The sequence below is a fragment of the Microbacterium sp. NPDC058389 genome, assembly GCF_042722305.1.
In the GTDB taxonomy this organism is placed as follows: Bacteria; Actinomycetota; Actinomycetes; order Actinomycetales; family Microbacteriaceae; genus Microbacterium.
The window spans coordinates 317,520-367,986 of sequence record NZ_JBHXJQ010000003.1; the positions used below are offsets into that span (position 1 = coordinate 317,520).

Consider the following 50,467-nt stretch of genomic DNA (forward strand, 5'->3'; position numbering starts at 1 on the left):
GGCCGACATGGCGATCGGGCTCAACGCCGACAGCGAGAAGAAGGAGGCGGCCACCGAGTTCCTGGAGTGGCTCGGCACGTCCGAGTTCCAGCAGCTGTACGTGAACAAGCTGCCCGGGTTCTTCTCGATGGGCAAGGAGCCGGTGACCTACGACGACCCGCTCGCGCAGGAGTTCGCGGGCCTCAAGGAGGGGGCCGAGCTGACCTCGCGTCTCGCCCTCGACCGGCTGAGCGCCGGCCAGCCGCCGCTGGACGACGAGATCTGGCGCGTGGCCCAGCTCATGTACAACACCGGCATGACGCCGGAGGAGGCGACCGCCGAGCTGCAGGCAGGACTCGACTCCTGGTACGTGCCGGCTCAGTGACCGCTCGACCGGGGGCTGCGACATCCGCGGCCTCCGGTCACCCGACCCGAACGAGGAACGGATGATCCGCACCGCCGCCCGCTACCGGCTCCTGGCGCTGTTCGTGCTGCCCGCGCTCATCGTGTACACGGCCTTCGCCGTCTACCCGCTGCTGAGCAGCGTCGTGCTGAGCTTCTTCGACTCCGACACCGGCGCGAACGTGTTCGTCGGTGTCGAGAACTACGTCTTCCTCTTCACGGACCCCTGGCAGAGCGAGCGGTTCTGGAACGCGCTCGGCAACAGCGTGGAGTTCTTCCTCATCCACCTGCTCGTCGAGCTCCCCATCGGCCTGCTCATGGCAGCGCTGCTGACCTCGGCGCGGATCCGACGCTCGGTGGGCGTCTACCGGACGCTGCTGTTCATCCCCGCGACGCTGTCCGTGGTGATCGTCGGCTTCATCTGGCGGCTCATCATCAATCCGCTGTGGGGGCTCGTCGAGTTCCCCCTGCTCGGCAACGAGCTCACGGCACTCCCGACGATCTCGCTGATGTCGGTGTGGCAGTGGCTCGGCATCCCGATGGTGTTCCTCTACACGGCGCTCCTCGCGATCCCGAACGACGTCGTCGAGGCCGGGCGCATCGACGGGGCCAACGGGTGGCAGGTGTTCTGGCGGATCAAGTTCCCGCTCATCGCCCCGCAGTTCGGGCTGATCGTGGTGCTCACCTACATCTGGACCTTCAACGGCTTCGACATCGTCTACGCGCTGAACGGCTCGGCCCCGGGCCCGAACTACTCGACCGACATCCTGGGCACGTTCTTCTACCGCACGTTCTTCGGATCGAGCGGGCAGGTCGCCAACCTCGACCTCGGGGCGACCGTCGCCTCCGTGATCTTCTTCATCATCCTCGTCACCACGGCTGCGTACTTCTGGGTGCTGCAGCGACGGCTCAAGACGTACGAGCTCTAGGACCGCCGATGACTCAGACGCTCCCCTCCACCTCCACCATCCGTGTCGCGGACACGCCGACGGGCGACCTGCGCGTCCGCCGGCGCGGTCCCGTGGATGTGCTCACCAGCTCGACCGTGCACGGCATCCTGATCCTGTTCAGCCTGCTCTCGACCGTGCCGATCCTCATCGTCGTCATGAACTCGTTCAAGACGACAAAGGGCATCTTCGGCGAGCCGTTCGCGCTGCCGAACGCCGAGACGTTCAACCTGCAGGGCTATCTGAACGTCTTCGCCCGAGGCAACTTCCTGCTGAACTACCAGAACAGCATCATCGTCACGGTCTCGACGATCGTGCTGACGGTCGTGCTCGGCACGGCGGCGGCGTGGGCCCTCGTCGAGTACAGGGTGCGGATCGGCCCGGTGATCGCCGGGTTCTTCGTGATCGGCATCATGCTGCCCATCCGCCTGGGCACCGTGCCGCTGATCAAGACGATGACGGCGTGGGGGCTGATGGACACGCTCCCGGCGCTGATCCTCGTCTACACCGCGATGCAGCTGCCGCTGGCCGTCGCGCTGATGACGACGTACTTCCGCGCGGTGCCCACCGAGCTCAAGGAGGCGGCGCGCATCGACGGCGCGGGGGAGCTCCGCGTGCTCGGGATCACCCTCCCCATCGTGCGCGTCGGCATCGCGGCGGTGGCATCCATCACGATGCTCCCGGTCTGGAACGACCTGTGGTTCCCGCTCATCCTCGCGCCGGGCAAGCAGAACCAGACCGTGACGCTGGGCGTGCAGCAGTTCGTCGGACAGTTCCAGAGCGACTACCCGGCCCTCCTCGCGGCGCTCACCCTGGGCGCGGTCCCGCTGGTGCTGCTGTTCACCGTCTTCTCCCGGCAGTACATCGCCGGTCTCTCGAACGGCTACGGCAAGTAGCTCGCGTCCAGCCGGGCGGCCGGCATCCCGCACACATCTGGAAAGCGCTCTCCAATCGAGAGCCTGCACGATCGAAGGAGATTCCGTGTCTGCATCCTCTGTTCCGGGCATCGAGCCGCGGCTGCGCCGCACCCTCGGGTCCGGCTCGCTGCTGCTGTTCGGCCTGGCGTACATGCTGCCGCTGGCCGTGTTCACCACGTACGGTCTGGTCACCCAGGTCACCGGAGGGCACCTGGCCGGCGCCTACTTCGTCACGACGATCGCGATGCTGTTCACTGCGTACAGCTACGCGAACATGGTGCGCGCCTACCCGCAGTCGGGGTCCGCGTACACGTACACGCAGAAGACCTTCGGCAGGCACCTCGGGTTCCTGACCGGGTGGGCGCTCATGCTCGACTATCTCGTGCTGCCGCTCCTGAACTACCTGATCATCGGGCTGTACCTGAACCAGACCTTCCCCGAGGTCCCGTCCTGGGTGTTCATCGTCGTCTCGGTCGCACTCGTCACGGCGCTCAACGTGATCGGCATCCGCCTGGTGGCCGGCGTCAACCTCGCCCTCGTCGGCATCCAGCTCGTCTTCATCGCGGTCTTCGTCATCACCGGCATCGCCTACGCGTCGGGCCACAACCCGCCGAACCTGCTCGAGCCGTTCTTCGGGGCGAACTCGACGATCGGCAACGTGATGGGCGGCGCCGCGTTCCTCGCACTCGCGTTCCTCGGCTTCGACGCCATCTCGACACTGTCGGAGGAGGCGAAGGACGCACGCCGCACGATCCCTCGTGCCATCGTGCTCTGCACCCTCATCGGCGGGGCGATCTTCATCCTCGTCGCGTACATCGCGGGGCTCGTGTTCCCCGACTACGAGAACTTCCAGAACGCCGACACCGCGTCGCTCGAGCTGATGATGCGCCTGGGCGGCAGCGCGCTGAACGCCTTCTTCACGGCGGCGTACATCGCCGGCAGCTTCGCGTCCGTCATCACGTCGCAGGCGAGCGTCTCGCGCATCCTGTACGCGATGGGCCGCGACGGCCAGCTCCCGCGGCGCGTCTTCGCCGTCGTCCACCCGAGGTTCAACACCCCGTGGCTCGGCATCATCGTCGTCGGCGCCGTCGGGCTGTTCGGCGCGGTCTTCCTCAGCCTGGGCTTCGTCGCCTCGATCATCAACTTCGGCGCCCTCGTCGCGTTCAGCTTCGTGAACCTGGCCGTCTTCAAGCACTACTTCGTGGATCAGCGCAGGCGCGGGCTCGCCGCCGTGCTGAAGTACCTCGTCGTGCCCGCGGTCGGGTTCGCGCTGATGGTGTGGCTGTGGACCAGCCTGTCGATGACCGCGCTCATCACGGGCATCGTGTGGGTCGCGATCGGCCTCCTCGTGCTGCTGATCACGACCGGCGGCTTCCGTCGCCAGCCGCCCGTCATGGACTTCAGCGAGGACGACCCCGCCCAGTCGCCCGCCTCCTCCGTGCCCGCCGCCTGACCGATCGCCGCCCCCTCCGAGAACGCATACAAGGATCCCCATGTCGAACATCACCCTCTCCGCCGCCGCTGCAGCCTCGCTGGTCACGCTCAGCGAGGACGAGATCCGCGCGAACACCCGTCTCCTCCGGGACGCGGGGATCGCGGGGCCGGACACGCACTTCGCCTACGTCGGGCTGGTCGAGCCCGACAAGCGCGCGTTCTACCGCGGTGAGGTGCCGGCGCGCACGGTGCGGTCGTTCCTCATCGACATGCGCAGCGGCGCCTCCCACGACGCGGTGACCTGCCCCGCCGAGGATCGGGTCGTCTCGGTGCGACAGCTGGATCCTGACGTGGACGGGGCGGTGCCGGTCGTCATCCGCGAGTTCTCGCTGGTGGAGGAGGTCGTCCACCAGGACGAGCGCTGGCGGGCGGCCATGGCCAAGCGCGGGCTGACCGACCTCTCCCAGCTGCGCGTGAACCCCCTGTCGGCGGCCGTCCTGGCCGACGACGAGCGCGGCCGGCGGATCCAGCGCTGCTTCACCTTCGTGCAGAAGACGCCCGAGGACCTCGGCTGGGCGCACCCGGTCGACGGCGTGACCGTCATGGTGGACGTCGTCGCCGGCGAGGTCGTCGACGTGATCGACTACGCCGAGCTGCCCGTGCCTCAGGAGGACGGCAACTACCACCTCGCGTCGTGGCGCGGGCCCGACCGTGCGGGCATCAAGCCGATCGAGATCACCCAGCCCGAGGGCCCGAGCTTCACCATCTCGGACGACGGTGTCATCGACTGGCTGGGCTGGCGCCTGCAGGTCGGCTTCGACCAGCGCGAGGGCCTCGTGCTGCACAACGTCACGATCGACGACGGCGACCGCGCACGTCCGGTGCTGTACCGGGCCTCGATCGCCGAGATGGTCGTCCCGTACGGCGATCCGTCGCCGCAGCGGTGGTTCCAGAACTTCTTCGACGGCGGCGAGTACCTGTTCGGCGGCTTCGCGAACTCGCTGGAACTCGGGTGCGACTGCGTGGGCGACATCACGTACCTCGACGCCGTGGTCGCGTCGAACGACGGCACCCCGAACGTCATCAGGCAGGCGATCTGCATCCACGAGGAGGATGCCGGGGTGCTCTGGAAGCACTCGGACAACTGGAACGGCTCCACCGAGGTGCGTCGCAACCGGCGCCTGGTCGTGAGCTTCTTCATGACCGTCGGCAACTACGACTACGGCTTCTACTGGTACTTCGGCCTCGACGGCACGATCGAGTTCGAGCTCAAGGCGACGGGCATCGTCTTCACGAGCGCCATCCCCTACCGGGGCTACCCGTGGGCGTCCGAGGTCGCGCCGGGCCTGGGCGCCCCGAACCACCAGCACCTCTTCAGCGCCCGACTGGACGTCACGATCGACGGGCTCCCCAACGCGGTCGACGAGCTGGAGGCCGCGCGCACGCCCGTCGGGCCGGACAACCCCCACGGCAACGCGTACGTGCAGCAGGTCACGCGGCTCCAGCGTGAGTCCGACGCCCAGCGTGAGGCCGACAACCGCGTCGGCCGGGTGTGGTTCGTCCACAGCAGCGAGCAGACGAACCGGATGGGCGCCCCCACGGGCTGGGTGCTGTACCCCGAGGGCGGGCCGCTCCTCCTGGCCGACCCGTCCTCCGACATCCATCAGCGTGCGACGTTCGCGACCAAGCACCTGTGGGTGACGGCGTACGAGCCGGGCGAGCTCTATCCGGCGGGCGACTTCGTCAACATGCATCCCGGCGGCGCCGGCATCCCCGCATGGGTGCAGGCCGACCGGGCCGTGGACGGTGAGGACATCGTGCTCTGGCACACCTTCGGGCTCACCCACTTCCCCCGTGTCGAGGACTGGCCGATCATGCCGGTCGACACCGCGGGCTTCGTCTTGAAGCCGCACGGCTTCTTCGAGCGCAACCCCTCGGTCGAGATCCCGGCGCCGACGCACTGCCACGTGCCGAGCGGCGACGGGGCCTCGCACCATGACCACGACCACGACCACGGTCACCACGCCCACTGACGCGGCGCCGGCACCTCGGAATCAAGGAGACAGGACACATGATCGCCACCCTCAACCCCACGACCGGCGCCGTCGAGCGCGAGTTCGCCCCGCACACCCCCGAGCAGCTCGAAGAGATCCTGCGGACAGCGGATGCCGCCAACACGGTGCTGGCCGGCACGACGTTCGCCGAGCGGGCGGCGTGGATGCATCGCGCCGCCGACCTGCTCGACGCTGATCTGGAGCAGGCCGCCGCCCTCGCGGCGACGGAGATGGGCAAGACCCTCGGCACCGCCAAGTACGAGGTGACGAAGTCGGCGAACGGCATGCGCTGGTACGCCGACCACGCCGAGCAGTACCTGGCGGACCAGGAGCCGGTCCCGGCTGCGTCCGTGGGAGCCTCGGCGGCGCGCGTCGTCTTCCAGCCCATCGGCACCGTGCTCGCGGTCATGCCGTGGAACTACCCGTACTGGCAGGTGATCCGCTTCGCGGCTCCGGCGCTCATGGCGGGCAACACCGGCATCCTCAAGCACGCGTCGAGCGTTCCGCAGGTCGCGCTGTACCTGGGTGAGCTGTTCGCCCGCGCCGGGTTCCCCGCGGGCTCGTTCCAGACCGTGCTGGTCGAGGGGGCCCGCACCCTCGACCTCATCGCCGACCGGCGCATCAAGGCGGTGACGCTGACCGGCTCGACGGGCGCGGGCGCCGCGGTCGCCGAGGCCGCCGGCCGCCACATCAAGAAGTCGGTGCTCGAGCTGGGCGGGACCGACGCGTTCGTCGTCCTGCCGTCGGCCGACATCGCCCGCGCGGCCGAGTTCGGTGCGGCGTCCCGCACGCAGAACAGCGGCCAGTCCTGCATCTGCGCCAAGCGCTTCTACGTGCACGAGGACGTCTACGACGAGTGGTTCGCAGCGTTCACGGCGAAGATGGCGGTGACCCTCCCCGGTGACCCGTTCGACCCCGCCACCGGCTTCGGACCCATGGCGACAGCATCCGTCCGCGCCGAGGCGCACGAGCTGGTCGAGGACGCCAAGGCCAAGGGCGTGACGGTGCACACCGGCGGCGAACTGCCCGACGGCCCCGGGTTCTTCTACCCGGCGACCGTGCTCACGGGCGTCACCCCCGACATGCGGATTCACCGTGAGGAGTGCTTCGGCCCCGTCGCGTGCGTGTACAAGGTGGCCTCGATCGACGAGGCGATCGCCCAGGCGAACGACTCGGACTTCGGTCTGGCCGCGAGCGTGTGGACGCAGGACCAGGACGAGATCGCCCGCCTCCACGACGAGCTCGCCTTCGGCGCGGTGTTCGCGAACGGCAACTCGGCGTCGTTCTTCGGGCTGCCGTTCGGCGGCGTGAAGGACTCAGGTTACGGCCGCGAGCTCGGCGAGTTCGGCATCCGCGAGTTCGTGAACGCGAAGACGGTGTGGCAGGCCTGACCTCCTCGCCGCGGGCACGATGGTCCCTCTCGGGTGGGATCCTCGTGCCCGACCTCGTCGGCGTGGCGATCGCCCAGCTCGGGCTGTGGGTCGCGATGCTCTGGCACCTGACGGCGTCTCACGCCGATCCGGTCACGTCGCTCGGTGCGATCGGCCTGTGCCTGGGCATCGCGGCCGTCGCCGCCGTCGGCGTGCGACGCGGGCGCGCCGGCTGGAGTCATGTCCTGGTGGACGGGCTCTTCATGGCCGCCGCGGTCGCTGCGGGGGTCGTGCTCGGCGGCGCGGCCGGGCACGGCTCCCACGGACACCCGTCGGCGCTCGACATGAGCGGCCCGGCGCTGCTCGCCGTCGCGGGCGTGTGGGCGCTGGTCCACGCCTACGGGCATCCCGCACGACCGCTCGCACGCGCTCGCCGCGTCGCGACAGCCGTCCCGATGCTCGTGATGTTCGCGGTCATGATCGTCGCCCACTGAAGGTGGCCGGTCGGCGTTCGAGCCCTTGTGCCGCTCCCGGCGGAGGCGGAGACTGACCGGGTCCAAGACGCACGAGAGGACCCACCATGGCTCACGGCGACATCACCCACATCGACATCCCGGTCAGCGACTTCGCGAAGGCCGGCGCGTTCTACTCCGGCCTCTTCGGCTGGCAGATCGCAGAGATCCCCGGCTACGAGGGCTACCCCATGTGGCAGGCGCCCAACAAGATCTCGGGCGGCGGGCTCGCCCCGCGCGACGAGGGCTTCACGCAGCCCCGCTCCTACGTCGAGGTCGACTCCATCGACGAGACCCTCGCCAAGGCGAAGGACTCCGGCGGCACGGTGGTGAAGGAGAAGACCGAGATCTCGCCCACGAGCTGGTGGGCCGTGATCGAGGACCTCGACGGCAACACCATCGCCCTGTACGAGGGCACCACCGACGCCGGCTGACGGTCTGGGGGTGCGGCATCCCTCGTCCTTCGCGCACGCGGGTCAGCGCGGCGTCCGCGGCTGACTCGACGCTCCGATGTCGGGAGGGGATGCCGCGACCCCGGCCGTGACCGTGCGCCGAGGTGCGCGCTGCAGGCCCCCGTCGGCGCGGCCGGCCAGGAGGTCGCGCACGCGCAGGTCGCGGCGCCCGGGCACCGCGCGGAGCTGCGCGGCGACCTCGCGGACGAGGGCGACGGTCGACGTCGGCCGGAGCCCTGACGCCGGCCGCCATGCGCCGGCCACGTCACCGAGGACGGGTCGGAGCGCCTCGTCGTGGCAGCGGGCGTCGTCGCCGGCGATCCACGCCACGAGCTCTCCGATGGTCCAATCGAGACTGACTGGACTGGTCGTCGCCGGAACGCTGGTGTGGGTGCGGAACATTGGACCAGAATGCGGTGTCATGACGACCGTTGACAGGGCCAATGAGCGGCTGGTGGACCACCGGGTGGCCCTCGGCGGCACGGTGGAGGCATCCCGTCTCGCCGCCCGGCTCGGGCGGTGGGCGCACGGCGACGGCACGCTGACCGTGCGCCTGGCGGAGGCCATCGCCGCACTCGTCGAGGGCGGCGAGCTGCGCCCGGGCGACCGACTGCCTCCCGAGCGCGGCCTCGCCACCGCGATCTCGGTCTCGCGCGGCACCGTCGTCGCGGCGTACGCGCTGCTGGCAGAGGACGAACTCGTCGAGCGGCGGCAGGGGAGCGGAACGCGCATCGCCGGGCACCTCGGCGCCGCCGTGCCGGGCCGGGAGCGCACCGCGCGCGGCGAGAGCCTGTTCTCGGCGCTGCCGTCGGGGATCGACCTGCTGCGGGCGGTGCCCGCGATGCCGCAGCTGGCGCTCGACATCGTGCGCGCCCATGCGCCGACGCTCGACCCGGTGACGCTCGCCGAGACCGACCCGGCGGGACTCCCGATCCTGCGCGCACGCATCGCCGCGCTCTTCGAGGAGGAGGGCACGCCGGCCACCGCGGCGCAGATCCTGGTGACCCACGGCGCGCAGCAGGCGATCAGCCTCGTCGTGGACGAACTGGTGTCGCCGGGCGATGTCGTGCTCACCGAATCGGTGACGTGGCCGGGGCTCGCCGACTCCGTGCGTCGTCGGGGCGGCCGCGTGCACGGCATCACGATCGGCCCCGACGGGGTGGACGTCGACGAGCTCGAAGCGGCCGTGGTCGCCTTGCGGCCCGTGCTGATCGCCGTGAATCCGCACCACCACAACCCGACCGGCACGCGCCTGCCCGCTCCCGCGCGGCAGCGGCTCGCCGATCTGTCGGCCGAATACGGCGTGCCCGTGTTGGAGGACCGCGTGCTCGCGCACGTCTCGTTCGACGGCGTCGTGCCGCCCACTCTCGCGGCGCTGCGCCCCGACGCACCGATCATCGTGGTGGACTCGCTGTCGAAGTGGTGCTGGTCCGGTCTGCGTGTGGGCTGGCTGCGGGCGGACCCGGTGCTCGTGCGGCGCCTGCGCGGCGTGCGCCAGCTCGTCGACCAGTCGACCAGCGTCCCCGCTCAGCTGCTCGCCCTCGACCTCGTCGAGCAGTCCCGCGCGCTGCGCCTCGACGTGAGCACCACGCACGCGGCGGCGGCCGCGCAGCTCGCGGACGCGATCGCCGAGCACCTTCCGGGGTGGCAGGCCACCCCGCCGCGCGGCGGCCTCGCGATGTGGGCTCGGCTGCCCGTGGGGTCGGCGACGGCCTTCGCGCGCGTCGCGGCGATGCGCGGCGTCTCGGTCGCCGGCGGCACCGAGTTCACGGCATCCATCACCTACGACGACCACATCCGGCTGCCGTACACGGCCCCGCAGCCCGTGCTGCAGGAGGGCGTACAGCGTCTCGGCGCGGCATGGCAGGAGTACCGCGCGCAGCTCTGAGGCGATGCCGTCGGGGTGGGCGGCGCGGACGTCCTGCTTCAGCGTCCGTTCTTGGGGCGCTCGGACACGTCGATGCGGTCCTGCGCGCCCAGCGACGACCACGCGCTCGCGACGCCCTTCGCCGCGTGCTCGGACGCGCGCACCGCGCGCTCATCGGCCCAGGCGTTCAGCACGTGGCCGGAGTGGCCGCGGACGTGCTCGAGCACGACGTCGGGAAGGCCCGCGGCACGGCGGGCGTCGCGCGCGGCGATGAGCTCCTCGAGGATGTCGACGTTCTTGGTGGGCGCGCCGGTGGAGGTCTTCCACCCGCGGCGGCGGTGGCCGTCCATCCACTTCGTGTACGTGTCGATCGCGTACTTCGAGTCGGCCTGCACGACGAGGTGGGCGACGTCGGCGTGGTCCTCGATGGCCTTCAGCAGTCCGGTGAGCTCGCCGATGTTGTTCGTGCCCATCGGGATCGCGCCCGCGGCCCAGTGCCCGTCCTCGCCGACCCACGCCCAGCCCGTCGGGCCGGGGTTGCCCTTGCAGGCTCCGTCGGTGGCAACGATGTAGCGGGGCGCGTCGGTCACTCGGGCAAGGCTACCCGTCCCCGTCGCCACCGCCGGGCGCGTCGCCCGCGGGCGCCCGCTGCGCCCGCCACTCGTCGACCAGCTCGGGCATCCTCGTGGCGAGGTACCGCATGAAGTCCGCGATGTCGCGCGCGCGCTCGACGGATGCCGGCGCGTCCGGATTCTCGTCGGCGATGCGATCCATGTACCCGGCGAGGCTCGAATACAGCGGCGCGTTCGACGTGATCATGCCGAGCCACGCGTCGCCCGTGAGGTCGTAGCGGTCGCGCCGGTCGCCCGGACGCGACAGCCGGTGGATGAGCCGCATCGAGGTGAGGTAGCGGACCGCGCCCGACACGGCACCGGCCGACACCCCCAGGCGGTCGGCGAGGTCCGCGGCCGTGTACCCCTCGTCGGGAGAGCCCACGAGGGCCATCAGCACCCGCGCCGGCATCCGCGACATCCCCGCCGCCGTCAGCATCGCCGCGGCCTGCTCGGCCGCCTCGGTGCCCGCGTGCTCCCCGGTCACGTCGGTCACCCGGCCGATGCCAGTTCGCGCCGGCGCATGAGGGTGAGGGATGCCGCCGCCCCGGCCGCCACCGCCAGCAGCAGCCACCACATTCCGCGCAGGTCCACCTCGTTGCCGCTCGGCACCGGCGCCACCGAGAACGGCGACAGGTTCGTCACCCACTCCGGCAGGCCCAGCAGCGGCCCGAACAGGCCGAACACGATCGCCGCAGTGACGAGGGTCCAGCCGAGCGGGATCGTCCACCGCGGGGCGATCGTGAAGACGAGCGCGGTCAGTACCAGGAAGACGGATGCCGCGATCGCCTGGCCCCACGCCGCGACGAAGGCGTCGCCGGTCAGGTCTGCACCGTTGTCGAGCCCCGCCGCGCCGGCCCATGCGCCCAGGAACGCCGCTGCGCACGTCAGGACGATGGCGATGAACCCGATGACGACGAAGTCCGCGAGCCAGCGCACACGCTGCACGGGAGTGGCGAGGACGGGCTCGGCCGTGCCGTGCGCCTCCTCCTGACGGGCGCGCGCCACCGTCTGCACACCGGCGCACGCGGCGAGCAGGCCCACCATCGTGAAGAACACGACGACGACCGCCTGCTCGAGGTCGGCCTCGGCGGAGAGAGCCTTGAGCATGTCGGCGACCGCAGGGTTGTCCGAACCCATCTCGTTCACGACGGAGCCGAGCGAGGTCGACAGGGCCCCCGCGAAGAACGCGCCCGCCATCCAGCCGATCGTCGACCCTGACGCCAGCCGCGTGACCAGCGCCGTCGTCGACGACAGCGCCGGACGCGCCGCGGCCCGCCCGCGCCGCTCGGGCACGATGCTCGCACCGAGATCGCGCACGGTCTGCAGCGCCAGGGCCGCCCCCGCGAACACGACGAACGCGGCGAGGCACAGCAGTGCCGGCCACCACAGGTTCTCATCGAAGGCGCGGGTGTTCTCGGCCCAGCCGAAGGGCGAGAGCCACGTCAGCCACGAGCTCTCCATGTGGGTCAGGTCGTCGCTGGGCGTGCCGACGGCGTTGCCGATGCCGGCGACGAAGAAGCTCACCACGAGCACCCACACGGCCAGCGAGTTCGCACCACGCGACGTGCGCATCAGCTGCGCCGAGAGCAGCGCGACGCCCAGGAACGTCAGGCCGCCGCATGCGGCGGTGAACCCGGCCAGCCAGGAGCCTTCCGCGGGCGATCCGCCCGCGAGGAAGGCGGCGGCGACGAGGATGCCGAGCAGCACGTTCGCGAACAGGCCGTGGACGATCGTGGCCACGGTCGGCACCGACCTTCCCGCCGTCGTCGCCGCGACGAGCTCGAGACGACCGGCCTCCTCGTCGCCCCGCGTGTGGCGGACCGCCAGGAACGCGCTCATGAAGGCCGCCATCATGACGAGGAACGGCATGAGGAGGAAGACGATGAACGTCTGCTCTCCAGGCCCTGACGGCAGGCCGCGGAACAGCAGGATCACCGGGTTGGCCATGACGGTGGCGAGCAGCGCCGTGCGCTCCTGTTCGCTGCCGTACGTGTTGGCGGCGCCGGAGAGACCGGCGAACGCGAGCGCCATCGTGCCGCCGATCCACAGGGTCAGCTGCAGCCAGTCGCGGCGGAGCCGCTGCACGAGCAGCGTCGTGAGCCGGCTCATCGCCCGTTCCCCTCCAGGACGGCGAGGTCGTCGCCGTAGTGACGGAGGAAGAGCTCCTCGAGCGACGGCGGTGCCACCCGCAGTCCGGCCACGCCCAGGCGGGAGAGCTCGGGGAGCACGCCCGTGACCTGGTCGCTGTCGACGGTGAAGCGCACGCGGCCGTCCTCCACGAGCGCGTCGTGCGCCGCCGCGAGCGCGGCGACGGGAGCGGCATCGGTCCCCTCGTAAGAGACCTCGGTGCGGGTGAGGTGCCGCATGTCGGCGAGGGTGCCGCTCTCGACGATGCGTCCGGCGCGGATGATCGAGACACGATCGCACAGCTGCTCGACCTCCGACAGGATGTGACTCGACAGCAGCACCGTCGCGCCCGCGGCGTGGACGCGCACGACCTCGCGGCGGAACATCACGTCCATGAGCGGGTCGAGCCCGCTCGTCGGCTCGTCGAGGATGTACAGGTCGGCGGGGACGGCGAACGCCGCGATGAGCGCCACCTTCTGCCGGTTGCCCTTCGAGTACGCCCGGCCCTTCTTGCGGGGGTCGAACTGGAAGGCCTCCATGAGGCGCGCCTTCTCGTCGAGGTAGGCCTTGTCGTGGCGCGAGGCCCCGCGCAGGCGCGCGAGCAGGTCGATGGCCTCACCCCCGGACAGGTTCGGCCACACGCTCACGTCGCCGGGGATGTACGCGACGCGTCGGTGGATCTTCACCGCGTCGCGCCAGGGCTGCAGGCCGAAGACGGATGCCTCGCCCCCGGTCTTCCGCGCGAGTCCGAGCAGCACGCGGATCGTGGTGGACTTCCCGGCCCCGTTGGGGCCCAGGAACCCGTGGACCTGCCCCTCCTCGACCGTGAGGTCGAGCCCGTCGAGGGCGTGCACGCGGCCGTAGTGCTTGGTCAGGCCGCTGGTGACGATGACTGTCGACATGGCGGTGACGCTACGCCGATTTCACAATTTCCTGAATACTCCTCACGCTTTCCTCACGCCCCGTCAACGGTGTATACGATGCGTGCCACTTCTGGCTTGAACGGTCCAGTCTGGCGAGTTTATGTATACACTGAGCGGAGTTCCTGACGAGGAGGTGAAGCGGATGCGTGCCAGCGACCGCGCCTACGCGACCCTCCTCGACGAGATCCAGTCGGGCGTCCTGAGCCCCGGCACCGTCCTCGGCGAAGTCGACCAGGCCACTCGCCTCGGCGTCAGCCGCACTCCGCTGCGCGAAGCCCTCGGTCGCCTCGGCGCCGACGGCCTCGTCGCCCAGCAGTCACCCCGCGTCACCGTGGTCACCGCGATCGACGCCGGCGACATCCGCGAGATCTTCGAGGTGCGCCGGGCGCTCGAGGAGTCGGCCGCCCGCCTGGCCGCCGAACGGGGGGATGCCGCGGCCTTCGCCGCGCTGGCGCTCGACTTCGCGCGCGTCGACCTCGGCACCGCCCGCGGCGCAGACGGCTACTACGCGCTCATCGCGCGCTTCGACGCGACGCTCGACTCGTCGGTCGCGAACGACTACCTCACCGCCGCGCTGCGCACGGTGCGCACTCACCTCGTGCGGGTCCGCAGGCTCGCACGCGACAATCCCGCCCGGCTGGCGGCATCCGTCTCGGAGCACCGCCTCATCGCCTCCGCGATCGCGGCGGGCGACGCCGACCTCGCCGCGCACGCCACCCACGTCCACCTGCACAACGCGCTCGAGAGCATCCTCGGTGCCCTCGACGCCTCGACAAGCTCAGCGACCCAGAAAGGCGCGTCATGACCGTCACCCACCACCTCCGCGTCCACCGCAGCGACGAGAACCTCGCCCGCGAGGGCCAGCTCGCCTGGCACCTCGCCGAGATCGCCGCGGACCCCGTCGAGGTCGACGCCGACGTCGTCGACATGATCATCAACCGCGTCATCGACAACGCGGCCGTGGCGGCGGCATCCCTCACCCGCGCGCCCGTGAGCGCCGCGCGCCAGCAGGCGCTAGACCACGCCGTCTCGGTGGGCGGCTCCGGCGCGACCGTCTTCGGCTGCGCCCTCGACCGCAAGACCTCGCCCGAATGGGCGGCGTGGGCCAACGGCGTCGCCGTGCGCGAGCTCGACTACCACGACACGTTCCTCGCTGCCGAGTACTCGCACCCGGGCGACAACATCCCGCCGATCGTCGCGGTCGCCCAGCACGTCGGCGCCGACGGCCACGCGCTCGTGCGCGGCCTCGCGACCGGCTACGAGATCCAGATCGACCTCGTCCGCGCCATCAGCCTCCACAAGCACAAGATCGACCACGTGGCGCACCTCGGTCCGTCGGCAGCCGCGGGCATCGGCACGCTGCTCGGCCTCGACGTCGAGACGATCTACCAGGCGATCGGCCAGGCGCTGCACACGACGACCGCGACGCGGCAGTCCCGCAAGGGCGAGATCTCGACGTGGAAGGCGCACGCCCCCGCGTTCGCCGGCAAGATGGCGATCGAGGCCGTCGACCGCGCGATGCGCGGCGAGACGTCGCCGTCGCCGATCTACGAGGGCGAGGACGGCGTCATCGCGTGGCTGCTCGACGGCCCCGATGCCACGTACGAGGTGCCGCTTCCCGGCGCCGGCGAGCCCAAGCGCGGCATCCTGGACTCCTACACGAAGGAGCACTCGGCCGAGTACCAGGCGCAGGCCTGGATCGACCTGGCCCGCAAGCTGCACAACGAGGCGTCGTTCGACCCGGCGGATGTCGAGTCGATCGTGCTGCACACGTCGCACCACACGCACTACGTCATCGGCTCGGGCGCGAACGACCCGCAGAAGTACGACCCGACGGCATCCCGTGAGACGCTCGACCACTCGATCCCGTACATCTTCGCTGTCGCGCTGCAGGACGGCGGCTGGCACCACGTCGACTCGTACACCCCCGAGCGCGCACAGCGCCCCGACACCGTCGCGCTGTGGCACAAGATCACGACGGCCGAGGACGCCGAGTGGACGCGCCGCTACCACTCCGAGGACCCGAACGAGAAGGCCTTCGGCGGCCGCGTCGAGATCCGCCTCACCGACGGCACCGTGATCGAGGACGAGATCGCCGTCGCCGACGCGCACCCGCTCGGCGCCCGGCCGTTCGCGCGCGAGGACTACGTGCGCAAGTTCCGCCTGCTCGCCGAGCCCGTGCTGACGGCCGACGAGATCGAGCGCTTCCTCGACCTCGCCCAGCGCCTGCCGGAGCTCACCGCCGACGAGGTGCAGCAGCTCACGGTCGTGGCCGACTTCGGCGTGCTCGCCGGCGCCCCCGCACCCAAGGGGCTGTTCTGATGCGGCGCTTGGCGGGGCGGGGCGTCGAGAATTCAGGACGCATGGCGGTCTCCGTCGATCGCGGGGGCTCGCGGACGGCGTGTCTCCTGAATCCTCAACGCGAGAAGGCCGAGGACTGACCGATGCTGTACTCCACCGTCCCGGCGCACGAGAAGCGCCGCCTGTTCCGCGAGCGGCTGGCCTCGGGCGAGCTGCTGCGCTTCCCGGGGGCGTTCAACCCGCTCACCGCGAAGCTCATCGAGCGCAAGGGGTTCGAGGGCGTCTACATCTCGGGCGCCGTGCTGTCGGCCGACCTCGGCCTGCCCGACATCGGGCTCACGACGCTCAGCGAGGTCGCCGGCCGCGGTCAGCAGATCGCGCGCATGACCGACCTGCCGGCGATCATCGACGCCGACACCGGGTTCGGCGAGCCGATGAACGTCGCCCGCACGATCCAGACGCTCGAGGACGCGGGTCTTGCCGGTACCCACATCGAGGACCAGATCAACCCGAAGCGCTGCGGTCACCTCGACGGCAAGGCCGTCGTCGACGAGGACACCGCCATCAAGCGCATCCGCGCCGCAGCCGACGCGCGCCGGGACCCGAACTTCCTCATCATGGCGCGGACCGACATCCGCGCGGTGGAAGGACTGGATGCCGCCGTCCGGCGCGCGCAGGCGCTCGTGGATGCCGGAGCCGACGCGATCTTCCCCGAGGCGATGCGCACGCTCGACGAGTTCGAGGCGGTCCGCAAGGCCGTGGACGTGCCGATCCTCGCCAACATGACCGAGTTCGGCAAGTCCGACCTGTTCAGCGTCGACCAGCTGCGCGACGTCGGCGTCAACATCGTGATCTGGCCCGTCTCGCTGCTGCGGATCGCGATGGGTGCGGCATCCCGCGCACTCGATACGCTCGTCGAGGACGGCCACCTGACGTCGAAGCTCGGCGAGATGCAGCACCGTGCCGACCTCTACGACCTCATCGACTACGAGCAGTACAACCACTTCGACACCTCGGTGTTCAACTTCCAGATCGCCCAGCCCGAAAGAACAGGGGACTGACATGACCGAACCCGACATCCGGAAGGGCCTCGCCGGCGTCGTCGTGGACTACACGGCGGTCTCGAAGGTCAACCCCGAGACGAACTCGCTGCTGTACCGCGGGTACCCCGTGCAGGAGCTCGCGGCCACGCAGCCGTTCGAGGCGGTCGCCTATCTGCTGTGGAACGGCGAGCTTCCCGATGCCGAGCAGCTCGCCGAGCTGCGGCTGACCGAGCGCGCGCACCGCGGGATCCCCGACGACGTGCGCACCACGATCGACCTCGTGCCGCTGGACGCGCACCCGATGGACGAGGTGCGCACCGCGGTGAGCCTCATCGGCGCGCGGGACCTCGCCGGCACCGGGTCGGTCCTCGACGCCAGCGGCAGTGTCGAGCAGAACCTCGAGCGCAGCGTCCGGCTCTTCGCCGTGCTGCCCGCGATCGTCGCCTACGGCCAGCGCCGTCGCCGCGGCCTGCCGCCCGTCGCGCCGCGCGACGACCTCGACTACGCCGCCAACTTCCTGTGGATGACCTTCGGCGAGGAGGCCGACGAGGTCGTCGTCGACGCCTTCAACCGCTCGATGATCCTGTACGGCGAACACTCGTTCAACGCCTCGACGTTCACCGCCCGCGTGATCACCTCGACGCTCAGCGACCTCTACTCGGCCGTCGTCGGGGCCATCGGCGCACTCAAGGGACCGCTCCACGGCGGCGCGAACGAGGCTGTGCTGCACATCTTCGACGAGATCGGCTCGGCAGAGAACGTGGCGGCGTGGCTCGACCAGGCCCTCGCCGAGAAGCGCAAGATCATGGGCTTCGGTCACCGCGTCTACAAGCGCGGCGACTCGCGCGTGCCGACCATGAAGGCCGCGCTGGACACGCTCGTCGAGCACTATGACCGCCCCGACGTCGCGGCGCTGTACGACACCCTCGAGTCCGAGTTCGTGGCGCGCAAGGGCATCTACCCGAACCTCGACTACCCGTCGGGTCCGGCGTACAACCTCATCGGTTTCGACACCGAGACCTTCACGCCGCTGTTCGTGGCGGCCCGCGTGACGGGGTGGACGGCGCACATCATGGAGCAGCTCGCCTCGAACGCGCTGATCCGCCCGCTGTCGGAGTACAACGGGCCCGACGAGCGCCACATCGACGGCTATGTCGCCGACACCGCGGCGCTCGCCGTCGCGGACCGGGCAGAAGAAGCGGCCGGATGACGCTCTGGTTCGGCGATGTCGCCGCCGTCGACCTTCCGGCGATGGCGGGCGGCACGCTGATCGAGAACCTCGGCATCGAGATCGTCGAGATCCGTGACGACGCGCTGGTGGGACGGATGCCGGTCGACCGGCGCACCGTGCAGCCTGCCGGGGTGCTGCACGGCGGGGCGTCCGTCGCGCTCGCCGAGACCCTCGCGTCGTGGGCGGGCTACCTCGCCGTCGACCGCGAGCGGTTCCACGTCGTCGGCCAGGAGATCAACGCCAACCACATCCGCCCGATCTCGTCGGGCTGGGTGACCGCGACGGTGACACCCGCCAACATCGGTCGGCGCGCGCACGTGTGGGAGATCCGCATCGTCGACGACGCGTCGCGGCTGGTGTGCATCTCGCGGTGCACGCTCGCGGTCATCGAGCAGCGCAGCACGTACTCGACGCCCGACGCCCGCGCCTAGGGACTGGCCACACTCGGGGATCCCGCGAGACTCGGACCGATGCGCGCCATCTGTCCGAGCCTCGCGGGATCTCCGAGTCTTCAGTCGTGCGGGGCGCGCGCGACCGGGCGGTCCGGGTCCTCCTCCAGGACGAAGAAGTACGCGCGACCGCGATCGGCGGCATCCCTCCCCGTCATCACCCCGAGCACCGCATCGGGGGCGAGCCGGACGAACAGGTCGACGATCGCCTGGCCGTCGTAGAACATCGCCGCGGTCGGGATGCCGTCGTACGATGCCGTGCGCAGCGTCGCGCCGCCCCGGGCCAGTGCGAGGTCCTCGACGAGCGAGCCGTCGTCGCGCTCGCAGACGATGGGCGACACGTCGTCCTCGGACCGGAAGAGCTTGCCGTACCAGCGGTGGCGCTCCAGCAGTCGCCCGGCGCGGTGGCCGCGCGTCACGCCCCAGCCGCGCCACAGGCCGCGCAGCTGGTCCGGCGCGACCGGCGGCAGGGAGCGCCACAGCACGGGCAGGTCGTCGTCGGGCACGGTGCCCGCACGCAGCGCGTCGATGAGCGGAGCCGGGGATGCCGCCACCGCCGTCTCACCGGCATCCCGATCCATCATCAGCACCGGCTTGATCGCACGGCCGGCGCGCACGTCGTCGAGCGCCCCGCCGATGTCGGCGAAGTCGTAGGCGGTGACGAGGCGCTCGACGGGAAGGCGCCCGGCGCGCCACAGCGCGGCCAGCAGCGCGACGTCGCGTGCGACGACCGCGTCGCCTTCGATGACGCCGACGAGCGTGCGGCCCCACAGCAGCCGCGACTGCGACACCGTGACGGGGTTCGCGCCGGGCTTGAGTGCGACGGTCGCCACGACCCCGCGCGGGGCGAGGGCGGCGAGCGCAGCCTCCGTCGTGCCCTGGGTGCCGACCGTGTCGAGCGCATGGGTGAACCCCGTCATGGCGGCGAGGGACGACGGGTCGTGCGCTGCGGTGGCGCCGAGCTCGAGCGCGAGCGCCCGACGCGCGGCCAGTGGATCGCTCACCGCGATGCGCGAGACGCCGCGGTGACGGGCGGCCATGACGGCGGCGAGGCCCGTCGTGCCCGCCCCGAGCACGAGCAGCCCATCGCCGGGACCGGGTCGCAGGGCGTTCAGCACGGTTCCGGCGCCGGTGAGGACGCCGCACCCGAGGGGCGCGGCAACGGGCCACGGCACATCGTCGCCGACGACCGCGACGCTCGACGCGGGCGTCACCACGTGCTCGGCCCACGAGGACTGCGACATCCAGCCCGTGTTCACGCGCTCGTCGCCGGCCAGGGCGTCACGGGTCCCGTAGTTCAGCTCCCCGAACCGGGCGCAGTACGCGGGATGCCCGTCGGCGCACGCGCGGCACGATCCGCACGATGCGAAGCCCAGTACGACGTGGTCGCCGGGATGGATGCCGCCGACCCGGCCGCCGACGGCGAGCACGATTCCTGCGCCCTCATGCCCGAACACCGCGGGGAATCGGTCGCCGGCCCCGCCGTCCAGGCCGAACAGGTCGGTGGGACACACGCCCGACGCCATGATCCGCACCACGACGTCGTCGGGGCCGGGTGCCGGCAGAGTGACCTCGGTGAGGACGGCCGTGCCGCCGCGCTCCCGGACCACCGCGGCCCTCGTCGGGACAGGCGCGGCGATCGGCGCCGGGTCGATCGCCCGCGCGGCGTCGATCGTGTCGGTCATGCGGGTACGTTCACGCCGGGGCGAGCTCGCGGTCGGCCGCGCGCAGCGCGACCTTGTTGACCTTGCCGGCGGCGTTGCGGGGGAGCGCCGGCACCATGACGAGCGCCTTGGGCTGCTTGAACCGCGCGAGCTTGTCGCCGAGCCATGCCTGCAGCTCGTCGATCGTCAGCTCCTCGCCGGGCGCGATTGCGACCGCTGCGACGGCCACCTCGCCCCAGCGCTCGTCCGCACGCCCGTAGATGGCGGCATCCACGATCTTCGGGTGCGCGAACAGCACGTTCTCGACCTCGGCGCAGTACACGTTCTCGCCGCCGGAGATGATCATGTCCTTCTTGCGGTCCACGACCCACACGAAACCCTCTTCGTCCTGCCGGACGAGGTCCCCGGAGTGGAACCAGCCGCCCTCGAACGCCTCCGCGGTCTCGGCCGGCTTGCGCCAGTACCCCTTCATCAGGTTGGGTCCGCGGTACAGGATCTCGCCCACCTCGCCGCGCTCGACGTCGTTCAGCTCCTCGTCGACCACGCGGTACTGCAGGGTCGGGATGGGGCGGCCGACCGAACCCAGCTTGCGCAGCGAGTCCTCGCCGCTCAGAGCACACGTGATGGGGGTCATCTCGGTCTGCCCGAACACCGCGACGTTGATCGCCCGCGGGAAGCGGTCGCTCATCTGGCGCAGGAGCGTGTCGGAGGCCGGCGCCGCTCCCCAGCTGATGATGCGCAGGTGCAGGTCGCGGTCCGCGATCGTCGGGTCGGCGCAGATCGCCTGCCACTGCTGCGGCACGTTGAAGACGATGGTCGCCTTCTCCCTCTCCCAGGCGTCGAGCAGCTCGGTCGGGTTGAAGGCGCCCAGCGGGTGGATCACGGTGACGATCCCGATGACGAAGTTCGGTGCGATCGATCCCAGCCCCGCGATGTGGAACAGGGGTGCGGTCATGAACGAGATGTCGTCCTCGCCGAACACCTGGTTCACGCGCAGCAGCGTGAGGCTCTGCGCGAAGAGGTTGACGTGGTCGAGCATCGCGCCCTTCGGGCGGCCGGTGGTGCCGGACGTGTACATGATGAGGCACGTGGTGTCCTCGGGGACGTCGGGGGCCCCGAAGCCGTCCGGGTCCTCGGCGACGAGGTCCGCCCACGACTCCTGCCCTTCGACAGGCTCAGGGACCGGACCGGCCGCCGACGCCGTCGAGGCGTCGCCGATCACGATGACCTTCTTGACGCGGTCGGTGATCTGCGCGACCGCGCCGACCAGCGGGGCGAGCGGCGCCTCGACGATGAGGACGTCGGCATCGGCGTCGTCCACGATGTACGCGATCTCGGGTGGGGTGAGGCGGATGTTGATCGGCACGGCGATGGCGCCGAGGCGGTTGATGCCGAAGACCGAGAGGACGACCTCGGGGCGGTTCAGGGTCAGCAGCAGGACGCGGTCGCCGAAGCCGACACCGCGGCGCGCGAGCGCGGCGGCGAAGGCGTCCATGCGCGCGGCGGCCTGGCGCCATGTGATCGTCTCGCCGAGGAACCTGAAGGCGGCGGCATCCGGCTTCATCTCGGCGTGCGTCGCGACCTGATTCATCCAGTGGTTGCGCCGCGCGGCGGCGGGGATCGCGGAGGGGGCGGCGTCGGTCATCGGGTTGCCTCTCGTCACGTCGTCGTACGGATGCCGCGACTCTGCGACACCGGGGCTGGTGTGTCGAGTATGACACCGGGATCGCCCGATGTCACGCGTTTTGTTAACCCGGATTCACATGGGTCGATGCGATCCAAGTGAACCGTGCCTCGCGCCTCGGCCCTGGTGCCGGGGCCGCGGGTAGGCTGAGCCCATGCCCGCCGCCGTGCCTGCCGCAGCCCCGCGCACGCGGCCCCGCGACCGCAAGCGCCGCATCGAGGAGGCTGCCGCGCTCGCCTTCGCGCAGCACGGCTATCACGCGGTCGGCATGCAGGACATCGCGGCAGCCGTCGGCATCTCGGCGCCCGCGCTGTACCGCCACTTCCCGAACAAGTACGCGCTGTTCGTGCGCACGGCCTTCACCCTGGCCCATCGGCTCGTCGAAGACACCGATGCCGCGGCGGCCCTGCCGCTCGGCACCCCGGACGAGGCCCGGGCCGCGCTCGACGCGCTGGTCGAGGCCGTCATCGCCACCACGGTGGAACTGCGGGCCACCGGCGGCATCTACCGCTGGGAGGGGCGCTACCTCGAGCACGACGATCGTGAGCTGCTGACCTCCGAGTTCCGTACGCTCCGCCGCCGGTTCGAGGCCGCGCACGCGGGCTTCCGCCCGGCCGTCGCCGAGGTGGACCGCGGGCTTCTGGTGCTCGCCGCGCTGAGCGCGATCGCCAGCATCACCGCCCACCACACCACGGTCGCCGCCCGCACGCTGCGCGCGCTGCTCGCCGGTGCCGCGTGGCGCGCCCTCGACGGCTCGCTCCCCTCGCCCGGATCGGTGGATGCTGCACCTCCACCCGACCCGCACGCCGAGGCGTCGGCCGATCAGGGCCGGCGGGCGCGGCTCATCGACGCGGCCATCCGGCAGTTCGCCGCACGCGGGTACAACGAGGCGACCATCGAGGACATCGCCGTCGCGGTCGACCTCACGCCCTCCGGCGTCTACCGCCACTTCGACGGCAAGTCCGCCCTGCTGCTCGCGGCCTGCGACCGCGCCGCCGTGTCGCTGGAGCGCGCCGTGCTCCGCGCGCGCGAGGAGGCGGCATCCCCGTCCGAGTTGATGCACGGGCTCGTCCGTGCGTACGTCGCCCACACGTTCGGCAACCTCGAGCTCACGCGCGTGTACTTCTCCGAGATCGCCAACCTCGCCCCCGACGAGCAGCGCCGGCTGCGCGCCCTCCAGCGCGCGCACGTCGCCGACTGGGTCGCGGTGCTGCAGGCGGTGCGCCCGGAGCTCGGCGGTCGCGAGGCCGCTGTGCTCGTCCACGCGGGGCTCGGGGTCGTGGCCGACCAGGCTCCGCTGCTGTCCGTGGGCGACGCGGCCGCCGCCGAGCGCCTCGCATGCCTCGTCGAGATCGTGCTCGGCGTGCGTGCGGCCGCCGACCCGGCGTGAGGCGCCGGCGCGGCATCCCTCCGGCGTGTGCACCCGGCGGCGGAACTCTTCGGCGATGCCGGCCCGGGTCGGTTCGGATGGCGTGTCGCCGAGGTTCTCCGACGCCGTGCACGGGTGCGTGCGGGCCGGATCAGCGGCCCTTGCCGTGCAGCATCGGGATCATGCGCTCGACGAGATGCATGTCGCGCGGTGAGCGCTCGAGCGTCAGCAGGTTGAGTGCCGCTGTGCGGGTCTGCCGTGCGATGGACTTCGGCACACTGAACTCGCGCAAGCCGTCGGCGCCGTGGATGCGGCCGAAGCCCGAGCCCTTCACGCCGCCGAAGGGGAGGGCGCCCACCGCGGCGAAGCCCAGCACCGAGTTGATCGTCACGACGCCCGCGCGCAGGCGGGCGGCGAGGCGCTCACCCTTCTTGGCGTCCGTGGTGAAGACGGCGGCGCCCAGGCCGTAATCGGTTGCGTTCGCACGCGCGATGGCCTCGTCGAGGTCGGCCACGGCGTTGATCACGACCGTCGGGCCGAACGTCTCGCGCTGCACGGCGTCGGAGTCCTCGGGCACGTCGACCAGGACGATCGGCGACACCGTGCGCCCGTCGATCGAGCCGGGGCCGCCGAACGCGACGCGACCCCCGCGGGAGAGGGCATCGTCGACGTGCGCAGCGACGACGTCGGACTGGGCGGCGAGGGTCATGGGGCCGTACGTCGGCGCATCGCCGCCGACGACGATGCGCCCGGCGCGCTCGACGACCCTGTCGACCAGTGCGTCGCGTACGGCCTGCTCGACGTACACGCGCTCGACGCCCACGCAGGTCTGGCCGGCATTGCCCATGGCCCCGAACGCGATGAAGTCCGCCGCGGCGTCGAGGTCGGCGTCGGCGGCGACGATGAGCGCGTCCTTGCCGCCGCATTCCGCGACGAGCGGCGTGAGTGTCTCGGCGCACGCGGCCATGACCTTCTTGGCGCTCGCCGTCGAGCCTGTGAACGCGACCTTGTCGACGCCTGCCCGCACGAGGTCGGCGCCCGTGCCGCGGTCGCCGGTCACGACCTGCAGCACCGGACGGTCGCAGGCCTCGCGCCACTTGTCGGCGACCCATACCGCGGTGCCGGGTGTGAGCTCGCTCGGCTTGAACACGACCGCGTTGCCTGCCGCGAGCGCATAAGAGATCGAGCCCATCGGCGTGTAGAACGGGTAGTTCCACGGGCCGATGACGCCGACGACGCCATGCGGCTCGTAGCCGAGCGTCGCGTGCTGGTTGTAGTTCACGAGACCGGCCTTCACCTTGCGGCGCTTGAGCACGCGCTCGGCGTTCTTCGCCGCCCAGTCGAGGTGGCCCAGCGTCAGCATGACCTCCAGCAGGGCGTCGCCCTCGGGCTTGCCCGTCTCGCGCGCGATCGTCGCGGCCAGGCTCTTCGCGTCGCGGGCGACGGCGCCCTTGAAAGCGAGCAGGACCCGCCGCCGACCGTCGAAGCCCTGCGCGGCCCACCAGGCGGCGGCGTCGCGCGCACTCTCGACGGCGCGGCGGACGTCGTCGGCCGTCGCGACCGGGTAGGAGGCGATCGGGCTGCCGTCGCGAGGGTCGCTGGTGGTGAGGACGGCGGTGCCGTCGTCGTGGACGAGGGTCATGTCGGGTCCTGCTCTCTCCGTTGAGAACGTGGCATTAAGTGAATCGCGATTCACGGTATCGCCGCGAGAGTCTCCGCACAAGAGAAGCGGCGGAGATTTTCGAATCCCAGTTAGAATGTGACGGACGAGAGGGGACCGGCGTGTCGCAGGGCGGCGAGGACGGAGCGACGCTGAAGTCGCAGCGCACACGTGAGCGGATCCTGGATGCCGCGGCGCAGGTGCTGAGCCGCAAGGGCTATGCGGGCACGCGCCTGACCGACGTCGCCGATGTCGCCGGCGTCCAGGCGCCCGCGATCTACTACTACTTCGGCTCGCGCGACGACCTCGTCGAAGAGGTCATGTGGGCCGGAGCCCACCGCGTGCGCGTGCACGTCGACGAGGTGATCGCGGCCTTGCCCGCCGAGGCGACGCCGCTCGACCGCATCCTCGCCGCCGTCGATGCCCACCTGCGCTACGAGCTGCACATCTCGGACTACACGACCGCGTCGGTGCGCAACGCCGGGCAGGTGCCCGAGCACCTGCGCGTGCGGCCGGCCGCCGAGGAAGCCGCATACAGCCGCATCTGGCGCGACCTGTTCCACGCCGCTCAGGACGCCGGCCAGCTGCGCGCCGACCTCGACATCAACATCTTCCGTCTGCTGCTGCTCGGCTCGATGAACTGGGCGGTGGAGTGGTGGAACCCCCGCACCCGCAGTCTCGACGACCTCGTCCGTGAGACCCAGGACCTCGTCCGCCACGGCGCCGGCGCCTGACCTCGCCTGGTCCGTCCGCTCGGAGATCTCGCGAGTCTCGGAGGGCTCCCTGTCATCCGTCCGAGCGGGGCGCGATCTCCGAGCGGAGCGCGCCGGGTGCGGGCGGGGATGCCGGCGGTCGAGGCTGCCGGCATCCCCTTCCCGACGGGCGTCAGGCGAATAGTGCCAGACGTCGCTGCAGCACGTCGTGGGCCTGCGCGACGGTGCGGCGGACGACGTCGGCGGCGTGCGGGATGTCCTGGATGAGGCCCTGCACCTGGCCGACCGTCCAGATGCCGGCATCCAGGTCGCCGTCCTCGAAGACCCGGCGGCCGCGGGCGCCGGCGACGAGCTCGCGCACATCGGGGAACTGGCCGCCTTCGGCGAGGATGCGCACCACCTCGTCCGACACCGCGTTCTTCGCCACGCGGGCGGTGTTGTACAGCGACCGGAAGATGAGGTTGGTGTCGAGCTCGGTGGCCTCGACGATGCGCTCCTTCACCTGCTGCGACACGGGCGACTCGACCGTGCACATGAACCGCGAGCCCATGTTGACGCCGTCTGCGCCCAGCACCAGCGCCGCCGCGAGGCCGCGGCCGTCGGCGAACCCTCCCGACGCGATGAACGGGATGCCGAGCGCATCGGCCGCAGCGGGGATCAGCACCAGGCCCGGCACGTCGTCCTCGCCGGGATGTCCGGCGCACTCGAACCCGTCGATCGACACGGCCGTCACGCCGACCTTCTCGGCCTTGAGGGCGTGGCGCACCGACGTGCATTTGTGGATGACGCGGACGCCGTGCTCGCGGAACATGTCCATGTGCGGCTCGGGGTTGGCGCCGGCGGTCTCGACGATCGTCACACCCGCGTCGATGATCGCGCGCCGGTACTCGTCGTACGGCGGCGGGCTGATCGAGGGGAGGATCGTGAGGTTCACGCCGAACGGCTTGTCGGTGAGGGTGCGCGCCCGCTCGATCTCCCTCACGAGGTCGGCCGGGGTGGGCTGGGTGAGCGCCGTGATCATTCCGAGGCCGCCCGCTTCGGACACCGCCGCGGCCAGCTCGGCGCGGCCGACCCACATCATGCCGCCCTGCACGACCGGGTGCTCGATGCCGAGCACCTCGGTGAACCGGGTGCGCAGCCGCCCTCCGACGGGCTCAGGGACCGACGGCCCCGGCGCCGGAGCAGGCTCGGGGATTCCGGTGAGCGTCGTGTCACTCATAGGTCTCACCCGCCTCGGCCTTGGCCAGCAGCGACACAGGCGGCAGGAATCGGTCGCCGTACCGCCCGGCGAGCTCCCTCGACCGGGCGATGAAGCCCGGCAGCCCGCCGTCGTACTGGTTGACGTACTGCAGCACGCCGCCGGTCCACGCGGGGAACCCGATGCCGTAGATCGACCCGATGTTCGCGTCGGGCACCGAGGTGAGCACCCCGGCGTCCAGGCACGCGATCGTGTCGAGAGCCTCGGCGAACAGCATCCGCTCCTGCAGGTCCTCGAAGGGGAGCACGGTGCGCCCGGATCCGTAGGCCGACCGCAGGCCGGGCCAGATGCCGATGCGGCGGCCGGTGTCGTCGTAGTCGTAGAACCCCGCTCCGGCGCGGCGGCCGGTGCGGTGCGCGTCGTCGACCATGAAGTCGACGACCGCCTCGGAGGGATGCGCCACCCACGTCTCGCCGGCCGCCTCGGCGGCGGCGCGGGTCTCGAGCCGGATCTTCTGCGTGAGCGACAGGGTCAGCTCGTCGAGGAGCTGCAGCGCTCCCGCGGGGTACCCGGCCTGCAGCGCCGCCTGCTCGACCGACGCGGGCTCGACGCCCTCGCCGACCGCCGCGACCGCTTCGGCGATGAAGGTGCCGATGACGCGCGAGGTGAAGAACCCGCGGGCGTCGTTGACGACGATCGGGGTCTTGCGGATCTGCTGCACGAAGTCGAACGTCTTGGCGAGCACCTCGTCGCTCGTGCGCTCGCCGCGGACGATCTCGACGAGCGGCATCTTGTCGACGGGCGAGAAGAAGTGGATGCCTATGACGTCGCCGGTGCGCTCGACGCCCTCGGCCAGCAGGGTGATCGGCAGTGTGGAGGTGTTGGAGCCGAGCACGGCGTCGGGTCGCACGACGTGCTGGATCTCCTGGAACACGCCCTGCTTGACCGGCACCGACTCGAAGACCGCCTCGATCACGAAGTCGACACCTTCGAAGTCCGCCGCATCGGCGGTGGGTGTGATGCGGGAGAGCAGCGCCGCGGACTTCTCCGCATTCGTGCGGCCGCGCGCGAGCGACTTGTCCTCCAGCCCGCGGGCGTAGTCCTTGCCCTTCTCGGCCGCCTCGAGCGTGACGTCCTTGAGCACCACCTCGATGCCCGCCTTGGCCGACACGTACGCGATCGCGGCACCCATCATGCCGGCCCCGATGACGCCGAGCTTCTCGGCCCGGTACTTCGGGAGGGGCTCACCTGTCCGTGAGCTTGTCGAAGGGCGCGAGCCGCCGGCATTGATGTGCTGCAGGTCGAAGAAGAGCGCCTTGATCATGTTCTTCGCGACCTGGCCGTGCGTGAGCTCGACGAGGTAGCGGGTCTCGACCTTCGACGCCGTGTCGAAGTCGACGTAGGCGCCCTCGACGGCCGCCGCCATCGCGGCGCGCGGCGCGGGCAGCGGCGCGCCCTTGAGCTGTTTGCGCAGCGAGGCCGGGAACGCGGGCAGCGCGCCCGCGAGCGAGGGTGATGTCGGTGCACCGCCGGGAATGCGGAAGCCCTTCTCGTCCCACGGCTTCACGGGTGCCGGGTTCGCGGCGATCCAGGCCTTGGCGGCCGGCAGCAGTTCGTCTGTCGAGGCGACGAGCTCGTCGACGATGCCGACGGCCAGGGCGTCGGACGGCGAGAACTTCGTCGCCGGCAGGATCACGTCGGTCAGCGCCTTCTGCAGCCCGAGCATGCGGACCAGCCGCGTGATGCCGCCGCCGCCGGGGAGGAGTCCGAGCGACACCTCGGGCACCCCGAACTGGGCGCCGCGCACGTCGGCGGCGATGCGGTGGTGGGCGGCGAGCGCGACCTCCAGCCCGCCGCCGAGGGCGGTGCCGTTCATGGCGGCGACCACCGGCCGGCCGAGCAGCTCCAGCCGCCGCATGTCGGCTTTGACCGCGTCGATGTGCGCGGTCTCTTCTGCGGCCTTCGCGGGGTCGGCGGCGCGCAGCAGGTTGAGGTCTCCGCCGGCGAACCAGCTGCGCTTGGCCGAGATCAGCACGACTCCGCGGATGCCGTCGCGCTCCGCTTCCAGCCGGTCGGCCGTCGCCTTCAGGGCGGCCACGAAGTGGGGGTTCATGGTGTTGACGGTGCTGCCGGGATCATCGAGCGTGATGACGACGTCGCCGTCGGCATCCTGCTCCCAGGCATAGCCCTGGTACACGGTCGTGTCGTCGATCGTGGTGCTCATGGGTGTTCTCTTCTCGAGTCAGTGAGGGTGGATGCCGCGGGTCAGACCCGCTCGATGACGGTGGCGATGCCCATGCCGGCGCCGACGCACAGCGTCGCGAGCCCGCGCTGCTGGTCGCGCCGCTCGAGCTCGTCGAGGAGCGTGCCGAGGATCATGGCGCCGGTGGCGCCGAGCGGGTGGCCGAGCGCGATCGCCCCGCCGTTGACGTTGACCTTGTCGTGCGGGATGCCGAGGTCCTTCTCCCACTTCATCACCACGGCGGCGAAGGCCTCGTTCAGCTCGAACAGGTCGATGTCGGATGCCGCCAGCCCGGCCTTGGCGAGTGCCTTCTGCGTCGCCGGCGTCGGGCCGGTGAGCATGATCGTCGGCTCGGAGCCGGTGACCGCGGTCGCGACGATGCGGGCGCGCGGAGTGAGGCCGAGGCGCTCGCCGACCTCTTTGCTGCCGATGAGCATGAGCGCCGCGCCGTCGACGATGCCCGACGAGTTGCCCGCGGTGTGGACGTGATCGATGCGTTCGACGGCGTGGTACTTCTGTTTCGCGACGGCGTCGACGCCCGCCGTGTCGCCGAGCGCCGCGAACGCCGCCGGCAGGCTGCCGAGGCCGGACGTGTCGGGGCGCCGGTGCTCGTCGGTGTCGAGCAGGGTCACGCCGTTCTGGTCGCGCACGGGCACGATCGAGCCGTCGAACCGCCCCTCGCGCCACGCGGTGTCGGCGCGGCGCTGCGACTCGGCGGCGTAGGCGTCGACGTCGCCGCGAGAGAAGCCCTCGAGCGTGGCGATGAGGTCGGCGCCGATGCCCTGCGGCACGAAGTACAGGTCGTAGTTGGTGGTCGGGTCCTGGGCGTAGGCGCCGCCGTCCGAGCCGATCGGCACGCGCGACATGGACTCGACGCCGCCGGCGAGCACAAGGTCTTCGAAACCCGAGGCGACCTTGTGCGCCGCCGTGTTGACGGCCTCGAGCCCGGAGGCGCAGAAGCGGTTGAGCTGCACTCCCGCGACGGTCTCGGGGAGCCCGGCCACGAGGGCGGCGGTACGGGCGATGTCGCCGCCCTGCTCGCCCACGGGCGACACGACGCCCAGCACGATGTCGTCGATGAGCGCCGGGTCGACTCCCGGATTGCGCTCGAGGATCGCGTGGATGAGCCCCACGACGAGGTCGACGGGCTTGGTGCCGTGAAGCGCGCCGCCGCGGTTGCGGCCGCGCGGCGTGCGCACGGCGTCGTAGATGTAGGCGTCAGCCATGGGGGTTCCCTTCACAGTCCGAGGCCACGGCCGACGATCTCTTTCATGATCTCGGTCGTGCCGCCGTAGATGGTCGTGATGCGCGCGTCCTCGTAGTCGCGCGCGATGCGGTACTCGCGCATGTAGCCGTAGCCGCCGTGCAGCTGCAGGCAGCGGTTCACGATCTGCACGTACTGCTCGGTGGTCCAGAACTTCGCGGCGGCGGCGTCCTCGGCCGACAGCTCGCCGGCGGAGTGCGCGCGGATGCAGGCGTCGATGTACGCGCGACTCACCTCGGTGGAGGTGACCATGTCGGCCAGCTCGAACCGCGTGTTCTGGAACGAGCCGACCGGCTTTCCGAACGCCGTGCGCCCCTTGACATAGTCGATCGTCCGCTCCAGCACGCCCTCGCTCGAGGCGACCGCGGCGGCGGCGATCGACAGCCGCTCCTGCGGCAGGTTGCGCATGAGTCCGAAGAAGCCGTCGCCCTCGGCGCCGAGCAGGTTCGCGGCGGGGACGCGAACGTCCTGGAACACGAGCTCGCTGGTGTCCTGCGCGTGCAGGCCGACCTTCTCGAGGTTGCGGCCGCGTGAGAATCCGGGGGAGTCCGTCTCGATGACGAGCAGGCTGAGGCCTCGGTGCGGGTCTTCGCTCGTGCGCACTGCGGTGACGACGAGGTCGGCGTTCTGCCCGTTCGAGATGAAGATCTTCGTGCCGTTGACGACGTACTCGTCGCCCTCGCGCACCGCGGAGGTGCGGATGCCCGACAGGTCGCTGCCGGTGCCGGGCTCGGTCATGGCGACGGCGACGATGAGCTCGCCGGCGGCGATGTCCGGGAGCCATCGCTGCTTCTGCTCGTCGTTCGTGAGATCGGTGAAGTAGGGGATCACGATGTCGTTCGACAGGGCGATGCCGGCCATGCCGTCCGACACCGGGTGGCGCGCGAGCTCCTCGCCCATGATGGCGTGGAACCGGAAGTCGTCCGCGCCGCCGCCGCCGTACTCCTCCGGGATCGAGAAGCCCAGGATGCCGGCCTCTGCCGCCTTCTCGAACAGCCACCGGTCGACCTTGCCCTCGGCCTCCCAGCGCTCGGCGTGGGGCCGCGCGTGCTGTTCGGTGAACGCGCGCACGACCTCGCGGAACTGCTCGTGGTCGTCGTCGTAGATGTCTCGTGTCAGCGCCATCGCCGAAACTCCGATTCCTGTGAGGGGGTCACGGTGCGGCGTCCTCGCCGCGCAGCATGTTTTTATTATGCATTAGAAAGTGGATGCCGCAACCCGCCGCATCGGCGGCGGATCGGGGTTGTGCGGCGCACGTTTCTTACGCACGATTAAGCGCAGACGATGCCGTCTGCCCGAGAGCGAGGACGAAGATGACCACACCGCTGAGCGGCCGCACCGCCGTCGTGACGGGGGCGAGCCGCGGGATCGGACTCGCGATCGCGTCGCGCCTGACCGCCGAAGGCGCGCGCGTGTGCCTGACGGCACGACACCCGGACGAGCTCGTCGCCGCGGTGTCGTCGCTGCCCGCCGGCTCGGCGATCGGCGTCGGCGGTGCTGCCGACGACCCCGACCACCGCGCCGAGACCCTCGACCGCGTCGTGACCGAGTTCGGCGGCATCGACATCCTCGTCAACAACGCCGGCATCAACCCGGTCTACGGCCCGCTCGCGGGGCTCGATCTGGGCGCCGCACGCAAGATCCTGGAGGTCAACGTCGTGTCGACGCTCGCGTGGACGCAGGAGGCCCTCGCGCGCGGCCTCGGCGAGGGTGCGCACGGCGGCAGCGTCGTGAACCTGTCGTCGGTCACCGGTGCCGTCGCGTCGCCCGGGATCGGCTGGTACGGCGTGACGAAGGCCGCCGTGTCGCACCTGACCGAGACGCTCGCCGTCGAACTCGCTCCGCGCGTGCGGGTCAACGCGGTGGCTCCCGCCGTCGTCAAGACGCGGTTCGCCCGCGCGCTGTACGAGGGCCGCGAGGACGAGGTCGCCGCCGGGTACCCGCTCGGCAGGCTGGGCACGCCCGAGGACGTCGCAGGCGCCGTCGCGTTCCTCGTCGGCGACGACGCGGCGTGGATCACCGGGCAGGTGCTCACGCTCGACGGCGGCCTGCTCTCGGCCGGGGGTGCGGCGTGAGCGCCGACCTGCGGGCGCGCACGCGCAGCTTCATCCGCGATGTCGTGCTGCCCGCCGAGCCCGCCCCCGGCGCGCCGCTCGACGACATCGCGCTCGCCGCACTGCGGGACCGCGCGCGCGAGGCCGGGCTGTACGCGCCGCACGCGCCCGTCGAGTACGGCGGGCTGGGCCTCCCGCTGGACGAGTGGTCAGGGGTGTTCCAGGAGGCGGGGTACTCGCCGATCGGACCCCTCGTGCTGGGCATCATGGCGCCCGACGAGGGCAACGTTCACCTGCTGCACGTCGTGGGCACGCCGGCCCAGCACGAGCGGTTCCTCGCGCCGCTCGTGCGTGGCGACGTGCGGTCGAGCTTCGCGATGACCGAGCCGCATCCGGGCGCCGGCTCCGACCCGCGGGCGCTGTCGACGTCCGCCGAGCGCGTCGACGGCGGCTGGCGCATCACCGGGCGCAAGCGGTTCATCAGCGGGGCGAACGGCGCCGCGTTCGCGATCGTGATGGCGCGAACGCCGGCGGTGGACGCGTGGCAGGAGGGCGCCACGATGTTCCTCCTGTCGCTGGACGCGCCCGGCGTCACGATCGGCCCCGACGTCCACACGATCGAGGGTGCGATCGCCGGCGGTCACCCCTACGTGAGCTTCGCGGGGTGCTTCGTGCCCGACGAGGATGTGCTCGGCGAGCCGGGGCAGGGCTTCCGGTACGCGCAGGTGAGGCTCGGGCCGGCGCGGCTCACCCACTGCATGCGCTGGCTCGGGCTCGCCCGCCGCGCCCACGACACGGCGCTCGACCGCGCGAACGCGCGCGAGCTGTTCGGCTCGAGGCTGCGCGACCTCGGCGTCGCCCAGGCTCTCCTCGCCGACAGCGTCATCGACCTGGAGACCTCCGACGCGATCATCGACAGGACCGCCCGCGTGCTGGCCGCCGACCCGCGCGCCGGCGAGGCGCTGTCGTCGGTCGCGAAGGTTCACTGTTCCGAAGCCGTCTTCCGCGTCATCGACCGGTCCGTCCAGCTGTGCGGAGGCGACGGCGTCACGGACGCGCTGCCGTTGCTGCAGTACCTCAACGAGGTCCGGCCGTTCCGCATCTACGACGGGTCGAGCGAGACCCACCGCTGGGCGATCGCCCGGCGGGCGGCATCCGCGCGCGCCCGCGAGGTCGAGGCGGGCGCGTCGCGCCTCGACGAGGTGGTTCCGTGATCTCGCGGCCCGACGGGACGGAGGTCGTTGCTTCGTGGGCCGCGGCCGACGGCCTCGAGCGGCCGCCGCTGCTCGTCGTCGATGCCGTCGCGGAGTACCTCCGCGGCGCCGGCCTCGGCGACGGGACGCTCGCGTGGGAGCGCATCGGCGAGGGGCAGTCGAACGTCACGTACGCCATCGCGTGGGGCGGTCACGACCTGGTGCTCCGCCGCGGACCGCGCCCGCCGCATCCGCCCTCGACGCACGACATGGCTCGCGAGGCGCGGGTGCAGCGCGTGCTCGGTGCGGCGGGGGTGCCGGTCCCGGCGATCGTCGCGGTGTGCGAGGACCCCGCGGTGCTGGGTGTGCCGTTCTACGTCATGGAGCGGGTGGCGGGCGACGTGGTGACGGATGCCGTCCCGCCGGCGCTCGACGACGGTCCGGGCCGGCGCGGCATCGCCTTCGCGGCCGTCGACGCGCTGGCGGGCCTGCACGCCGTGCCGGTGGACGGCGACGTGGCCTCGCTCGGACGCCCGCAGGGGTACCTCGCGCGGCAGGTCGGACGCTTCGCCGGGCTGTGGCAGGTGAACTCGCGACGTTCGTTCGCCGCGGTCGACGAGCTCGCGACGTGGCTCGCCGACCGCATGCCGGTCACCCAGCGCGCCGCGGTGGTGCACGGCGACTTCCGCATCGGCAACCTGATGTACGCGCACGGGGCGCCGGCGCGGGTGGCGGCGATCCTCGACTGGGAGATGGCGACCCTCGGCGACCCGCTCGCGGACCTCGGCTACTTCACCGCGACCTACGCCCGGCCGGGCGCGGCCCCGACGCCGCTCGAGCTGACGCCCGTGACCCGCCTCGACGGTTTTGCCGAGACCGCCGAGCTGGTCGACCGGTACGCGGCGCGGCATCCACTCGACCTCTCGATGCTGCCCTGGTACGAGGCCCTCGCGCTGTTCAAGGCCGCCGTGTTCTGCGAGGCGCTGTACACACGGTGGCTCGACGGGCAGCGACCCGGCGACACGTTCGGACCCGCCCTCGAGGCCGGGGTGCCGCGGCTGCTGGAGGTCGCGCAGGAGCGCGCCGCGGTGCTGGGCTGACCCGGTCGCGCCACACTCGGAGATCTCGCGAGACTCGGAGCGATTCGGCCCGGGCGTCCGAGTCGGGCGGGATCTCCGTGCTCCGCGGAGACGTAGGCTCGGAGCAGGAGGCATCTCATGCGCAGTGCGGTCATCGTCGACGTCGTCCGGACGCCCTCGGGGCGGGGCAAGCCCGGGGGAGCCCTCAGCGCGGTCCACCCGGTCGACCTCGCCGCCGGCGTGCTCACGGCGCTGCTCGAGCGCAACGGGCTGGAATCGACGCAGATCGACGATGTGCTGATGGGATGCGTCAGCCAGGTCGCCGACCAGTCCCTCAACATCGCGCGTCAGTCGGTGCTCGCGGCCGGGTTCGCCGAGACCGTGCCCGCCGTGACGATCGACCGGCAGTGCGGGTCGAGCCAGCAGGCCGCGCACTTCGCGGCGCAGGGCGTGATCGCCGGCGCGTACGACATCGTCATCGCCGCCGGCGTGGAGTCGATGAGCCGCGTCCCCCTCGGCTCGTCGGCCCACGGCGGCACCGTGTCACAGGGCGTGACGCGCCGCTACCCCGACGGCCTCGTGAACCAGGGCGTCTCGGCCGAGCTCATCGCCGCGCGCTGGGGCCTCGGACGCGACGAGCTCGACGCGTTCTCGGCCGAGTCGCACCGGCGGGCGGCGGATGCCTGGGCCCAGGGTCGCTTCGACTCCCAGGTGATCCCGGTCCTGGCCGGTGGCGAGGACGCCGTCGCGTTCGACGAGACCGTCCGCCGCGGCACCACGGTGGAGGGCCTCTCCGGCCTCGGCCCGGCCTTCCGCACCGACGCGCTCGCGGAGCGCTTCCCCGACCTCGACTGGCGCGTCACCGCGGGCAATTCGTCACCGCTCACGGATGCCGCATCCGCGGCCCTCATCATGAGCGAGGAGAAGGCGGCCGAACTGGGGCTCACACCGCGGGCCCGCTTCCACGCTTTCGCGGTGGTCGGCGACGACCCGATGATGATGCTCACCGGGCCGATTCCGGCGACGCGCCGCATCCTCGAGCGCAGCGGCCTGTCGATGGGCGACCTCGACGCGTACGAGGTCAACGAGGCGTTCGCCTCGGTGCCGCTCGCCTGGCAGCGCGACCTGGACGCGGACCCGGCGAAGCTCAACCCGTGGGGCGGCGCGATCGCCCTCGGCCACGCCGTCGGCGCGTCGGGCACCCGGCTGCTCGGCACCCTCGTGGCGCACCTGGAGGCCAGCGGTGGCCGCTATGGTCTGCAGACGATGTGCGAGGGCGGCGGCATGGCGAACGCGACGATCATCGAACGCCTCTGAGGTCGGCCCCGCCAGCGGGCACGCGGTCTACGATGGGCCGAGACCTGACGACGCCGGAGTCGCCCGATCGCCATCGCTGATCCGCACATCGGGGGCATCATGTCTGAGACCCGTCTGTCGTCCGAAGAGGCCGCCGCGCCGGTCATGACCCACCGCGCGATCCTGTTCGTCATCTTCGGCCTGATGGCGGGGATGTTCCTGTCCGCCCTCGACCAGACCGTCGTCGGCACCGCGATCCGGACGATCGGCGACGACCTGCACGGCCTGAGCCAGCAGGCGTGGGTGACCACGGCGTACCTCATCGTGTCGACCATCTCCACGCCGATCTACGGCAAGATGTCCGACATCTTCGGCCGGCGGCCGCTGTTCATCTTCGCGATCGTCGTGTTCGTGATCGGCTCGATCCTCGCGTCGTTCTCGACGTCGATGCTGGAGCTCGCGGCGTTCCGCGCGATCCAGGGCCTCGGCGCCGGCGGTCTCATGTCGATGCCGCTCGCGATCATGGGCGACATCCTCGCGCCGCGCGAGCGCGCGAAATACCAGGGGTACTTCCTTGCGGTGTTCGGCGTCTCGAGCCTGCTCGGCCCGCTCATCGGCGGTCTGTTCGCGGGTGCGGACGAGATCCTCGGCATCGCCGGCTGGCGCTGGGTGTTCCTCATCAACGTGCCGATCGGCCTCGTGGCGCTGTTCATCGTGCTGCGGTTCCTGCACATCCCGCGGCATCCCGTCCATTCCGTCCGCATCGACTGGTGGGGTGCGACGACCGTGATCGTCGCGCTCGTGCCGCTGCTGCTGGTGGCCGAGCAGGGCCGCGAGTGGGGCTGGGACTCGCCTCTGGCGATCGGCTGCTACGTCGTGGGCGGACTCGGCATCATCGCCTTCGTGATCGTCGAGACGCTCATGAAGGACGACGCGCTGATCCCGCTGAAGCTGTTCCGGTCGTCGACGTTCTCGATGGCGACCGTGATCGGCGTGTTCGTCGGCTTCGGCATGTTCGGGGCGATGCTCACGATCCCGCTCTACCTGCAGCTGGTGCTCGGTTCGACGCCCACCGAGAGCGGGCTGCAGATGCTGCCGATGATCCTCGGCATGATGATCGCGTCGATCGGCAGCGGCCAGCTCATCGCCCGCACCGGCCGGTACCGGATCTTCCCGATCCTGGGCACCGCGTTCCTGTCGATCGGGTTCTTCTGGCTGACGCACCTGAAGTACGACACGTCGTACTGGTTCATGGCCGGAGGCATGCTGCTCATCGGCCTCGGACTCGGGCAACTGATGCAGACCCTCACGATCGCGAGCCAGAACTCCGTCGGTCTGCGCGACATGGGTGTGGCCACGAGCGCCTCGACGTTCTTCCGGCAGATCGGCGGCACGCTCGGCACGGCCGTGCTCCTGTCGCTCATGTTCACCCTCATGCCCCAGAACATCCAGGCCTCGTTCGCCGACGAGGGGACCCTCACGACGGCGCTCGACGCCGCGTTCGACCCCGATGTCGCCGACGCCCCCGAGAACGCCGACATCATGGCGAAGATCTACACGCCGATCGTCACGCAGACGACCGACGCCGCGACGCAGCAGCTGCAGGAGGGCGTCGACAAGGCCACCGCCGCGGCGACCGACGCCGTCGCCGCGCAGGTCGAAGCGGGTCAGATCCCCGCGTCGCAGCAGGACGCCGCGACCGCCGCGGCCGTCGCGCAGGCGCAGCAGGCGGCGCTCACCGAGATCCAGAAGCAGGTGCCGGTCGCCCGCCTGTCCGACGACGGGCAGGTGACCCTGGACTTCTCCGACGCGGAGGAGCGCGCCGACTTCGTGGACAGCCTCGTGCCGACGCTGCTTGATCAGTTCGCCGACGGTGGCGGCGATTCGCAGATCGACGACAGCACGGTGGACGACACGTCCTTCCTCGTGGGCGCTGATCCGCGGCTCAGCAAACCGCTGCTCGTTGCGTTCAACGACTCGGCGGTGGCCGTGTACTGGGTCGCGATGTGGGTCGTGATCGTCGCCTTCATCCTGTCGCTGTTCTTCCGGACGCCGCCGCTGCGCGAGAAGTCGGCGCTGCAGGAGGCCGTCGACGACGACGCGGCGCTGTCGGCGCAGCGCGCCGCGAACCAGACGGGCGCCCCGGTCGAGGTCGATACCGGCGGCATCCGCGTCCCCTCCGACGCCGTACCCCTCACGCGCCGCCAAGCGCGCGAGGCGCGCCCCGCCGAGTAGCTCCGTTCTGCAAGCGGTTGCGTAATCAGGGAGTGCGTGGATGCCGGGGGCCCCGGCATCCACTGTATTAAAGGGCTCTCATGATGTAAGCGCTTGCACTTCTTATGAATCCGCTGTTAGGGTCGGCCCACAGCTCACCGGCACGTCGTCGTGCCTTCTCCCCAACCAGGAGCCCTGATGTCACAGCCGACAAGACCCCGAGCACGCACCGTCACCGCGAGTCTCGCGGCCGCAGCCCTCATCGTCACCGGGGGAGCCGTCGTGATCGCCCCCGCTGCCGCCGCCGAGCGCACGTTCGCTCTCGTGGGCAGCCTGCAGTCCGAGCTCGGCTGCTCCGCCGACTGGCAGCCCGAGTGCGCGGAGACCGAGCTCGCCGCGACCGGCACCGCCGGCGTGTACGCCGCCGAGTTCGAGGTGCCCGCGGGGTCGTACGAGTACAAGGTCGCCGCGAACGACGCGTGGGACGAGTCGTACGGACTGAACGGCGGCAACGACAACATCCCGCTGACGATCGCCGGCCCCGCGACGCTGCGCTTCGTGTTCGACGACAACACCAAGCGCGTGGGCGTCGAGGCGAAGAGCCTGCGCGCCGGGTACACCGCCGACGACGACGCGCTCGTCGCCCCGCCGGTGCGCGAGCCCGGCAGCCAGGAGCAGTTCTACTTCGTCATGACCGACCGCTTCGCCGACGGCGACACCTCGAACGACGAGGGCGGGCTCACAGGCGATCGCCTGGCCACGGGATACGACCCGACCGACAAGGGCTTCTACAACGGCGGCGACATCGCGGGTCTGCGACAGAACCTCGACTACATCGACGGCCTCGGCACGACCGCGATCTGGCTCACGCCGAGCTTCAAGAACAAGCCGGTGCAGGGCGAGGGGGCGAACGCCAGCGCCGCATACCACGGCTACTGGATCACCGACTTCACCCAGATCGACCCGCACCTCGGCACCAACGCCGAGCTGAAGGCCCTCATCGACGAGGCGCACGCCAAGGGCATCAAGGTCTACTTCGACATCATCGCCAACCACACCGCCGACGTCATCGACTACGCCGAGCAGCAGTACGGCTACATCGACCAGAAGACCTCGCCGTACACCGACGCGAACGGCGTCGCGTTCGACCCCCACACCTACGCGGGCACCGCCACGTTCCCGGCGCTCGACCCCGCCACGTCGTTCCCGTACACGCCGGTCATCGCCGACGCCGACAAGGACCTCAAGGTGCCGGCGTGGCTGAACGACCCCACGCTGTACCACAACCGCGGCAACTCGACCTGGTCGGGCGAGTCCGTCACGTACGGCGACTTCGACGGTCTCGACGACCTCATGACCGAAAGCCCCACCGTCGTCGACGGGTTCGTCGACGTCTACTCGGGCTGGATCGACCTCGGCATCGACGGCTTCCGCATCGACACGGCCAAGCACGTGAACTTCGAGTTCTGGGAGCAGTGGACGACCCGGGTGCTCGATTACGCGCACGCGAAGGGCAAGGCGGACTTCTTCATGTTCGGCGAGGTCTACGACGCCGACCCCGCCAAGCTCTCGCCGTACGTGCGCGACACCGACATGTCGAGCGTGCTCGACTTCACGTTCCAGTCGTCGGCGGTGAGCTTCGCGAACGGCGGCAACACCCAGAGCCTGCAGAACCTCTACGCGGGCGACGACCGGTACACGACGCCCGACTCGTCGGCGACCGCGCTGCCCACCTTCCTCGGCAACCACGACATGGGCCGCGTCGGCTACTTCCTCAAGGACGCCGACAACGCGCTGCAGCGCGACCTGCTCGCCCACGACCTGATGTTCCTCGGCCGGGGCCAGCCCGTCGTCTACTACGGCGACGAGCAGGGCTTCGTGGGCACCGGCGGCGACAAGGACGCGCGCCAGTCGCTGTTCGCGAGCCAGGTGCCGTCGTACCAGAGCCAGAACCTCATCACGGGCGAGACGGCCGGATCGGTCGACCGCTACGACACCTCGGCACCCGTCTACCAGCGCATCGCCGATCTGGCGGCCCTCCGCGAGGCCAACCCGGCGCTGGTCACCGGCGCGCAGATCGAGCGCCACGCCGACGACGGTGCCGGCGTCTACGCGTTCTCACGCGTCGACCGCGACGAGAAGGTCGAGTACCTGGTCGCGCTGAACAACACGACGGCCGACAAGACGGTGAGCCTCACGACCCTCACCGCGAACGCCTCGTACGCGCCGGTGTACGGCACGCAGACCGGGATCTCGACGGATGCCGCCTCCGCGACCTCCGTGACGGTCCCTGCCCTCTCGGCCGTGGTCTACCGCGCCGGCACGACGGTCACCGCGCCCGCCGCGGCGACCTCGGTGACCGTCACGGTGCCTGCCGCCGGCGCCGGCCTCAGCGGCACCGCCGCCGTGAGCGCCGACGTCGACGACACCACGTGGCAGGAGACGAGCTTCGCGTGGCGCGTCGTCGGCTCGGCCGACTGGCACGCCCTCGGCACGGCCGAGGACACCGACCCTGGCGTCTTCCACACCGTCGACGGGCTCGCCACCGGCACGCTCGTGGAGTACCGCGCCGTCACCACCGACGCCGCAGGCAACCATTCCGCCGCCTCGACGTACGCGTCGGTGGGCAACAAGGTGAGCACGGGCGTCGACGTGACTCCCGAGGAGCCGGTCGAGGAGGAGCCGCAGACGCCGACCGAGTATGGGGCCGTGAGCGTCCCGGGCAGCTTCAACAGCAAGGCCGGCTGCCCCGGTGACTGGCAGCCCGACTGCGACGCCGTGCAGATGACCAAGGTCGACGGCATCTGGACCCTCAAGCTCGCCGATCTGCCTGCCGGCACGTACGAGTACAAGATCGCCACCGAGAAGAAGTGGGATGAGAACTACGGCGCGGGCGGCGTGCAGAACGGCGGCAACATCACGCTCGTGCACGCGGGCGGCCCGATCGAGTTCTTCTTCGACCCGCGCACGAAGAACATCCGCTCCACCGCCGACGGCCCCGTCATCACGCTGCCCGGCAGCCTGCAGAGCGAGCTCGGCTGCGCCGGCGACTGGATGCCGGACTGCCTCGCCACGATGATGTTCGACAAGAACGGCGACGGCGTGCTCCAGTTCACGACCGACGACCTGCCCACCGGCTCGTATGAGGTGAAGGTCGCGCACGGCCGCTCGTGGACCGAGAACTACGGCGCCGGCGGCGCTCCCGGCGGCGCGAACATCACGTTCAGCGCCACCGCCGGCAAGGTCGTGACCTTCCGGTACACGCTGGCGACCCACGTCCTGACCGTCAAGGCGAGCGACCCGCCGCTGGCCGGCACCGGTGAGCTGCGCGCGCACTGGATCGACGCCGAGACCATCGCATGGCCCGCCGACCTCGGTGCGCCGGCCGACGGCGCCGCGTGGCAGCTCTACGGATCGAAGGATGCCGCACTCGGCCTCACCGCCGACCGAGAGGTCACCGGCGGTACCGACCCGGTCGCGCTGACGCGCGTCGACGGCGGCCTCACCGACGACCAGAAGGAGCGGTTCCCCGCGCTGGCCGGCTACGTCGCGCTGCACGTCGACGGCGTCGACCGCGCGGCGGCCGCCGAACTGCTGAAGGGCCAGCTCATGGTCGCCCAGCGCAATGCAGGCGGAGCGCTCACCGCGTTCACCGGCGTGCAGGTCCCGGGCGTGCTCGACGACCTGTACGCGGATGCCGTGGACGACGCCGAGCTCGGCGTCGCCTTCGCCAAGAACGGCAAGCCGACCTTCCGGCTGTGGGCGCCGACCGCGCAGTCGGCGACGCTGCTCACGTGGGATGCCGGCAAGGGCGGCGACCCGGCGCGTCACGAGGCGCGGTGGGATGCGGCATCCGGGATCTGGACCGTGAAGGGCGACAAGAAGCTCGCCGGCGACGAGTACGTGTGGGAGGTCGTGGTCTACGCCCCGACCACCGGCAAGATCGAGACGAACGACGTCACCGACCCGTACTCGGTCGCCCTCACCGTCAACTCGGAGCGCTCGGTCGCGATCGACCTCGACGACAAGGCGTGGCGCCCGAAGGCGTGGGAGAAGACGAAGGCGCCCGAGGTCGCCCGTCCGGTCGACCGCGCGATCTACGAGCTGCACGTGCGCGACTTCTCGATCGGCGACACCACGGTGCCCGCCGCCGAGCGGGGCACGTACAAGGCGTTCACGCGCGACAGTGCGGGCACGAAGCAGCTGCGTCAGCTGTCGGCCGCCGGCATCAACACCGTGCACCTGCTGCCGACGTTCGACATCGCCACCATCGAAGAAGACCGTTCGACGCAGCAGGCACCGGCCTGCGACCTCGCGTCGCTGCCGGCCGACAGCGACCAGCAGCAGGCGTGCGTCGCGGCGGTCGCCGACGCCGACGGCTTCAACTGGGGCTACGACCCGTACCACTACTCGGTGCCCGAGGGCTCGTACGCGGTGAGCCCCGAGGGCGGCGCACGCGTCTCGGAGTTCCGTGAGATGGTCGGCGCGCTGCACGGCATGGGCCTGCAGGTCGTGCTCGACCAGGTGTTCAACCACACCTCGGCGTCGGGGCAGAACGCGACGTCGGTGCTCGACCAGGTGGTGCCCGGGTACTACCAGCGTCTCAACGCCGCCGGCAACGTCGAGACCTCGACGTGCTGCCAGAACGTGGCCACCGAGCACGAGGTCGCGCAGAAGCTCATGGTCGACTCGGTCGTCCTGTGGGCGCGCGAGTACAAGGTCGACGGCTTCCGCTTCGATCTGATGGGACACCACTCGAAGCAGAACATGCTCGAGATCCGCGCCGCGCTCGACAAGCTGACCCTCAAGAAGGACGGCGTCGACGGCAAGGCGATCTACCTCTACGGCGAGGGCTGGAACTTCGGGGAGGTCGCGAACAACGCCCTCTTCGAGCAGGCGACGCAGGGGCAGCTCGGCGGCACCGGCATCGGCACGTTCAGCGACCGGCTGCGCGACGCCGTCCACGGCGGCAGCCCCGTCGCCGGCGAGACGATCCAGCAGCAGGGCTTCGGCACGGGCCTCGGCACCGACCCCAACGGTGCGCCGATCAACGGCACGACCGAGCAGGCGCTCGCCGACCTCGCGCACCAGACCGACCTGGTCAAGCTGGGCCTCGCGGGCAACCTCCGCGACTACCAGCTGACCGATCACACGGGCGCCGTGAAGGCCGGCGACGAGCTCGACTACCGGGGCTCGCCGGCCGGCTACGCCGACCAGCCCGACGAGATCATCACCTACGTCGACGCGCACGACAACGAGACGCTGTTCGACCTGTCGATGCTGAAGCTCCCGGCCGACACCACGATGGCCGACCGCGTGCGCATGAACACGCTGGAGCTGGCGACCACGACCTACGCGCAGACGCCGTCGTTCTGGCACGCCGGCACCGAGCTGCTGCGCTCCAAGTCGCTGGACCGCAACAGCTACAACTCGGGCGACTGGTTCAACCGGATCGACTGGACGGGCCAGCAGTCGACGTTCGGCTCGGGGCTGCCGATGGCGGCCGACAACGACGACAACTGGGGCATCATGAAGCCGCTGCTGGCGAACCCCGCCAACAAGCCGGGCGCCTCCGACATCGCCACGGCCGAGGCATCCGCCCTCGACCTGCTGCGCGTGCGTGACGAGGTGGCGCTGCTGCGCCTCGGATCGGCGTCGCTGATCGAGCAGAAGGTCACGTTCCCGAACAGCGGACCGGATGCCGCACCCGGTGTCGTCGTGATGCTCATCGACGATCTCGTGGGCAAGGATGTGGATCCGAAGCTCAAGGGCGCACTGGTGGTCTTCAACGCGGGGACCGAGCCGGTCACCCAGACCGTCTCGCAGCTGAAGGGGCGTTCGTTCGCCCTGACGCCGGCGCTCGCGAAGGGGTCCGACCCGGTCGTCAAGACGACGACCTGGGATGCCGCCACCGGAACGGTCACCGTTCCCGCCCGCACCGCCGTGGTGCTGGTGGAGCAGCAGAAGAAGCGCTGACGCGGCCACCCGCTGAGCGCGAACCGCCCGCCCGCCCTTCGGGGCCGGCGGGCGGTTCCGCGTCGGTCAGAGGCTGAGACGCGTCAGGAGCAGGTCGGACGCGCCGGAGATCCCGCTCAGCTGCCACGGCACGACCACGAGGGCGATGACCGCGAACAGCGCGATCGTCGAGGGTGTGGCGCGGCGCACGATCCGGTCGACGAGGAGCCCGACGACGCTCACGATGGCGATAGTGCAGGCGGCGACGCTCGCGAACGCCATGCGCACGTAGTCCTCGTCGGCGGGCGCCCCTTCGGGAGTGGTCAGCAGGGCGAGCGCGACCGGCACGACCAAGAGCCCGAGCAGCAGCACGAGGGGTGCGGAGTACCCGCGGAGGCTGGTACCGGGCCTGGTGGGGCGCGGTTTCGTCGCGACGTCGGTCATGGGCGCGAGCCTAGCGGGCGTGAGGACGGCAGCGACAGGTCAGATCGCACTTCCGACGCGCACGAGGTTGCCGTTGCGGTCGACGACCGCGAACTCGCGCATGCCGTAGTCCGTGTCGACGGGTGCGGTGATGCGGCTGCCGGTCGCCGGGTCGGACGGGACGAGGTCCGCCCACTCCTCGTACTGCAGGCCCGCGTCGTCGACGTACAGGTAGCACATCGACGCCGTCGTGAGCGGGTCGACGTCAGGGTCCTCGGTGAAGTGCAGTTCGGCGTCGCCCCGCCCGATGATGAGGTACTGCCACTCCTCGGGCGGTGCGCCGCGGTTCTCGAACCCCAGGCGCTCGTAGAACCCGAGCGTCTCGCGCAGGTCTCGGCTGAGCAGGATGGGGACGGCGCGCGCGGTCATGCCCGCAGGCTAGCGCGGCCCGCCGACACGGCGACAGGGGTCAGAGCGAGCCGAGCAGCTGCGCACCGAACACGGCGACGGCGGCGATGCCGACGCCCGCGACGGCGAGCCCGACGATCGCGAGGATGAGGATGTTCCCGCCGATCGTCAGCAGTGCGGCCGCAGTCGGCGACAGCTCGCGGTGACGGGGGAGCCGGACGGATGACGTGGTGGTGACCATGCCCTCGACGCTACGGAGCACGACCCCGGCGCGCGTCCACCCGCGGTCTCATACGCCTCCACCTGCGGGATGATCCTCGGTCCTGGCCATCGGCTACGGTGGAGCGCGTCCGCACCCGTCGTCCCGGAGATCCGACATGAGAGTCGCGCTGCATTCGATCGTCAAGGACGGTCACGAGAGCTCGTACGACCGGGAGCACGAGCGCATCCCCGATGACCTCGCCGCCAGCTTCGCGCGCATCGGCATCCACGACTGGACGATCTGGCGTTCGGGCGCGCACCTGTTCCATGTCGTCGACTGCGACGACTTCGCCGCCGCGATGCGCGCGCTGGAGGACGATCCCGCCGACGCCGCATGGCAGGCGCGGATCGGCGAGCACGTCGACCACTTCGTGCTCGACGGCGACGCCCCGGACGGCATGGTGATCCCAGAGGTCTGGCGGCTGAGCGAGCAGCGCGGCTGACACCCGCGACGACGGCATCCGGCCCCTCGAGAAGATCTCGGAACGAAATGTCGATGTCGGCGTCCGCCGCACGACGACCAGAGTGAGGCCGGCACCAGCCGCCCGCTCCCGGAAGGATCAGAAATGAAGTACATGATGTTCGTCGTCACCTCACTCGAGCCCGACACCGAGGTCGACGACTCCGACGTCGACCTGTGGGTCGACCCCCTCGACGCCGCCGGCAAGCGCATCATCGGCGAGGTGCTCGCCCCGCAGGCGGACTCCACCGTCGTCAAGGTGCGCGGCGGCAAGGTGCTCACCACACGCGGACCCTTCGTCGAGACGGCGGAGGTCATCTGCGGCTTCGACATCCTCGAGGTCGACAGCCTCGACGAGGCGATCGAGATCGCGTCCCGGCACCCGATGGCCCGCAACGGTCAGCTGGAGCTGCGGCCGTTCATGGTGTGGCCCGACGCCGAGCCCGCCGCCGGGGCCTGAGCCGCGGCATCCCTCCACCGAGAAGGGGCGCGCTCCCGACGTCACCGACGGGAGCGCGCCCCTTTCGCGGGGTCCGGGTCAGCGCCCGGCGAGGGCGCTGATCTCGAACAGGGTGGTCGTGCCCGACACCTCGTTGCCCACGGCCAGGAGCGGGGTGCCGGTGGCCGACGTGGCGGCCGGGATGAAGGCGACACCCTCGGGGCCGAGGTCGCCGGCCGCGGCGAGGTCGCCGCCACCCTCGACCGACACCGAGAAGTCGCGGTTGTTGACGTAGGTGACGAAGCGCGAGGCCTTCGGGTCGGTGATGTCGAAGACGGCGATGCCGCCGATGCGCTCGAAGCCGACGAAGGCATACGTGCGACCGCCGACCTGGCCGACCGCGACGCCCTCGGGCTCGGGGCCCTTGTCGTCGCTGCGGCCCTCGAAGTTCGACTCGGTGTGGTTCGAATTGACGAACCCGGGGACGGCCGCTGCCGTCAGCGCCTCGAACTGCGAGCCCGAGTCGAACACGAGCGTGCCGTCGGTGCCCCAGATCGAGAACGACCGTCCGCCGAACGCGTACAGCTCGCTGTAGCAGCCCGCCGCGGCGTCGAACCCGTTCTCGATCGTGACGTTCAGGCGGCCGAGGTCGGCGTCGCCGAGGTACGACGCGAGCGGGCTCGACGCGCACACCGGGCCGTAGCCGTCCTTCTTGAGGTCCTTGACGCGCGAGACCTCGCTGTAGTCGCCCCACTCGCGGGCGTCGCCCTCGTTCGCGGTGACGAGGTACGTCTTGCCGCCGGCCGAGTAGGACTGGATGCCGTCGGGCATGTACATGCCCTTCACGCCCGGGTAGGTGCGCAGCGAGAACGCCTTGTCCTTGTCGCTCGGGTCGAGCGCGTTCTGTGCGAGGCCGAGGTCCTTCGTGCCCAGCGGCAGGATGCCGGTGACGCGCGCGCTCGGGATCTGCACGACGGCGATGGCGTTCGCCTCCTGCAGCGACACGTAGGCGTTGTTGCCGTCGACCGCGATGTACTCCGGCTCGAGGTTGCGGCTCACCGGGTGGTCGTCGCCGTGCGGGGTCGGCCCGAACACGCGCACACCCACGGGCAGCGTCTTGCCGCCGCCGGCTTCGTAGGCGTGGAAGTCCGCGGTCTTGACGTCCTTCTGTGCCGCCGCGGCGACCCTGTTGGGCAGCTTCACGACGCTTATCGAGCCTTCAGGGTCGGACGAGAAGTCGTCGGCGGGTTCTCCCTCGTTCGCGACGAGGGCGTACTTGCCGTCGGGGACGATCGTCACCATGTCGGGGAGCGCCCCGACCTGGACGGTGCCGAGGACGGCGGTGGCGGCATCCTTCGCCCGCGCGTCGAAGAACAGCAGGTGGCCGGCGTCGGTCTTGGTCGCCGACTCGAAGGCGACGACGCCCAGACCGTCGGAGCGGACCGCGACCGAGTTCGCGACACCCGACGAGGCGAGTGCGAACTCCTTGACCATGGCGGACGGGTCGGAGTAGTCGAGCACGCTCACCGAGCCCGCCAGGGCGTTCACGACGAACAGGCGGTCGCCGTAGGCGGCGACGATCTCGGACGCGGACTGGTCGAAGGCGCCGGTCTCGAACGTGCCCACCGGGGCGAGCGAGATCGCCGCGTCGTCGGCCGAGTACGAGATCGGGTCGGGCACGATGGCCGCCTGGGCGGCGAGCGGGCTGAGGGCGAGGGCGCAGGCGGCGACCGCGGTGACGGCGACGGCGCCGGCGCGGCGTGAGACGCGTGAAGGCATCGGGTTCCTTGTCGGAGTCGGATGTGCAGAGGGGGGTGGCGTGCGCAATGGGCGCACCACGTGACTATCGGCGTCCGGTGTCGCCCCGGTGAACGAGCGGCGAACGGATGCGGCATCCACCAGTCTCTGGAATTCCGAGCAGATACAAGGACGTCCATGTAAAATCATCACTGTGCCAACGACGGCACGATCGCGTTGATCAGGATGCCCCACAAGGCGCCTCCTGATCCGAGAAGGAGCAATGGTGACCACGATCGCCCCCCTCAGCCAGACGACGCCCGCCTCCTCGCCCGCGGCGCCGACCCTCACCGCGGAAGAGCGCGCAGCGATCCTCGACGCGGTGCGCGAGTTCGCGCAGCACGAACTCGCGCCGCACGCCCTCGAATGGGATGCCGCGTCGCACTTCCCGCGCGAGACTCTGAACCGCGCCGGCGACCTCGGCCTGGGCGGCATCTACGTGCGCGAGGAGTTCGGTGGCACCGGGCTGTCGCGCTCGGACGCCGCCGCGATCTTCGAGGAGCTCGCCCAGGGCGATCCGGCGATCGCCGCGTACATCTCCATCCACAACATGGTGGCGTGGATGATCGACACCTACGGCGACGAAGCGCAGCGCGGGCAGTGGGTGCCGCTGCTCACCTCGATGTCGGGCTTCGGCAGCTACTGCCTCACCGAGCCGGGTGCCGGGTCCGATGCCGCCGCGATCGCCACGAGCGCGATCCGGTCGGGCGACGACTACGTGCTCACCGGTGTCAAGCAGTTCATCTCGGGCGGCGGCGAGGCCGCGGTCTATATCGTCATGGCGCGCACCGACGCGGACGCCGGCGCGCGCGGCATCACGGCGTTCCTCGTGCCGGCCGATGCGGCCGGACTGTCGTTCGGCGCCCTGGAGCACAAGATGGGCTGGAACGCCCAGCCGACCCGCCAGGTGATCCTCGACGAGGTGCGGGTGCCCGCCTCGAGCATCCTGGGCGTCCTCGGCCAGGGGTTCAAGATCGCGATGTCGGCGCTCGACGGCGGTCGCATCAACATCGCCGCGTGCTCGCTCGGCGGGGCCCAGTGGGCACTCGATCGCACGGTGAAGTACGTGCACGAGCGCTTCACGTTCGGCGAGCCCCTCGCCGAGAAGCAGGCGGTCGTGTTCGCACTGGCCGACATGGCCACCGAGCTGCGCGCGGCCCGCGCCCTGGTGCGTGACGCGGCGGCCGCGCTCGACGCGAAGGCCCCCGACGCGTCCATGCAGTGCGCGATGGCCAAGCGCTTCGCGACCGACGCCGGCTTCACCGTCGCGAACCAGGCGCTGCAGCTGCACGGCGGCTACGGCTACCTTCACGACTACGGCATCGAGAAGGTGGTGCGCGACCTTCGCGTGCACCAGATCCTCGAGGGCACCAACGAGATCATGCGCGTGATCATCGGCCGTCAGCTGCTCGACGGCTGACCCGGATCCGCGACGGACTCAGCGACGAAGAAGGTCGACATGAAGATCGCATTCCTGGGGCTCGGCCACATGGGCCTGCCCATGGCGAAGAACCTCGCCGCCTCCGGCCACGACGTCGTCGGTTTCGACGTCGTCCCCGCCGCCGTCTCGGCCGCTGGCGAGGCCGGGCTCGCGACGGCCGGATCGGGAGTGGATGCCGCCACCTCCGCCGACGTCGTCATCACGATGTTCCAGACCGGCGCGCAGGTGCTCGACGCCTATCGCGGCAGCGGCGGCACTCCCGGACTGCTCGATGTGGCGGCATCCGGAGCCCTGTTCATCGACTGCTCGACGATCGCCGTCGACGAGGCCCGGGCCGGGCACGCGCTCGCCGAGGCGGCCGGGCGCCGGTCGCTCGATGCGCCGGTCTCGGGCGGCGTGGTCGGTGCCGAGAACGCGACGCTGGCGTTCATGGTCGGTGGCGCCGACGAGGACTTCGCCGCCGCGCAGCCGCTGCTGGAGGCGATGGGCCGGCGCGTGGTGCACTGCGGCGGAGCCGGCCTCGGGCAGGCCGCCAAGGTGTGCAACAACATGATCCTCGCGGTGTCGCAGATCGCGGTCGCCGAGGCGTTCGTGCTGGGGGAGCGGCTCGGGCTGTCGCACCAGGCGCTGTTCGACGTCGCCTCGAACGCGTCGGGCCAGTGCTGGGCGCTCACCACGAACTGCCCGGTGCCCGGTCCCGTGCCGACGAGCCCGGCGAACCGCGACTATCGGCCGGGCTTCGCGGGCGCCCTCATGAACAAGGACCTGGGACTGGCCGAGCACGCCATCTCGGCGACCGGGGTCGAGGCGCGCATGGGCCTGCTCGCCCGCGCGATCTACCGGGACTTCGCGGCGGGTGAAGGGGCCGGGCAGGACTTCTCGGGCATCATCAACACCATCCGCGCCGACAGCGTGTGAGAAGACGACAGAGCGGATGCCGCGGGCCCGTGCCCGCGGCATCCGCTCTGTGGAATCCGTCAGTTGCCGGCGAGGGCCTGGTCGGTGTCCTTGATGGCCTGCATCATCTTGCG

At 70.9% G+C, this 50,467-nt stretch carries 42 protein-coding genes (1 of these 42 running past the window's edge); 26 read left to right on the forward strand and 16 right to left on the reverse strand.

Annotated elements, in window-relative coordinates:
• From ACFWJ8_RS06615 to ACFWJ8_RS06650, 8 genes are all read left to right on the forward strand, one after another.
• Nucleotides 1-364, forward strand: partial view of an ABC transporter substrate-binding protein gene (locus ACFWJ8_RS06615; protein WP_378810014.1) — the final stretch only. The gene continues 914 nt to the left of window position 1, outside the view; 364 of the gene's 1,278 nt are visible here — the last part of the coding sequence; its start codon lies beyond the left edge, outside the window; it ends in the stop codon at nt 362-364.
• A gap of 61 nt (nt 365-425) precedes the next feature.
• Entirely contained in the window at nt 426-1,310 is an 885-nt protein-coding gene (locus ACFWJ8_RS06620; RefSeq protein ID WP_378810015.1) for a carbohydrate ABC transporter permease, read from the forward strand.
• Nucleotides 1,311-1,318: 8 nt separating this feature from the next.
• Nucleotides 1,319-2,224, forward strand: a complete 906-nt coding sequence (locus tag ACFWJ8_RS06625; protein WP_378810017.1) for a carbohydrate ABC transporter permease — start codon at nt 1,319-1,321, stop codon at nt 2,222-2,224.
• Nucleotides 2,225-2,309: 85 nt separating this feature from the next.
• Nucleotides 2,310-3,698 (forward strand): APC family permease, encoded by a 1,389-nt coding sequence (locus tag ACFWJ8_RS06630; RefSeq protein ID WP_378810019.1) that lies wholly within the window; start codon nt 2,310-2,312, stop codon nt 3,696-3,698.
• Nucleotides 3,699-3,738: 40 nt separating this feature from the next.
• Complete coding sequence (locus ACFWJ8_RS06635; protein WP_378810020.1) at nt 3,739-5,712, forward strand: primary-amine oxidase; 1,974 nt, start codon at nt 3,739-3,741, stop codon at nt 5,710-5,712.
• Between the two features lie 38 nt (nt 5,713-5,750).
• Nucleotides 5,751-7,124, forward strand: coding sequence for an NAD-dependent succinate-semialdehyde dehydrogenase (locus ACFWJ8_RS06640; RefSeq protein ID WP_378810021.1), 1,374 nt, complete (start codon nt 5,751-5,753; stop codon nt 7,122-7,124).
• A 44-nt stretch (nt 7,125-7,168) separates the two neighbouring features.
• Nucleotides 7,169-7,597 carry a hypothetical protein gene (locus ACFWJ8_RS06645; RefSeq protein ID WP_378810022.1) on the forward strand — a complete coding sequence of 143 codons (429 nt, stop codon included), beginning with the start codon at nt 7,169-7,171 and terminating at the stop codon, nt 7,595-7,597.
• Between the two features lie 86 nt (nt 7,598-7,683).
• On the forward strand, nt 7,684-8,049 hold the full coding sequence (locus ACFWJ8_RS06650; RefSeq protein ID WP_378810024.1) for a VOC family protein: 366 nt from the start codon (nt 7,684-7,686) through the stop codon (nt 8,047-8,049).
• Nucleotides 8,050-8,091: 42 nt separating this feature from the next.
• Here the strand turns inward: ACFWJ8_RS06650 and ACFWJ8_RS06655 are convergent, their stop codons facing one another.
• Nucleotides 8,092-8,469, reverse strand: coding sequence for a hypothetical protein (locus tag ACFWJ8_RS06655; RefSeq protein ID WP_378810025.1), 378 nt, complete (start codon nt 8,467-8,469; stop codon nt 8,092-8,094).
• Nucleotides 8,470-8,488: 19 nt separating this feature from the next.
• On the opposite strand from ACFWJ8_RS06655, the gene ACFWJ8_RS06660 reads away from it, so the two are divergent.
• On the forward strand, nt 8,489-9,955 hold the full coding sequence (locus ACFWJ8_RS06660; RefSeq protein WP_378810026.1) for a PLP-dependent aminotransferase family protein: 1,467 nt from the start codon (nt 8,489-8,491) through the stop codon (nt 9,953-9,955).
• Nucleotides 9,956-9,993: 38 nt separating this feature from the next.
• Here ACFWJ8_RS06660 and ACFWJ8_RS06665 read toward each other — a convergent pair whose 3' ends face one another.
• Genes ACFWJ8_RS06665 through ACFWJ8_RS06680 form a run of 4 tightly spaced genes read right to left on the reverse strand, consistent with a single transcriptional unit; the run spans nt 9,994 to nt 13,577 of the window.
• Nucleotides 9,994-10,524: a ribonuclease H gene (locus ACFWJ8_RS06665; protein WP_378810027.1), complete on the reverse strand. Its 531-nt coding sequence runs from the start codon at nt 10,522-10,524 to the stop codon at nt 9,994-9,996.
• A gap of 10 nt (nt 10,525-10,534) precedes the next feature.
• Nucleotides 10,535-11,041 carry a GbsR/MarR family transcriptional regulator gene (locus ACFWJ8_RS06670; RefSeq protein WP_378810028.1) on the reverse strand — a complete coding sequence of 169 codons (507 nt, stop codon included), beginning with the start codon at nt 11,039-11,041 and terminating at the stop codon, nt 10,535-10,537.
• Nucleotides 11,038-12,657, reverse strand: coding sequence for an ABC transporter permease (locus ACFWJ8_RS06675; RefSeq protein WP_378810030.1), 1,620 nt, complete (start codon nt 12,655-12,657; stop codon nt 11,038-11,040). Before ACFWJ8_RS06675 ends, ACFWJ8_RS06670 begins: the two co-directional genes overlap by 4 nt.
• A complete protein-coding gene (locus ACFWJ8_RS06680) occupies nt 12,654-13,577 on the reverse strand; it encodes an ABC transporter ATP-binding protein (protein ID WP_378810031.1) in 924 nt (307 codons plus the stop codon). The genes ACFWJ8_RS06675 and ACFWJ8_RS06680 overlap by 4 nt, the downstream gene beginning before the upstream one ends.
• A 163-nt stretch (nt 13,578-13,740) precedes the next feature.
• On the opposite strand from ACFWJ8_RS06680, the gene ACFWJ8_RS06685 reads away from it, so the two are divergent.
• The 5 genes from ACFWJ8_RS06685 (at nt 13,741) to ACFWJ8_RS06705 (ending at nt 18,604) form a co-directional block, all read left to right on the forward strand.
• Nucleotides 13,741-14,403, forward strand: coding sequence for a GntR family transcriptional regulator (locus tag ACFWJ8_RS06685; RefSeq protein ID WP_378810032.1), 663 nt, complete (start codon nt 13,741-13,743; stop codon nt 14,401-14,403).
• Nucleotides 14,400-15,920, forward strand: coding sequence for an MmgE/PrpD family protein (locus tag ACFWJ8_RS06690; protein ID WP_378810034.1), 1,521 nt, complete (start codon nt 14,400-14,402; stop codon nt 15,918-15,920). The genes ACFWJ8_RS06685 and ACFWJ8_RS06690 overlap by 4 nt, the downstream gene beginning before the upstream one ends.
• A 122-nt stretch (nt 15,921-16,042) precedes the next feature.
• Nucleotides 16,043-16,960 carry a methylisocitrate lyase gene (prpB, locus tag ACFWJ8_RS06695; protein ID WP_378810035.1) on the forward strand — a complete coding sequence of 306 codons (918 nt, stop codon included), beginning with the start codon at nt 16,043-16,045 and terminating at the stop codon, nt 16,958-16,960.
• Between the two features lies 1 nt (nt 16,961).
• Nucleotides 16,962-18,152, forward strand: a complete 1,191-nt coding sequence (locus tag ACFWJ8_RS06700) for a bifunctional 2-methylcitrate synthase/citrate synthase (RefSeq protein ID WP_378810036.1) — start codon at nt 16,962-16,964, stop codon at nt 18,150-18,152.
• Nucleotides 18,149-18,604, forward strand: a complete 456-nt coding sequence (locus ACFWJ8_RS06705) for a hotdog fold thioesterase (protein WP_378810037.1) — start codon at nt 18,149-18,151, stop codon at nt 18,602-18,604. The genes ACFWJ8_RS06700 and ACFWJ8_RS06705 overlap by 4 nt, the downstream gene beginning before the upstream one ends.
• 80 nt (nt 18,605-18,684) lie before the next feature.
• Here the strand turns inward: ACFWJ8_RS06705 and ACFWJ8_RS06710 are convergent, their stop codons facing one another.
• Together ACFWJ8_RS06710 and ACFWJ8_RS06715 are read right to left on the reverse strand one after the other, a co-directional pair.
• Nucleotides 18,685-20,307 (reverse strand): alcohol dehydrogenase catalytic domain-containing protein, encoded by a 1,623-nt coding sequence (locus tag ACFWJ8_RS06710; RefSeq protein WP_378810038.1) that lies wholly within the window; start codon nt 20,305-20,307, stop codon nt 18,685-18,687.
• 10 nt (nt 20,308-20,317) lie between these two features.
• Nucleotides 20,318-21,931, reverse strand: coding sequence for a long-chain-fatty-acid--CoA ligase (locus ACFWJ8_RS06715; protein ID WP_378810039.1), 1,614 nt, complete (start codon nt 21,929-21,931; stop codon nt 20,318-20,320).
• Between the two features lie 193 nt (nt 21,932-22,124).
• Here ACFWJ8_RS06715 and ACFWJ8_RS06720 point away from each other — a divergent pair, with 193 nt between their 5' ends.
• Nucleotides 22,125-23,360, forward strand: coding sequence for a TetR/AcrR family transcriptional regulator (locus ACFWJ8_RS06720; protein WP_378810041.1), 1,236 nt, complete (start codon nt 22,125-22,127; stop codon nt 23,358-23,360).
• Between the two features lie 130 nt (nt 23,361-23,490).
• On the opposite strand, the gene ACFWJ8_RS06725 is transcribed toward ACFWJ8_RS06720, so the two are convergent.
• Nucleotides 23,491-24,981, reverse strand: coding sequence for an aldehyde dehydrogenase family protein (locus ACFWJ8_RS06725; protein ID WP_378810042.1), 1,491 nt, complete (start codon nt 24,979-24,981; stop codon nt 23,491-23,493).
• Nucleotides 24,982-25,121: 140 nt separating this feature from the next.
• On the opposite strand from ACFWJ8_RS06725, the gene ACFWJ8_RS06730 reads away from it, so the two are divergent.
• On the forward strand, nt 25,122-25,733 hold the full coding sequence (locus tag ACFWJ8_RS06730; protein WP_378810044.1) for a TetR/AcrR family transcriptional regulator: 612 nt from the start codon (nt 25,122-25,124) through the stop codon (nt 25,731-25,733).
• Nucleotides 25,734-25,884: 151 nt separating this feature from the next.
• Here ACFWJ8_RS06730 and ACFWJ8_RS06735 read toward each other — a convergent pair whose 3' ends face one another.
• The 4 genes from ACFWJ8_RS06735 to ACFWJ8_RS06750 are packed head-to-tail and all read right to left on the reverse strand — an operon-like array spanning nt 25,885 to nt 31,541.
• Nucleotides 25,885-26,931, reverse strand: coding sequence for an NAD(P)H-dependent flavin oxidoreductase (locus tag ACFWJ8_RS06735; protein WP_378810046.1), 1,047 nt, complete (start codon nt 26,929-26,931; stop codon nt 25,885-25,887).
• Nucleotides 26,924-29,134, reverse strand: coding sequence for a 3-hydroxyacyl-CoA dehydrogenase NAD-binding domain-containing protein (locus ACFWJ8_RS06740; RefSeq protein WP_378810048.1), 2,211 nt, complete (start codon nt 29,132-29,134; stop codon nt 26,924-26,926). The genes ACFWJ8_RS06735 and ACFWJ8_RS06740 overlap by 8 nt, the downstream gene beginning before the upstream one ends.
• A gap of 41 nt (nt 29,135-29,175) precedes the next feature.
• Nucleotides 29,176-30,378, reverse strand: coding sequence for an acetyl-CoA C-acetyltransferase (locus tag ACFWJ8_RS06745; RefSeq protein WP_378810050.1), 1,203 nt, complete (start codon nt 30,376-30,378; stop codon nt 29,176-29,178).
• An 11-nt stretch (nt 30,379-30,389) separates the two neighbouring features.
• A complete protein-coding gene (locus tag ACFWJ8_RS06750) occupies nt 30,390-31,541 on the reverse strand; it encodes an acyl-CoA dehydrogenase family protein (protein ID WP_378810052.1) in 1,152 nt (383 codons plus the stop codon).
• 188 nt (nt 31,542-31,729) lie between these two features.
• Here ACFWJ8_RS06750 and ACFWJ8_RS06755 point away from each other — a divergent pair, with 188 nt between their 5' ends.
• From ACFWJ8_RS06755 to pulA, 6 genes are all read left to right on the forward strand, one after another.
• Nucleotides 31,730-32,491, forward strand: coding sequence for an SDR family oxidoreductase (locus ACFWJ8_RS06755; RefSeq protein ID WP_378810054.1), 762 nt, complete (start codon nt 31,730-31,732; stop codon nt 32,489-32,491).
• On the forward strand, nt 32,488-33,684 hold the full coding sequence (locus tag ACFWJ8_RS06760; RefSeq protein ID WP_378810056.1) for an acyl-CoA dehydrogenase family protein: 1,197 nt from the start codon (nt 32,488-32,490) through the stop codon (nt 33,682-33,684). Before ACFWJ8_RS06755 ends, ACFWJ8_RS06760 begins: the two co-directional genes overlap by 4 nt.
• Nucleotides 33,681-34,763, forward strand: coding sequence for a phosphotransferase family protein (locus ACFWJ8_RS06765; protein ID WP_378810058.1), 1,083 nt, complete (start codon nt 33,681-33,683; stop codon nt 34,761-34,763). The genes ACFWJ8_RS06760 and ACFWJ8_RS06765 overlap by 4 nt, the downstream gene beginning before the upstream one ends.
• Before the next feature lie 117 nt (nt 34,764-34,880).
• Nucleotides 34,881-36,059: a thiolase family protein gene (locus ACFWJ8_RS06770; protein WP_378810060.1), complete on the forward strand. Its 1,179-nt coding sequence runs from the start codon at nt 34,881-34,883 to the stop codon at nt 36,057-36,059.
• A gap of 99 nt (nt 36,060-36,158) precedes the next feature.
• Nucleotides 36,159-38,273 carry an MDR family MFS transporter gene (locus ACFWJ8_RS06775; protein ID WP_378810062.1) on the forward strand — a complete coding sequence of 705 codons (2,115 nt, stop codon included), beginning with the start codon at nt 36,159-36,161 and terminating at the stop codon, nt 38,271-38,273.
• A 177-nt stretch (nt 38,274-38,450) separates the two neighbouring features.
• A complete protein-coding gene (gene pulA / locus ACFWJ8_RS06780; RefSeq protein ID WP_378810064.1) occupies nt 38,451-44,228 on the forward strand; it encodes a pullulanase-type alpha-1,6-glucosidase in 5,778 nt (1,925 codons plus the stop codon).
• Between the two features lie 66 nt (nt 44,229-44,294).
• On the opposite strand, the gene ACFWJ8_RS06785 is transcribed toward pulA, so the two are convergent.
• Genes ACFWJ8_RS06785 through ACFWJ8_RS06795 form a run of 3 tightly spaced genes read right to left on the reverse strand, consistent with a single transcriptional unit; the run spans nt 44,295 to nt 45,279 of the window.
• Nucleotides 44,295-44,651 (reverse strand): hypothetical protein, encoded by a 357-nt coding sequence (locus ACFWJ8_RS06785; RefSeq protein WP_378810066.1) that lies wholly within the window; start codon nt 44,649-44,651, stop codon nt 44,295-44,297.
• A gap of 39 nt (nt 44,652-44,690) precedes the next feature.
• Nucleotides 44,691-45,059 (reverse strand): bleomycin resistance protein, encoded by a 369-nt coding sequence (locus ACFWJ8_RS06790; RefSeq protein WP_378810068.1) that lies wholly within the window; start codon nt 45,057-45,059, stop codon nt 44,691-44,693.
• A 40-nt stretch (nt 45,060-45,099) separates the two neighbouring features.
• Nucleotides 45,100-45,279, reverse strand: a complete 180-nt coding sequence (locus ACFWJ8_RS06795; protein ID WP_378810070.1) for a hypothetical protein — start codon at nt 45,277-45,279, stop codon at nt 45,100-45,102.
• A gap of 136 nt (nt 45,280-45,415) precedes the next feature.
• Here ACFWJ8_RS06795 and ACFWJ8_RS06800 point away from each other — a divergent pair, with 136 nt between their 5' ends.
• Entirely contained in the window at nt 45,416-45,742 is a 327-nt protein-coding gene (locus ACFWJ8_RS06800; RefSeq protein WP_378810072.1) for an L-rhamnose mutarotase, read from the forward strand.
• Between the two features lie 123 nt (nt 45,743-45,865).
• Complete coding sequence (locus tag ACFWJ8_RS06805; protein ID WP_378810074.1) at nt 45,866-46,219, forward strand: YciI family protein; 354 nt, start codon at nt 45,866-45,868, stop codon at nt 46,217-46,219.
• Between the two features lie 78 nt (nt 46,220-46,297).
• Here ACFWJ8_RS06805 and ACFWJ8_RS06810 read toward each other — a convergent pair whose 3' ends face one another.
• Entirely contained in the window at nt 46,298-47,977 is a 1,680-nt protein-coding gene (locus ACFWJ8_RS06810) for a choice-of-anchor I family protein (protein ID WP_378810076.1), read from the reverse strand.
• 241 nt (nt 47,978-48,218) lie between these two features.
• On the opposite strand from ACFWJ8_RS06810, the gene ACFWJ8_RS06815 reads away from it, so the two are divergent.
• Entirely contained in the window at nt 48,219-49,415 is a 1,197-nt protein-coding gene (locus ACFWJ8_RS06815; RefSeq protein ID WP_378810078.1) for an acyl-CoA dehydrogenase family protein, read from the forward strand.
• Between the two features lie 39 nt (nt 49,416-49,454).
• On the forward strand, nt 49,455-50,354 hold the full coding sequence (gene mmsB, locus ACFWJ8_RS06820) for a 3-hydroxyisobutyrate dehydrogenase (protein ID WP_378810080.1): 900 nt from the start codon (nt 49,455-49,457) through the stop codon (nt 50,352-50,354).
• The last annotated feature ends 113 nt before the right edge of the window (nt 50,355-50,467 follow it).

Excerpts from the sequence above, each read along its gene's own strand:
- ACFWJ8_RS06620 (WP_378810015.1), top strand. The coding sequence starts at position 426 with ATGATCCGCACCGCCGCCCGCTACCGGCTCCTGGCGCTGTTCGTGCTG.
- ACFWJ8_RS06625 (WP_378810017.1), top strand. The coding sequence starts at position 1,319 with ATGACTCAGACGCTCCCCTCCACCTCCACCATCCGTGTCGCGGACACG.
- ACFWJ8_RS06635 (WP_378810020.1), top strand. The coding sequence starts at position 3,739 with ATGTCGAACATCACCCTCTCCGCCGCCGCTGCAGCCTCGCTGGTCACG.
- ACFWJ8_RS06640 (WP_378810021.1), top strand. The coding sequence starts at position 5,751 with ATGATCGCCACCCTCAACCCCACGACCGGCGCCGTCGAGCGCGAGTTC.
- ACFWJ8_RS06650 (WP_378810024.1), top strand. The coding sequence starts at position 7,684 with ATGGCTCACGGCGACATCACCCACATCGACATCCCGGTCAGCGACTTC.
- ACFWJ8_RS06655 (WP_378810025.1), bottom strand. The coding sequence starts at position 8,469 with ATGTTCCGCACCCACACCAGCGTTCCGGCGACGACCAGTCCAGTCAGT.
- ACFWJ8_RS06660 (WP_378810026.1), top strand. The coding sequence starts at position 8,489 with ATGACGACCGTTGACAGGGCCAATGAGCGGCTGGTGGACCACCGGGTG.
- ACFWJ8_RS06675 (WP_378810030.1), bottom strand. The coding sequence starts at position 12,657 with ATGAGCCGGCTCACGACGCTGCTCGTGCAGCGGCTCCGCCGCGACTGG.
- ACFWJ8_RS06680 (WP_378810031.1), bottom strand. The coding sequence starts at position 13,577 with ATGTCGACAGTCATCGTCACCAGCGGCCTGACCAAGCACTACGGCCGC.
- ACFWJ8_RS06685 (WP_378810032.1), top strand. The coding sequence starts at position 13,741 with ATGCGTGCCAGCGACCGCGCCTACGCGACCCTCCTCGACGAGATCCAG.
- ACFWJ8_RS06690 (WP_378810034.1), top strand. The coding sequence starts at position 14,400 with ATGACCGTCACCCACCACCTCCGCGTCCACCGCAGCGACGAGAACCTC.
- prpB (WP_378810035.1), top strand. The coding sequence starts at position 16,043 with ATGCTGTACTCCACCGTCCCGGCGCACGAGAAGCGCCGCCTGTTCCGC.
- ACFWJ8_RS06700 (WP_378810036.1), top strand. The coding sequence starts at position 16,962 with ATGACCGAACCCGACATCCGGAAGGGCCTCGCCGGCGTCGTCGTGGAC.
- ACFWJ8_RS06705 (WP_378810037.1), top strand. The coding sequence starts at position 18,149 with ATGACGCTCTGGTTCGGCGATGTCGCCGCCGTCGACCTTCCGGCGATG.
- ACFWJ8_RS06710 (WP_378810038.1), bottom strand. The coding sequence starts at position 20,307 with ATGACCGACACGATCGACGCCGCGCGGGCGATCGACCCGGCGCCGATC.
- ACFWJ8_RS06715 (WP_378810039.1), bottom strand. The coding sequence starts at position 21,931 with ATGACCGACGCCGCCCCCTCCGCGATCCCCGCCGCCGCGCGGCGCAAC.
- ACFWJ8_RS06720 (WP_378810041.1), top strand. The coding sequence starts at position 22,125 with ATGCCCGCCGCCGTGCCTGCCGCAGCCCCGCGCACGCGGCCCCGCGAC.
- ACFWJ8_RS06725 (WP_378810042.1), bottom strand. The coding sequence starts at position 24,981 with ATGACCCTCGTCCACGACGACGGCACCGCCGTCCTCACCACCAGCGAC.
- ACFWJ8_RS06735 (WP_378810046.1), bottom strand. The coding sequence starts at position 26,931 with ATGAGTGACACGACGCTCACCGGAATCCCCGAGCCTGCTCCGGCGCCG.
- ACFWJ8_RS06740 (WP_378810048.1), bottom strand. The coding sequence starts at position 29,134 with ATGAGCACCACGATCGACGACACGACCGTGTACCAGGGCTATGCCTGG.
- ACFWJ8_RS06745 (WP_378810050.1), bottom strand. The coding sequence starts at position 30,378 with ATGGCTGACGCCTACATCTACGACGCCGTGCGCACGCCGCGCGGCCGC.
- ACFWJ8_RS06750 (WP_378810052.1), bottom strand. The coding sequence starts at position 31,541 with ATGGCGCTGACACGAGACATCTACGACGACGACCACGAGCAGTTCCGC.
- ACFWJ8_RS06755 (WP_378810054.1), top strand. The coding sequence starts at position 31,730 with ATGACCACACCGCTGAGCGGCCGCACCGCCGTCGTGACGGGGGCGAGC.
- ACFWJ8_RS06770 (WP_378810060.1), top strand. The coding sequence starts at position 34,881 with ATGCGCAGTGCGGTCATCGTCGACGTCGTCCGGACGCCCTCGGGGCGG.
- ACFWJ8_RS06775 (WP_378810062.1), top strand. The coding sequence starts at position 36,159 with ATGTCTGAGACCCGTCTGTCGTCCGAAGAGGCCGCCGCGCCGGTCATG.
- pulA (WP_378810064.1), top strand. The coding sequence starts at position 38,451 with ATGTCACAGCCGACAAGACCCCGAGCACGCACCGTCACCGCGAGTCTC.
- ACFWJ8_RS06785 (WP_378810066.1), bottom strand. The coding sequence starts at position 44,651 with ATGACCGACGTCGCGACGAAACCGCGCCCCACCAGGCCCGGTACCAGC.
- ACFWJ8_RS06790 (WP_378810068.1), bottom strand. The coding sequence starts at position 45,059 with ATGACCGCGCGCGCCGTCCCCATCCTGCTCAGCCGAGACCTGCGCGAG.
- ACFWJ8_RS06795 (WP_378810070.1), bottom strand. The coding sequence starts at position 45,279 with ATGGTCACCACCACGTCATCCGTCCGGCTCCCCCGTCACCGCGAGCTG.
- ACFWJ8_RS06800 (WP_378810072.1), top strand. The coding sequence starts at position 45,416 with ATGAGAGTCGCGCTGCATTCGATCGTCAAGGACGGTCACGAGAGCTCG.
- ACFWJ8_RS06805 (WP_378810074.1), top strand. The coding sequence starts at position 45,866 with ATGAAGTACATGATGTTCGTCGTCACCTCACTCGAGCCCGACACCGAG.
- ACFWJ8_RS06810 (WP_378810076.1), bottom strand. The coding sequence starts at position 47,977 with ATGCCTTCACGCGTCTCACGCCGCGCCGGCGCCGTCGCCGTCACCGCG.
- ACFWJ8_RS06815 (WP_378810078.1), top strand. The coding sequence starts at position 48,219 with ATGGTGACCACGATCGCCCCCCTCAGCCAGACGACGCCCGCCTCCTCG.
- mmsB (WP_378810080.1), top strand. The coding sequence starts at position 49,455 with ATGAAGATCGCATTCCTGGGGCTCGGCCACATGGGCCTGCCCATGGCG.